This window comes from Crocinitomix catalasitica ATCC 23190, assembly GCF_000621625.1.
Lineage (GTDB): Bacteria > Bacteroidota > Bacteroidia > Flavobacteriales_D > Crocinitomicaceae > Crocinitomix > Crocinitomix catalasitica.
The window spans coordinates 1-43,558 of the sequence record NZ_JHXV01000037.1; the positions used below are offsets into that span (position 1 = coordinate 1).

Genomic DNA, 43,558 nt, shown 5'->3' on the forward strand with positions numbered 1-43,558 from the left:
CCATAGGCTAACGAAACCTGCGTCCCCTCAGACGAATGGCATGGTAGAAAGAGTAAATAGAACCATTAAGTCTAATACAATTTTAAAACACTCTTATAATTCATACGACCAGATGCATAAAGATCTCTTTAATTTTATGTGTAACTACAATTTATACAGAAGACATGGCTCACTGAGAAAAGAACTTGATGTTAAAACACCAATTCAAGCAATTTATAAATGGTATCAATTAGAACCTGAAATATTTATTGTAGAACCAAAAAAGTTTGAAAATAAACTACTAAATTTACAAGACAAGATTAATCAACTTCCGTTAACAACCTTGTGAAACTTTACATATAGGGACTAATTAAATCTATCAAGGATATTGATGTTATTCACCTTTCATTCAGCTTCACAAAAGCCTAAAAATATAACCTTTATGAAAACTCTTTTCATCATAAGTTCAATACTCTTATTGTCTTTTACATCGTGTAAAAAGGTCGTTACAGAAGTTAATCCTGATTTTATCGGATCCTGGGAAGGTGATGGTGACGGTGGTTATTATTCTATTATAATTGAAGAAGACGGTTATGCCGAATACTATAAATTCAATGGAATTACGGAAGTTAATGTTAACGGCAAAGCGAAAATTAAGAATGATAAACTTAAAATATTGACTAAAAAATTCACCATTACTGAGTTTCCGACAGCCGATCCCACAGCAGGAAGTCCGAATAGATATAGAATGGTTTTAGATGATGTTACTTATTTGTCTTGGAAATAAAAACACGCTTCGGTACTGGTCATGAATTTACGGTTAATCGTGAGGAAATTCTCATCAAACAGAAAGGTCTTTTCAGCACAAAACTTGTTCGAACAATTCCACTCAATGATTTTATTAAAATTGAATTCATACAACCGTTTGATCAAAAAAATCGGTTTAAAACTATTTTTGCCTTTCTGATTAATTTCATCCTTATTTTTACATCTTATCATTTTGATGTACTCAGTAAAAACTACGTATTAATTGAATATAAAGTAGAAGATGAAATTGCGAAAAGTAGTTATTATTCGAATTTTAAGAAAGGAGAATTTGAGCAATTATCCGATTTATTAAATGATCAATTAAATACAATTTAATTTTCGTCTTCCACAAACTCCAAAATATCTCCCGGTTGACAATCCAAAGCCAAACAAATAGCATTTAAAGTAGAAAATCGAATTGCTTTTACTTTTCCTTGTTTAAGAATAGACAAATTGACTGTTGATACTCCAACCATTTCTGAGAGCTCTTTTAGCTTTAACTTTCTTCTGGCAAGTACCACATCTAAGTTGACGATTATTGACATCTATAAAATTATTAAACAGTTAAAGAAGCTTCTATTTCATTGAATAAAACAGAATTGTTACTTTCATTTTTACCCCACGAATAGGATTGAAATAAAGTTGTTGAACAAAAATACATAATCGACTTATCACCATTTGGTTCGAATCTAAGGTATATATTCTCTCCCCAAGATTTAAAAGAAATCTTCGAAATTGCTAGAACTTCCATGGTTTCTTTATTTGTATCAACCAATTTAAACTGTGAATTACTGATGACTTCTATTGCTTTTTCGAACATTAAATCAATAGGAATATCATAGGTATGTTTTGATTCTATTTTTGACGTTAAAAAATTATATTGGCTTGTAAAATATTTTTTAAAAATCAGTGATTTCCGAATTAAAATATTTACTATAAAAAAACCAATAAATAAAAAGAGTACAATAAACTTAATCGGATAATATGGCTTTAAAAGATAAGTGATTCCACCTGCAACAAATCCTATCGCAATAAAAGCGGCAATATGTTTTAAATTTTTCATATAATTAGTTTTACAATTGAATACAAAACTACACAAAATATAACGTAAAACAAATATTAATTAATGTTTATCGTTAATTTATCAATGATAAACAAAATACTTAACACGCTCAACAAACTAAAACCCTACTGTTTTCGCTACTGTCCACACCTACTTATCGGCACTTATTCATTGATAGACAACAAGAAACGTAACTAGAAAATTTAAAAGCTAATATAATGCGTCGAAAGACTGTTTTAAAAGGCGATTATCACGCTAATCGGTGTAACTCTATTCCTCACAAAACTCACAAAATAACCCAGCAATTTCTTTCTTTACCAAACTTCTTACCCCCATCTGATTCCATTTAAATAAGTCACAGAATTCATCCGGATATTTAGCCGCCATATTCCGCATTACTACTCGAATGCGTTTCCACTCTTTAGCGTTATTGTATTCTTGCAAGAAATAACCAAGCACCAAATATTGCGCATATAATTTAGGGAATTGGTTAGGGACTTTCGCAAATTTTGAAAGTAGAATATAGGGCTCTGCGGTATACCCCCATTCTATTAGATATTGACAGATATAATAAGTTTGAGTGACATCAAATTTATACTTCAAAACATCTGCTACTAATTTCGCTGCAGCTGCGTCATAACCTTCTTGTTTGAATTGTGCAGTATGAATTGTTAACAAACTCTCTACCCAAGCTTTTTTCTTTTTACCGCGCATATTGTCGATCGTCTCTCTCGCATCTTTGATTAAAATTCCTTGAAAACCATTAAACAAATTGAACAATAAACCATATTCCAGAAAGTCTGCATCAGTCGCTATCCCACCATTTTCCCTCAACTTATTCATTCTAACAGCATCCACAACTAGATTTTCTGCCCCCAATTCGTAAACCAATTGATACCAATTCAACTTTGCAAAAGCTGGGGTTTCAGGAAACTCAATCTTACTTAATTCGGCTACTACTTCAGCATCTCCTTCGAAAGCCTTATTACCAAGAATTAAGTACAACGGTAGAATTTCTTTTGCATTTCCTTCTTCAATCAAATCCATGATGCGTTCGACTGACAAGCCGTAAGAACCTTCGACCACGGGAATATAATCTCTATAATTTATTTTAACGGTTGAATAACGCGTTTGATCTAATACAGCCGCAATTTCCTCATCATCCTTGTTGTCGTTTGCAAAAAGTCTTAAACTATCGTCAGATGTTTCAGTCACATCGACATAACCCACTGCAACTAATCCCGATTTAAAATCATCAAAATTCTCATAAAACTCCGATTCGAATGGAACATCAGGATAGTACTTTTTAATGTGATTACCGATAATCGCACCTCTTTTTGTAAATAAGCGCTTATTCTCTCGCTCTGTCCCTTCAATTGAGGCGACACCTGTAAAAAAGATAGAAGAAATGTCGTGATCGTTCTGTACGAGACTATCTAAAGATTGAATTAATGGATTAAAAATTAATGCGTTTCCGTCAGTTTGATTCCGTTCGAATGGAATTTTAATCAATAAAGAATCTTCAATTATTAAATTTTTATTTGCGCCAATTTTAGGCAAAGGCAACTTAAAATATTCTTTAGGCTCAAAGTAATCTGGTCGAACAAAAATGATACTTGTCGCTTCGCAAAACCGATTGCGTTTTACCAGGTTTAAATCAACCTGATAAAAAGTATCAACAAACGCTGGCTTCATTCCTACAAACACCTTTACCATTTGATTCGACCAATGCAAATTCTTCAATTTTGTATCTGATTTTCTCACAGTACCAATATGATAACCGCTGTGATATTTGGAATTATGAAAACTTGTTTTACCGCCGCAATCGAATTGCTCGTGATGAATCACATCTACTGCAATTACTCCTTTTGCTGAAAAAACTTGATTGAGGTTATTCTTTTTTAAGTTAACTAAATACTTACCTTTTTTTTTTCGGTAAATCAGTCCTTTCGTATAATGCTTTGTATTGAGATAATAGACAGAATCATTGCTTACGTTATACCAACCAATGATTACCTCATCATTATTTACTTTTTTTTTAACTTGTTTACAATTATAGCATTCCTTTTTGTTATTTGTATAAATAGGACTACCTTCTTGGAATTCATATTTAGATTCAAAAGGTTCGTTCGCAAATACTTCACAAGCATAAATCATCCCATCTTTTATGGTTATTGCATGCGCAATATGTTTAAAATTGGGTTCAATTAAATTTTTATAGTGAGGCTTAGACTTGATCCAAAGATCGATCAATTCCTTGGCCAATTTTTCGTACGTGAGCTTCCCTTTAGACTTATTGATCTCATAGGCCAATGGATAAGAAAGTACATTTTCACCTACTAAATTATGTGCCCCTTTATAATAAACTACGCGGTTATATGGCGAACGTTTAATTTTACTTTTTTGATCGTGACCAATCGCGTCATTTAAAGCCATATAATCAGCGTGATCTTGTGCTGCCAATTCCAATAAATCATCTTGAACCAAGGTATCTAATCGGCGTCTTTTACGCAGGACATTTACCTGATCAAGCATAAGGTCTGTTAATTTTTCCTTATCTAATGCATTAAGATCAATTTTAGTAGCTTGAGCAAAACTTCCGAATTGCGGAACTAGACATAACAATATGACAAGCAAGGCTTGTCTCATGCGGTTTGAAAGATATTTACATGCCAACTATTTTTAACAGCAGTACGCCATTTATTTTCTAAGTCTGCTCTATTATCTATCAAATTATTAAATACAATTGTGTCTTGATTGATTATACCTTGACTATACAAATCTTTAAACTCAGTCATACTCACAATATCAATATGACCTGTTGGATGCTGATAGGCGATTGCAAGTCGATTAAAAAAATCGATATTCAACACTGCTCCAATTGCCTTTATCTTGTGCGTTAAAGAATCGATTGAGCAACCACTTGTTGGACTTTTCGATTCATCTGCTCCGATTGCGATAAACAATTTATCTATCACCTCAAAATCACCATACAGTGCATTCCCGTGTGAAGCCCAGCCATGAATAAACTCTCTTAATTCGTTACGCACGTACTCAATTTCATTTAATGTTAAGAATCGATCAGCTTGGTAAATCCAAGTACGCGAATGTGGCGCTATATTTTTTAAATAAGTCTGCATGTCTTTATATTTTAACGTCTATTCATCACTTGCAACAATATACCCTCTTTCATTGCAAATGGAGAAATAACAATTTTTTTTATGTTTAATTTTTTAATAATCCAGTTAATCTTAACTGCTGCAATAGGCGCCATTATTCTACGAATAGGTATGATTCGTGGATGCAGGTTTCTTTCTGCTAAAGTTGAATTTTTCAATTCGTTAATACTTTGTAACATATCACTCAATTTAAAATCAACAAACTGTGTTTCCGGGTATGGTTGATCGTAAATCATTTCAAAACAAGTTTCAAACGAACCTGAAGCACCGATTAATACTTTTATTTTTTGATCGTTTAAAAAGTCACCTACATGTTGCTCTAAATAATCTTCAATAAATTTTTCATCTTCTTCAGAAATCGGATCAGCAAATTCTCTCAATTGGTAAATTCTAGCCACCCCCATTTCAAAACTTGCAGCCTTTAATACACCGTCTTTATCGGCAATAATCAATTCTGTACTCCCCCCACCAATATCCATTATTAAGCCTCTTTGACTGAAATTATAACCGTGCGCTACACCTTTATAAATCAAATTTGCCTCTTCGTTACCTGATACCACATTAATTGTAATATTCAATTCAGCTTTTACTGCACGTAATAATGCTTTTTGATTTGTAGCATTTCGTATAGCTGAAGTGCCAAAAGCATGAATAGTGTCTACTTCTAATTCAAGACATTTCGTTTTAAATTCACGCAATGTAACCAATGCTCTTTCAAAAGCTTTTTCCGTGATAATATTTTCATTAATTCCACCAAAACCTAAACCAACGCCAGACTTTGTGGTATAAATAGTTTGATAAGCTTTGATAGTCTTTTCAATAACCAATAAATTAAAAGTATTGGTGCCTAAATCTATTATTGCTACTCTAGTATCCAAGTTTAATTTAAAATTTCATCCATTTAATAATTTCCTTCCATGATGCTTTTTTACCATACATCAATATACCTACTCTATAAATTTTAGCTGCCGCCCAAATTGCAAACGCACATGCCAACACTAATAAAGATAAAGAAAGAATCACCTCACCCAATGTAACTGTATTAGACGCTACTCTTTGTAACATAATTATTGGTGATGACAAAGGGATTTGGGAAAACCAAATAGCTGCTGGTCCACCAGGATTACTGATAATAGAAATCGAAATAATGTAAGAGAAAAACAACGGTAACATAACAGGCATCATTACTTGTTGTGTATCCGTTTCGGAATCAACTGCAGATCCAATCATTGCAAATAAACTACCATATAAAACGTATCCACCAATAAAGTAACAGATGAATAAGAACAATAGGCTCAACCAAGGAATACCATTATAAATAAGCATAATTAATTCACTAGATTTTGGCACCTGTGCCATCTCCCCTGAAAGTGCTCCGGCATTCTGCATTTGGTTTAATTGTGCCCAATTTGAAGGATCAAAAACATCTGCAAAGACAAATAATCGCAACATGACTAAGGTAATTGCAATCAGTCCTATCCAAATTAGAAACTGTGTTAGTCCTACCAAACCTACGCCAATTATTTTTCCCATCATTAATTGAGAAGGTTTTATGGACGATACCAAAATCTCAACAACCCGACTGGTTTTCTCTTCAATAACACCACGCATTACTTGACCAGAATAGATCATAATAAACATGAAAATAAAAATTGAAAAGCCCAAACCTACCACTTGAGCAGCTGATGTATCTGCTTGCCCAGAATCAAGACTTAACATACTAAAATCGAATTCTTGTCTGATTTCACGATACTCACTAAGCGACAATCCTTTATCCAAAGCAAAGTATTCCTCCAACCTTAACTCAAGCCTATTTCTGATGTATTTTTCAGTTGTAAGACTTGGTTTCTCACGATAGAATGCACCAATTTTCTTATTCGAAATCACATTGGGACCGATACCTACCATGATGTCATATTCCTCAAATTGAGGTTGAGTTTTAAAATCTTCAGTCAATAAATCGCCCGTATAAAAATAAAATTCTGCGGGAGGATCTGAAATATTACCCACAAACAATTTTTCTTCACACAAATTAGACGGATCAACAACTAAAACTTTAAACTGCTTGTTGTTTTGCAAACTGAACCACATTGCCAAGAATGCTAAAAAAGCAATTAAAAGCGGTACTAAAACCGTGACTACAATGAATGATTTTTTGCGCACACGCGAAAAATATTCTCTTTTGATAATCAAACCAACTTTACTCATTTTCGCCTCCTTCTTTTCCTTGTACTGCTTGAATAAAAATATCATTCATCGTTGGTAACACTTCATTTATTCCTTCAATTTCAACCGCCGGCATAACAGTTTTTAAAAGGTCATTTAAATTGTGATCTTTTAATAATTTAACATGAGCAATTGCTCTATTTTCATCTATTTGTTCTGATTTCTCTAATGAAAAACCTGCGAATAATGCATTTCCGAATGAAAACATATTCCCTTTAAATTGCACAGCGTATGTATTCGATTTAAACTGTTCCTTCACAGATTTTAATTCTCCGTTTAAAACCAATTTTGATTTATTGATCAAAGCGATTGAATCACAAATTTCTTCAACACTGTTCATATTGTGGGTTGACAATAATATTGAAGTTCCTTTCGCTTTCAATTCCATTATTTCATTGCGAATCAATTGTGCATTGATAGGATCAAACCCACTAAAAGGCTCATCTAATATCAACAATTCAGGATCGTGCAAAACAGTGATGATAAACTGAATTTTTTGAGCCATTCCTTTTGACAGCTCTTCCACTTTTTTATCATACCAAGAAGTGATTTCGAATTTCTCAAACCACTCGTCAATTTTTCTTTTCGCTGTTGTTTTGTCTAGACCTTTTAACTGAGCAAAATAAAGTACTTGCTCTTTTACCTTCATCTTCTTGTACAGGCCCCTTTCTTCAGGTAAATAACCAATTTTACTTATATCCGCTCTGGTAATTTGTTTACCCTCTAGTAAAACACGACCAGAATCAGGACCCGTAATTTGGTTAATAATCCGAATTAAACTGGTCTTTCCAGCTCCGTTTGGACCTAAAAGGCCAAAGATTTCACCTTTTTTAGTAGAAATTGAAATATCATCTAAAGCAACATGACCAGCATATTGTTTAGATATATTTTCAACTGTTAATAGACTCATGCACAATTAGATTAGAGATTGTCAGTTACTCATTACTCTCAAAGGATAAAAAAGTATGCCCTAAGAAGCGATAAGCATCTACTAAATTAGTACATTTTTAATTTCTTTCCTTGTTTTTCTAATGTTATTACAACAAAATTAAAATCCCAATTTCACAGTAGATTCGTTCAGTACATTTTGTTATAAGCACTACGTATTTTTTTTGTTTTTAAAACTCTTTATTATTCAAACCAACCAATTCTTCTGGCGTAAGAGAAAGACCAAACAATAACATATCATCCGTTTGTTCTATTTTAAAATCAGAGGTCCAAACTTTAAAAAATGTTTCAACCTCTTCTAATTGACGCGGCATAGACAATGACAATTGATTGTTTTTATTTAAGAAGTTTGCTATATTTTTTTGCATGATTTTCTTATTCTTGACGCCTCCAAATTGATCACAAATGCCATCAGTATACAAATACAAATTCATTTGATTATTGACTTCAACGACATCCGTTCTAAAATCTACTTCAAAATCAAGTATTGATTCGCCTATCGACTTTTTAACTCCTTTAATAATTGTAACATCATCCTCCTCCGCTTTAAAAACAAATAATGACCTTCTAGCTCCAGAAAACAATAGATTGGACTTCTCAGGATCTAAAACGATTATACCGACATCCATTCCTTCTCTAATTCCTTTATCTGTAACTGACAATGCTTCATCAACATAATCATCAACTTGATGTAATATTTCACTCGGATCATCCAGTTGAAAATTTAAAATGGCATTATCCAAAGCCGCAAAACAAACGGCCGTTACTAGTGCTCCAGGCACACCGTGCCCGGTACAGTCAGCAATTGCTAGAAATATTTTGTTTCGAATAGATTTGACATAATAAAAATCACCACTAACAATATCTTTAGGTTTGAAGTATATAAAGTAATCACGAAAGATACTGTCTAAATATTTTTTTTCTGGCAATAAAGCTTTTTGGATACGTAACGCATAGTTTATACTGTCCATTATACTGTTATTCTTCTCCTCAACAAGTTCATTGGCCATTTTTAACTGTTGAATATTTTGCATTATAAACATGTACAGATTATTCTCCCCTTGATGCCCTTCAATTGGGTCAGCAGATAATTCAAACCAATGTTTTTCATCAGATTTGACAAACTGAACTTCAACATTCAAAGATTTTGAATTTTTAATACAATTATGGATTTTTTCTTGAACACCTTTATTTTCATCCTCGTCGATAAAGTATTCAATAAAATTCTGACCAATAATTTCTTCAAAGGCTATTCCAAACTCATCTAACAATGCCGAATTTACCCATGTAATAGTGGATGACAAATCAGTAATCAACACTGGAGACCTAGTCCTTTTTGCGATTAAAGAAATTTGATTAGATTTAATTTCATTTAACTTTTGCGCTGTTATATCTACAATTACCTGAACATATTCTTCCTCTCCATGCAAATTTTTTATAGCTGTAGAACTCAATAATATCCATACTAAGGAACCATCTTTTCTGTAGTGAGCAATCTCATGTGGCACATTCCGCTCTAATCCCCCTTCAAACAATGCTGCAAATTGCGCATTAAAAAAAGTAGGAATCATAAATAATTCAACAGCCTTATTTCCTATAATTTCTTCTTCTGTATATCCGAAAATTTCGCAAAAACTTTCATTACACCATAACATTTTCCCATCTTTCGCAACTATTGTAATTCCTGCGTTCAGCGCCTTTGTTACCAAAGAAAGTTTTTGATGTTCGAGAACACGTTCAACTTCGTCTGTTTTATTAGTACCGATTGCAAACAAAAACTTCTCTCCAACAACATTAAAATCCCATTTAACAAAAACTTGCTCTGTTAATCTATTCTCCATGAACTCTTCATAAATACCAGATGAACCATCTACGATGATTCGCTTACGAATTCCTAATTTACGGTCCTTTATTTTTTCTTCGGAATATCCTCCCAATTTCCAAAACGAATCATTATCTGTTAAGTTGAATTCCTTTTTCATCGCTGGATTAATAAAAATCACCTCCCCTGACCGATCGAATACGATCAAATACTTATCAAACTTAACGAGCATTATCTCTGCCATTCTCAACATCCAAATACGAAATGCTTTAAAGATAAATGCAAACCCAATAAATATGAATGCAAAAAAAATGGAGATAACATAACTCATATGTTTCCCTATTGACCAATCTACCCAATAGAGACTAATTAGGAAAGCAAGACCAACAAAAACACAGAAGGTTTTGATCAATCTTGTCCGATCAAACAAGAACGAAATACTTAGAATACCTATTAATAGCTCTAAGCTTAAAATTAAATTAAAATCCTGACTCACAATTCTGTAAATAGTATAAACACCCCAAATTAAAGCGGAAACAATCATTGTATTGGCCGCACTTTTAGTTTTAATTTTTTTGCTAATTAATAAAAAGGCAAAAAGTAAATTGAAACCGATTAAAACGCTTAAATAATTCCAACTAACAATATAAAACCCTAGATACCAACCAATAAAAACCTCAAAACCTACTGAAATACCTGCAAAAGTAAGACACAAAACGACTAGCCGTCTCTTAAAATCAAGGATCGCAGTAAAAAGGTGGAGATTTTTCCAGTCTATTGAAATCATAAGTATAGGTTAACCTCAACAATATATTATATATATAGATAAGAAAAACCTGAACGACTACTTATTTTGATATTTTTTCGACAAATAGGACTTTATCCTCTTTTATTTGAATATTTAGCCAAACGAAAAGGCGGAAAACAAACAAAATCTTATTGGATAAACAAGAATGTTTTACACTAAAACGGATAGTTCTTGTTGCACATTGTTATCCCACAACATTTTATAATGTCCCACATTCTCAAGTGAAACTATTCTTGAACGTTCAGATTTTGCTTGAATCGCTATTGAATTTTTAAAATCTAAGACTTTATCATGTTTGTCGTGAATCAAAATCAATTCTGAATAATCAATTTGAGGAACCAATTTATCGACTTGCAAGGCGGTAAGTTTCTGACCTAAAATATCCTCCGCCAATCCGCCCAAAAGTTGATAAACTTTAGCATTTAACCCTACAATTCGTTGGAATTCTTCAAAAATTGCCTCCATGCTATTAGGACTTGATAACAGCACCAATTTATCAATTTTTATATTTGAGTTTGCTAAGGTATAAGCTGTAACAGCCGAACCGAACGAATGGCTATAGACTGAAAAAGGCTGCTGGGGATTTATTGTATCAATTAATGTTTTGAAGGCATGTTTACAAATAAAAATATTGGTTTTATTAGAAGGGGAAAAAGCATGCCCTGGTAAATTAAATAGTATAACCCTTTTTCCTGACTTCTCAAGTTCGAACGCGATTTTAGAGAGACTTCCTGCATTAGAATCAATGCCGTGTACCAAGAATGCAATTTCTTTATTCTCTGCCCCCAATTCGTAACAATCAATTGTTTCATCTAGGCTGAATATTGTAAAATGACGTGCTTTCTCAAACAACTCCATTTCCCTTGGTCGTATATTCTTTTTACGAACAGTTTGAAACATTGTAAATGCTCTTTTTGCTACGTAATTCGGCGCAATTACTCCTAGAACTTTAAAGTGAAATCTAATTAATTGTAATTTCATTCTTAGTGGCTATTAATTTCTAATTCCGTTTTTACTAAGTTGTCAATATGATCCATCATATCATTGATATAGGATTCGTCATTCATTGTTGCAGTCATAAACATGGCTCCTTCAATCGACGCAAAAATTCGTTTGGCGTATGTAACAGCATTGATATCTGATTTAATGGTGCCTTGGTCTTGCCCTAATACAATCATTTTTTGAATGTAGTATTGCAACCTTTCAATTACTTCTTGAACCTTGTGTAATAGATTATCATTTTGGTGATTTGCATCAACGCCAATATTAATAATTGGACACCCGCCAATTGCAATGGTATGCATGCGGTATTTTCTGTAAAAATTGAATAGGGCGTAAAGTTGACCGACGCCATCTGTGATATCAGCAAGATCAGCCTTAATCTTCTCTACAACAACATCAACATTGAATTCGAACGCTGCGAAGGCGATATCTTCTTTGTTCTTAAAATTTCCGTAAATAGCCCCTTTGGTTAATCCTGTTGCTTTTGTCAAGTGTGACAGACTCGTACCGTAATAACCATTTTTATTAAAAATTGGTGCTACGGTTTCAACAATAAAATCAGTTGTTAATGCTGCTTTCCCTTTCATTCATGCAAAGATAAATAAAATATACCGATTGGTATAATTTATGGATGGTATTTTTTATTGGAATTCAGACAGTTCTAACCAACGCATTTCTTTATTATCAATAGCGTCACCTATTTCACCCAATCGAATTGAAATTTTACTTGCCTCGTCACCTGAGCATTCTCCAGTACTTAATTTCTCTGTCAATTGATCTCGTTCTGCAGTAAGTTTCTCTAATTCTTGCTCGATATTATCAAATTCAACTTGTTCTTTATAAGATAATTTACGTTTTGGCTTGTCCTCAACAACAATTTTTGGCGCAACCACTTCTGGTTTTTTAGCTTTTTTATCAAGTTGTTTCTGTTCTGACGCTTCCTCCTTTAAATATTCACGATAAGCAGTGTAATTTCCTATGATATCTTTCACTTCTCCTTCACCTTGGAAGTAGAAAGTATGATCAACTAATTTATCTAAGAAATATCTATCATGCGATACAATAATCAAACAGCCTTTAAAAGTCAATAAATACTCTTCAAGTACACTTAATATAAAGATGTCTAAGTCATTTGTCGGCTCATCCAGAATTAAGAAATTTGGATTTTTCATCAGAATCGTCATCAAATAAAGCCGTTTCTTTTCACCCCCACTTAATTTGTCAACATCCATAAAGTGCATTGATCTCGGAAATAAAAACTTCTCCAAAAACTGTGCAGCAGACATCTTTCTGCCTTTATTCAAAGGAATATACTCGGCAATATCTGTAATTACTTCTTTTACTTTCTTTCCTTCCTTAAAGTTGGCTCCACTTTGATTATAATACCCCATCACAATCGTATCGCCAACTACTACCTTTCCTTTAGAAGGTGGCTCTGTGCCAATCAACATATTCAAAAAAGTAGATTTCCCAGTACCATTGGCACCAACAATTCCTAACTTTTCTCCGGCTTTAAAGCCATAATCTAAATTATTAATGATCTTTTTATCATCGAACCATTTACCAACATTGTGTAATTCAACAATTTTAGAACCCAAACGATTCATTTGAATCTCAATCTCTAATTCGTCTTTATTGATTCTTTGATTCGCGGTATCTTGCAATCCGTCAAAAGCATCAACTCTTGCTTTCTGTTTTGTACCTCGAGCTTTTGGCTGTCTTCTAATCCAATCTAATTCAGTTCGCATTAAATTCTGCGCCTTATTGATTGTTGCTTGTAATTGTTCTTGACGTTCCGCTTTCTTCTCTAAATAATAAGAGAAATTACCTGAGTATTTATAAATCTGTTGATCTTCTAATTCTAAAATGGTATTACAGACAACTTCTAGGAAGTATCTATCGTGCGTTACCATTATAATGGCTGATTTAGACTTAGTTAAATAAACCTCTAACCATTCAATCATATCCAAATCCAAGTGATTGGTTGGCTCATCAAGAATCATCAGATCCGGTTCATTAATTAGAATCTTTGCCAATGCAACACGTTTCTTTTGTCCACCAGATAATTCTCCAATTTTCTGTTGTGGATCTTCAATTTTCAATTGAGAAAGAATGGTATTTACCTTTACATCGTAATCCCAAGCATTCACACTATTCATCAGTTCAAAAGCATCCTCCATTGCATCAGAATCCTCTATATTCTTTAATGCTTTATTGTATGCTTTAATCGCCTGTGCTTCTCTGGTATCTGCTTTTAAAACCTCATCAAAGATGAGTTGATCTGGATTAAATTTTTCAGCTTGTTCTAGATAATCAACACGAATATCTTTTCGGTATACTATTCGACCACTATCTTCAGTTCCATCACCACATAAAATTTTGAGCAAAGTAGATTTTCCACTACCGTTTTTAGCAACTAACGCTACTTTATCTCCTTTGTCAATACCAAAAGTAAGGTCTTCGAATATGATTCGTTCCCCAAAACTTTTGGTTAAATTTTCTACTGATAAATAGTTCATGTTATCTTAAACGGTCTAAAGATTTAATTAAATTCTCATCTCTTTTAATTCCACGAATGGCAAGAATGAGTAATGGGATAGTTGGAATCAACAAAAAGAAACCAATTTCCATAAAAAAGGTAACCGTAATGTTTTGAGCATCTAAATTCGACAAATATTCAACAACATAAGGTTTACCCAAGTAATAAAACAAATAAATTGCAACAACTACAAGCAGGTGTAAAACCAGACTAATTCTAGTCATCATCAATTGGCGTTTTCTGTTTTTATAGAAAAGTAGTCCCATTAATGAGAATAAAGCCAAGGAAATGATAACCCCATAAAAAGGAAATAAACCAGCAACGGTTTCTTCACTTTCAATCCCATTAGCACCAAAAACTGCCAATTTTGTCGATTCTAATTCAGGAACGAAAATTTCGATTGAAAATATTGGAAACACCAATAATAAGGCCATACAAATAAACGCCAATAGCAAATAAATTGTTTGAATACGTTGTAACATACTGTAATTTTTGTACAAATATACTACGATTGTTTTGTCTTACGTCAAGTAAATATTAAAGAATCTAGTAAGACACTTTATTACTTAAAAACTCCACTAATTTTCGAACGGCAATACCGCGGTGAGATATGCTATTTTTATCTTCCATTGACATTTCTGAAAAAGTTGAATCAAATCCATCTGGTTTGAAAATAGGATCATACCCAAATCCTTCCATACCTGACTTTTCTTCGATTATTGTGCCGTTAACAACACCTTCAAAAGTGTGGTTTTCTCCATTAAGAATTAACGAAATAACCGTTTTAAAACGCGCTTTTCTATTCGAATTACCTTTCAGTTTCTTTAAAACCAAGTCCATATTATCGTTGCTATCTCTCTGCGGACCGGCATATCGAGCTGAAAACACACCAGGCTCGCCATTTAAAACATCAATTTCAAGACCAGTATCATCGGCAAAACAATTGACTTTATAATGCTCGAAAACATAATCGGATTTTTGTTTTGCGTTCCCTTCTAGAGTTGGCGCAGTCTCCGGAACATCCTCATTGCAACCAATTTCCTGCAAAGTTTTTATGGCGATAGTTTTTGGCACTAAAGCTTGAATTTCTTTAGCCTTATTTATGTTTTGTGTTGCGAATATAAGTTCCATAAGTCGTCAAAATTAACCTTATTCTTTTCAATAAGCAACCATGCATCAGTTTGATTATATTTGCAGAAACAACAGTTTAACTACAATGCTTCGTGATTTAATTAAAGAAGGGGGGCTATACACCATAGCAAATTTACTTACCAAAGGGGTGAGTTTATTGCTAATACCGTTCTATTCTGAATATTTTACACAAGCTGAATATGGTATTTTGGCTATGCTTGGAATATTCGGAGCATTAGGAGCTGCTATTTTTTCATTTCAAATCTATCAAGGAGTTGGTAGATACATCTCAGAAAAAGGAGTTACGTTACAAGAACAACAACGTATTGGGTCCACTGGTTTTTGGTTTACGCTACTAACTTATTCTATTTTTTTAATAATTGGTTTTACGCTCAAAGATCAAGTTATCAAATTCTTATCTGAAGAAGAGACTATCAAAACAAGCACCTATATTTTAAGTCTTTTAGCGATTTTTGTATATGGATTATTTAATGCTTTAGGTGTACAATTGAAGTTCTTGCGTCAAACTAAAGCCTACTCACTTACCATGTTCTTACAGGCAATATTAAACATTGCTTTAATTTTGTTTTTAGCATTGGTCATGGACATGAGGATTGATAGTGTATATATGGCCTCATTAATCATTACGCCTTTAATAATGTTACTCCAGCTTTATTATTTGAGAGATTATATAATTTTATACATCGGTAGAATTGAATTGAAGAAACTTGTCGCTTTTAGTACACCAATGATTCCAGCGGCGCTTGCCTACCTAATACTCAATTTTACCGATCGCGTATTCATTAAAGAAATGACCTACTCTTTGGCGGAAGTCGGTATATACGATATGGCGTTCAAATTTTCATCAATTCTATCAATTGTCATCATGTCTTTTCAATCTGCTTTGGCGCCAATAATATTTGAGAAACATGCTGAAGATGACACCCAAAATCAATTGGGAAGAATTTTTAGATTATTTATTGCTGTTGGTACAATGGGTACATTATTATTAGCGTTTTTTTCCTATGAGACGCTGTATATATTTACCCAACCGAATTATTATTCTGCAAGTATTTTAATGCCGATATTCTATCTATCTGTTATTATTAGTGGTATTGGATTATTCTCTCCCGGTTTGCATATCATGAACAAAACTAAATACTATCCTTTCATCGTAATTTTTGCAGGAATTGTGAATATAATTTTAAACTATTTATTGATTCCAATATTCGGATTATTAGGTGCTGCAATCGCAACTTTAATAAGTGTTTTAGTCAATAATATAATACTTTTTATTGTATCCCAAAAATTATACCCATTACCATTTCCAAAAGATAAATCACTAATTGTATTGTCTGTATTTATCCCTTTATTTATGATAGGAAGTTATATAGACCAGTTTATAGCCATCAACTATGTTCTACTTTTCTTCTTTAAAATTGTATTATTGTTTTCGTACCTTTGGTTTTTGATTCAATTCAATTTCATTAATTTGTCTCAAATTACCAATCGAATATTTAGAAAAAAATAAATTAATTTTTCCCATCCCAGCGGAGACAGTAAATGATATTCTACTTTAAAATTCTACGTAACTTATGAGCGAACTAATTTCAATAATTGTTCCTGTTTATAATACTGAATTGTACCTTGAAGAAACAATTCAGTCTGTATTGCGTCAAACTTACCAAAACTGGGAATTATTAATGGTAGATGATGGATCAACAGATGATTCAGCAAGTATTTGTAAAGCATTTACAAAGCAAGATCCACGCATTCATTATTTATATAAAACAAATGGAGGACAAGCTTCAGCTCGAAATTTAGGCATCAAAAAAAGTAAAGGGGACTGGTTGGCCTTTTTAGATTCGGACGACCTTTGGACTGAAGAAAAACTAAGCAGTCAAATCGAAGAGGTAAAAAAATACAAGCCCGATTTTTTATATGGTTTAGGTTATTTCTATACCCCAGAAAAAGAACCTGTTTTAGAAGCTTATGATTGGGTTTCAGGAGAAATGATAGGCATTGACTTCTTCAACATTCTTTATCATTCTTGCTCAGTTAACACCAATACAGTACTTTTCAACAAACAGTTAATACAGAAAGTTGGTTATTTTAATGAGAGTCAGATAATGAGAGGAACAGAAGATTGGGACTATTGGATGAGAATTGCGCTATCTGTCAACAAAGTTTATGGATCTCCAAACCGACATGTTTATTATAGAATTCATCCAGGAGGCATCCACCATCAACATATTAGTCGTTTAAGAGGAAAAGTTGCTATTTACAGCCAATATGACAACCATATAAGTATACATCGCTTGCATCGTTTGCGTGAATATAGATATACCTACAGAGAGCTTCTAAAATTTTTATACGAAAAACAAAAATTTGATCAAATTAAATCAGAAATGACCAATTTTGCGAAAAAAGATCCTTTTGGTATTGGGACGCTAAAACAACGCATATTAATAAAAATATTACCTATTCCTACATTTATGTGGGTTAGTCAAAAAATAATTTATCGCATTTCATATCGTTTAGAATCGGTATCTTATCTTTTATTTTTACGTTGAAAAAAATGAACATTCTACATATCGTCCCTTGGTTTCCAAATCCAGACAATAAAATTGAAGGCGTTTTTATTGCAAAACATATAAAATCGTTAGCTCCTCATTGCAAGAATTCTATTTTACATGTACGTCCAGGCAAATATTCCAAATCTGAAACAAATTTAAATTACGAAGGAAATAATTTAACGAGAATTACAGTTAAGCCAATCATTAATAAGTGGAGAATCAAAGAAATTTATCTCGCCAAAAACATACGAAATTTTCTCAAAGAATTCGGAAGTAATTTCGATCTTGTAAATTTTTACATTGCCTATCCAAATGCGATTAACATCGAGAAATTTAAATCCGAATTTAAATCAATAAAGTTTTGTATTTCTGAGCAATGGTCAGCATATCACGAAAATTTCAACTTAGCTGAAAACAACAAAGGTAGGTTACGTATTGCAAATATTTTTAAACATAATATCCCAATAAATGTTGTTTCGAATGCGCTTGGACAAGACATCCGAAAATTTTCGAATCAACCAGAACTGGAATACAATATTATTCCGAATATTGTTGATCATACGCACTTTAATTTTACAGCTAAAGTTGAAAATGAACAGTTTACTTTCTGTTCAATCAATTCATGGAGCACACTAAAAAATCCAATTCTTTTAATTGATGCGTTTCATTTACTTTATAAAAAATCACCAAATATTTCTTTAATACTTGCGGGATCAGGCCAGCTAGACGAAACAATATTGAACCATGTAAACGAACTTGGCCTAACCAATCAAATCAAAATTAAAGGTCGTATTAATAAAGAAGAAGTCGCTAGTTTATTAAAATCTACAAATGTTTATTGTCAATCATCCAATTATGAAACCTTTTCAGCAATTTGCGCTGAAGCTTTGGCTTGCGGAACTCCTGTTATCGCAACTAATATTGGAGGATTAAAAGATTTTGTAAATCCTGACAATGGCATATTAGTTGACGAAATGACTCCAAAAAATTGGTCGGAGCAGATGAACAAAATAATGGAACAATATGATGCCTTCAACAAAGAAGCCATTGCAGAGGAAATTGCTCAAAAATACAATGCTACTGAGGTCGGCAATATTTTCTTTAAAGCACTATCCCAAGACTTAAATTTATGACGTATCATCAAAAAAAAATACTAATTATTGTTGGGACACGCCCAAATTTTATTAAAATAACTCAGTTCAAGACACAAATAAAAAAATACCCTCATTTGCAATTAAAAATTGCCCATACCGGTCAACATTATGATCATCAAATGAGCACTGTTTTTTTTGAAGAACTCGGAACAATTCCTGATTATTTTTTGAATATACCACAAGTCAAATCAGACGAACAAATTCAACTGATGAAAGTTGAAATTGAACAGTTGATCACGGAAAAGTATCAACCTGATTTAATGATTGTCCCTGGAGACGTGAATTCTACCCTTGCAGCCGCCGAAGTTGCCGTAAAAATGAATATTCCACTTGCCCATATTGAGAGTGGTCTTCGATCTTTTGACAACGACATGCCTGAGGAATTTAATCGTAAAATCACAGACTCACTTGCGAAGTATTTATTTGTCACTGAAGAATCTGGGATTAAAAATTTAGCAAATGAAATGAATCCTGGAAATATCTATCATGTCGGAAATACAATGATCGATACAATTTATCATTTTGATACAAAAATTGAATCCTCCGCAATTAAAAGTACTTATCAAATAGCAGACGAATTCGCTGCAATGACTTTTCATAGACCGTCAAACGTAGATCAAAAAGAATCGCTTCAAAAAATTATTGAAATAATTTCTATGATGGCTGCTTCAATTCAAGTTGTCATTCCACTTCATCCAAGAAGTAAAAAAGCTTTAGAGAAATTCGATTTACTTCCGAGTCTCTTGGCGATTGAAAATATAATAATAACAGATCCATTAGGATATTTCGACTTTCAGTACCTCATCAAAAAAGCAAAATATATTTTAACGGACAGTGGTGGAATTCAAGAGGAGGCTACTTACAGAGGCGTACCTTGTTTAACGATCCGAGAAAATACAGAACGACCAGCAACTATTGAAATTGGCACAAATGAACTGGTTCCACTTAATTTTGATATTATTGCCAAACATATTAAAGATATCAACCACGGAAAATTCAAAAAAGGTGAAAAACCGTATCTTTGGGATGGAAAAGCGACTGAAAGAATTGTTCATATTATCGCAACGGAAATATTAGCTAAATAACTGTGAAAAATAAAAAAATTCTACTGATTTCTCCTGAACCATGGGGTGAAAATTTCGTTTCCAAGCATCATTATGCGAATTATTTATCGTTGAATAATGAGGTTTATTTTTTAAACCCACCGACTACATTTAGTAAAATACCATTCGCATCCATGGGTTTTAGATCGAATAAAATACATAATAATTTAACCCAGATAGATTATCTGAATTTAGTCCCAAAACTAAACGATTTACCGACAAAAATACAAGATAGAATTTATAAAATTCAAGCTAAAAAAATTCAAAAGCACTTAAAAATTGACAACTTTGACTTGGTTTGGACATTTGACCCAAATCGATTTTTTCAACAGTCAGTTTGGGAAGCGGGTAAAAGAATTTATCATACGGTTGATGTACATTCTGGAAAGTCTCGTGAAGAAGTCCTTGCAAAAACATCAGATTTAGTTTTATTATCATCCGCATTATTGCGTGAAAGATTAAATAACTATAATTCCAACATAGTAAAAACTGGGCATGCTGCTGACATCATCAATTTTGAGAAACATAAGCATGCTCAAATGGAATTACCTGGTCAAAACACTATAAAAGCTGGTCTAATATCTAACTTTAACGGGAACGTTGATTATGATTTAATAGAATTAATTGCTGATTTCAATCCAAACATAGACTTTATTTTTGTAGGTCCTTTTGAAACGAATAATTTAGGGAAAACACCTCTAACCATTCAAAAAAGAGTTGCAGAACTTAAAAAAAGAAAGAATGTTTATTTTGTCGGTGCACAACCAGCTCAAGAATTAATAAAATGGATGAATTCGTTTGATATAAATTTAGTTTTGTACAGAGAAGACAAAAGAGATATAATAATTAATCCGCATAAAATGATGGGTTATTTTTATGCGGGAAACATTACCATTTCGTCTTGGTTTAATGAATATAAGGAAAGGAAAGACGAATTATTGTTAATGACAAATAACAATGAAGAACTCCCCGAATTAATAAAAAAAACTAGCTTAGATTTAAAACATTGGAATCGAGCAGAAGCGAAGGAATTTCGAAGACAATTTGCCATTGATAATAGTTATCAAAATAAAATAAATCAAATCGCAAAAATACTTTATAACTAAAGTTATTTATTTCAACCATTGAACAACCAAAGTGAATGCTAAAAAGAATACTTAACAAGCTTGGGATCTATAGAGTATACCCGTTAAATAATGCGGGGAAGAAGTTTAGAATCCCAATCTTCAATGGACTCGGATTTGCCAATTTATCAGATGCCGAACCATGGATGGATGATTTATTAAAGGAATTCGGTTCAACAGATACTAACTTTTTAGATGTTGTTGTAAATGTCGGGCAAACGTTAATAAAATGGAAAGCGCCTTATCCTTCTGCCACCTACACTGGCTTTGAACCGAATTATAATTGTGTGAAATATGTTGAGGACTTGATCACCAAAAATGAATTCGAAAATTGTACAATTAATCCTTACGCACTAGATACCCAAAGCAGCAAAAAAAAGCTTTATCTTTTAGGAAGGGATAAATCCGATTCTAGTGCATCCATGTTAGCAGATTTTAGAAGTGGCGAAGATAGAATGGCAATTAATATTGAGACGAGCTCACTCGCAGCACTAGGTTTAAATAATTTTGATTTGGTGAAGATAGACGTTGAAGGCGCCGAATTGTTTGTACTTCAATCTTTATTTGAAGTCTGTCAAAACGCCATAATTTCCTGCGAAATATTACCTGCATACAACTTAGAAAATTCAGAAAGAATAGAAAGACAACAAGAAATTGAAAAATTGCTTTCACTCCATAACTACGCAATCTTTAGAGTTCAAAAAACACAACCGATTCGAATAGAATCCATCGAAGAATTTGGAATTCACGGCGAACTGTCAAAATCTGATTATATCTTTATCCCAAAAGATCGAATAAATCAATTTAAACATTTGCTGGCCTAATGCCCTTTTTCACTGTTATCATACCAACTTACAATCGCGCACACATAATTGGTGAAACAATTAATAGTGTTATAAATCAGTCATTTCAGGACTTTGAGCTTTTAATCATTGACGATGGTAGTACAGATGATACGCGTGCTACAATTGCAACATATACAGACAACCGCATAAAATATATTTATCAAGAAAATGGTGAACGTGGTAAAGCGCGGAATACCGGTGTAAAAAACGCTAAGGGGAAATATGTGTTTTTCTTAGATTCGGATGACCTTATTTATCCGCAACATTTACAATTGGCATTTGATAAATTGAATGCGTTAAATCTGCCAGCATTCTTTCACAGTAGATATGAATTACTTAATAACGGAGAAAAAAAGCAAGTCCCTAGCCTATCAGCCTGGAACATAAAACGGCGAATAGAAAAACAGAATTTATTTGCTTGCCAATTTTTCCTTGACAGAACAGTCGCTTTAGAATTTCCGTTTTCAGAGAATAGGGAATTAAAAATTGGTGAGGATTGGTTATTGGTTTTACAAATCGCCCAAAATCACGAATTACATATCTCTAATAAAGTTACTTCAGCGATTGTTGTTCATGGTGAGCGCTCGATGGAAGTGGCCTCAACAGAAACAATTCTTACCTCTAAGGACATCATGGTGGCAGAACTACAAAAAAACCTCCAAATTGAAGCAGGTATTATTAGAAATGTCCAAGCCGAACTATTGACTTTGGCTGCATTATCAGCATCAATAGAAAATAATAAAAAATTGGCTTTCAAATTATGGTTTAAAGGAATAATGAGAAGATCCAATCAAATTTTAAGACGTCGAACTTTAGCTATTTTTAAAAAAATAATGATCAATGGACAAGCCTAAAGTTATACATGTTTTATATTCCGGTTTAGGTGGACATGCCAATGTTGTTTTTCCGTTAATAGAAAGTTCGTTCGGTGATAATTTTATTAATCATCTCGTCTTTTTTGGCATCGAACCATCTGTTAATGCTTACCTAAAAAAATGTGAATCGCTTGATATTGACTTTAGTGAAATTCGAAAAAAACCGAAACAATATATTCGATCGTTTGGACAGTTCACTGAAACCTTAAGAGATTTAAATCCCGACACTATTATCGTACACAATAGTGAATTGATTATTCCTGCACTTCAATATAAAAAAAAGCACCCTAATTGTTCGGTTTATTATATCGAACATCAAGACAATAATACCAAAGGCATCACCCTTAATTTCCTTTCAAAATACGCACTTAAACGCTCGGATGGTGTTATTTGCTTAAGTGAGAATTTTAAGGACGAACTACTTGCAAAATATAAAAGCAAGGTTCCTATTCATGTCATATCAAATGGAATAGATATTGGCAAATACAAAACAGTTGAGAATAGAAATCCATTAGTATTGGGAATGGCGTCAAGAATGATGCAAACAAAAGATCATACTAACTTATTGAAAGCTTTTAAAATCGTGCTCCAAAAACATCCCGAAGTTAAATTGGAAATTGCAGGCGATGGAGCAACCTATAATGCGGTTATTGCTTTAGCGCACGAATTAAAAGTAATTGATGCTGTCAATTTTTTAGGATTTTTAAATGATGCTGAAATGATAGATTTTTACAATCGCATTGGTATTTACATTCTTGCTACAAATAGCGAAACGATGAGCACAGCAATACTGCAAGCAATGGCCTGTGGTTTGCCTGTTATCACTTCGGATATTAAAAATAATGCTGCGATTCTTGAACATCAGAAAACTGGATGGTTATATAAAGATCGAAATTCAGTAGATTTGGCAAACCAAATAAATTTTGTGATTGAAAATTTTGACAACTCCATTAAAGTCGGACTTGATGCAAGAGAAGAAGTTAAGCAAAATTATTCGGTGGTAAAAATGGCAGAACGATACACTTCACTCGTAAAAGAAAAATTGTAGATGAATAAAACAAGGACGATATTAAAAAAAATCATTTACAAAACATTCGGTGAGGATGTCTATGCAAAAGCCTATGCCCGAGGTAAAATAAAAGACATTAAAAATGGAACGATGAGTGAAGCCGAGTTCACTTTCATGTCTCATTTCCTCACAAAAAACTCAACGGTATTAGATATTGGTGCTAATTATGGCCATTATGCAATAGCACTGGCTGAATTATGTCCTCAAGGTCGTGTACATGCCTTTGAACCGATTGACTTTACTTATAAAATTCTAGAACAGGTTTGTCAGAAATTTAACTTACCTAATATCACAACATATCATGCTGCTGCAAGTAATGAAAATGGTGTGATAAATATGAAATTACCGCTTTTAGATTTTGGAGCCCCCAATACAGGCGTAGCTTTTATTGGTGAAAATGAAGATAAAACAACGAAAAACATTGAAGTAAAAAAAATCAGTATTGACGATTTAAATTTAGGTCATAAAGTTGATTTCATTAAGATTGATATTGAAGGCCATGAACCAAATGCTTTTGAGGGCATGAAAAACATCCTTTTAAACGATAAGCCAGTTGTTTTAATTGAATTCTCTCATCCATGTTTAAATCGAGCTGGAACTTTACCAGGCTCGTTTGCAACTGCTATTCGATCTACCTATAAATATGATTTTGTAAGCCTTAAAAACGGTGTTCTGACCCTAATTGACACAGAAATTCCCGCCGACGGTTATTATTTTTTAATCCCAACAGTAGATTTGGATCAATATAAAAATCTTTTTTAAACGATGAAAATTGTATTTGATGCACGCATTCATCTCAATTATTATAGCGGAATAAGTAGATATATTATTTGCTTGTTAGAAGCCTATTTACGGTTATTTCCAGAAGATTATTTGATCATTTTAATCAATCCAACAATAAAAAAAGACAATGCGATCTACAAAAGTTTAGCTCCATTTAAAAATGTTGAAATTAAGATCATTAATGCAGGACATATGGGACCAGCTAATTATATTAAAATGGGTAAAATCATTCGAGAATTAGCACCTGATGTTTATCATTATCCTCATCTAGACACGCCGATTTTCACAGGTAATATTCCAATTGTCGCAACAGTACACGATTCTAACTCGAACAATAAGGTTAAAAAATTCAATGATAAACTGGGTTTAAAATCTCTTTATTTCAAGACATCATTGGGACTCACATTAAAGAAAGCTAAGAAAATAATTTTTGTTTCCGATAGTATCAAAAGGGAAATTTTGGCACAATACAAATTGATTGATGACGAGCAAAAACACACAACCATCCACAATGGACTTGCCGCTGATTTTAATGCTATTGATGACCAAGAGGTGCAAACTATACTGAACGAATTAGAAGTTTCATCCCCATATATTTTGATCGTTGGTCAAATAAGAACCCACAAAAACATTGAGCGTTCTATTGCCGCATTCAAACAATTCAGCAATCAAAATCCTGAATTTAAATTAGTAATTGTCGGCCATAATTATTTGAATTTAGATTTAAACGAATCTAATATTGTTCATTTTGACAAAGTAAACAACGTTACTTTACGTGCGCTTTATTCGTCTTGCAGTGCTTTTCTTTTCCCTTCATTATTTGAAGGATTCGGATTGCCTATTCTAGAAGCTTTCTCTTTTGGAAAACCTGTAATCACAAGTAATTATGGTGCAACAGTAGAAGTAGGAGGCGATTTGGCAAATTTAGTTGATCCATTAAGTGTAGCATCTATTGCAAGTGGAATTGAGTCAGCAGTGCATCAACCTAAAGATTCTAATCAGATGATTGCTTATGCAAAGACATTCAGTTGGACGAAAAATGCGAAAGCAGTTCGCCAAATATATTTGGACGCATTAGTCGATTGATTTCTTTTCGAATTTGTATGAATACAAGTACAGTAAAAGGAAAATAAATAGCGAAGTTGTTGGAATTTTATAGCGTCCTAAGGCTCCAAAATTATAGGATGTAAAGCCTACAATAAAACCAAACAATAAAATATATACTGTAATTGTCGTTAATAACGGTCGGCCGAAAATAAGGCGAAAAAACTTGCCCCTCAATTTAAAGATTAAATAAACAAATAGTAAAAAAACGAATGTACTTTCTATCGCAGCAAGTAAAACTACGGGATTAGAAGCTTCCCATAAATAAGGCCTAAAATAAGTAGCATTTAATGCTGCTGGAATTTTTTGTACAACGCCAGTTAATGAATAATCTGCAACCCCTAAATCGTAAGTTGATCCTCCGATATCAGTGTGCCAACTATGAAATCCTTTGACTTTTCCTTTCACGGCATTATAGGTATAGCTGCTCGACAATTCTGCCACTATTACTGTACTGACATACAGTATAAATCCTGTTATTATAACTAAAGTTAAACCCAACAATTTCCTTAAAACCTTATTGTGAATCCGATCTTTAAATGCCGCCGTCAAACCAAATAATAACCCTGGAATAAAAGCAATTAAAACATAATCTTTTAGTTTATAGACCAAAAAGCAGGCAAATACTAAAATTGAAAATTTTAAAAAGCTCCATTTATATTTAAAGAAGGTGAAATAGCAGATATAGATAATTAAATTGATCCCTGCCAACGTGAACGTATCTTTCATTATTCCACTTCCCCAAAAAACAACGGACGGCAATAAAAATACAGCAATAAAATTCAAAATATCTTGTTTTGGCATGACATCAACAAAGACCTTGTACAATTTCCAAGCACCAAAAAACGCAATGGTAGATAATAAAAGAGTTGTTACTAAATAAGATTGAAATGATAACAGAACAAATGGCGATAATAACTTCACCATAAACCATTCCTCTGCTCCTCGCGAATAAGAAATATTTGACGTAATTTGATCTAAATCTAAAGGTAAATTTTTATGACTTGAAAACAAAAGTCGAAAATAATCAATTGGATGATCGATGAAAGTTTGAGAGAGAACATTTGCACCTCGGAAATAAAGAAAGGTGTCACCAAATTTGTAATAATAGACATAAATCAAGGTGAACATTAAGCCTCCGAAAACTTTACTGGTAAAACCTGGTAAGAAATAACGATAGTATTTTTCAGATTTATTGGCACGATAAATAAATAACACCAAAAAAATTAATGTGAAATATACAAGCCAAATAGCCCAATCAATAATTGTTATTTCGCCCATTGCTTTTGCGCCTATAAATTGCTGGAGCAGCTAATTTAATTAGAATTTTTTGATTCGACTTAAAAAGCTAATAGACCAACAATATTTTTAATCGTTCATCACCGTTATTATGGTATGATTTGAGAAAAGGAAAATATGTACCTTTGTGAGAACTGTATGGCGAATAAAGGAGCTTTTTGTATATCATTAGATTTTGAAAAATATTGGGGCGTTCGTGATGTACGACAAACGCAAGATATTGCACAAGAATTCGTTGCGATTAACGATGTTCTTACACAACTCTTAAAAACTTTTGACAAATACAATACCCATGTAACTTGGGCAGTAGTTGGTTTATTGGTGCATGATACGATTGAAGAATTATTAACAGCATCAAAAGGTATGCAAATAGGTTATAAAGACCATAACCTATCCCCTTTTCCACTTTCCAAATTGAATTTAGAAACGATGCATGAAGATTTGATCATTGCTCCGCAAGAAATCAAGAACATTCTTCAAAATAAAAATTACGAATTGGCTTCGCATACTTACAGTCATTATTATTGTTTAGAATCAGGACAATACATAGAAGACTTTAAGTTAGACCTGCAAAAGATGACAAGCATTGCTGAAAAATTAAATATTCAATTCAAATCTATTGTATTCCCTCGCAACCAAGTCGATGAAACTTGTTTGGCGGCATGTTTTAACGAAGGCATACTAGTTTACAGAGGCAATCAACCCAATAAGTATTGGCGGAATTCGACCTACGGCACCGAACCGTTTATTAAGAAATTAATGCGTGTTTTGGATGCTTATTTCCCCTTATCTAAAACAGATACTATAAAAATAGATGCTTTAAAAGCAGAAAATGAACGTCCTATAAATTTACCTGCTTCACGTTTTTTAAGACCTGCTCAGAAATTCAATTTTTTAGACCATCTAAAAGTTCGTCGCATCAAAAAAGAAATGCGAAAGGCAGCAAAATCTGGAGCGATTTATCATCTCTGGTGGCATCCACATAATTTTTGTACGTTTACTGAGGAAAACTTAAAACAATTGGCCGAAATATTAAAGTACCAGCAAGCATTGCATCAAGAATTTAATTTCCCATCGTTAACCATGTCTGAAATTGCAGCTCATGTCAAATAAAAAAGCATTAATCATAGCGCAGGCAGGCTTAACAACCGACTTATTACATACGACAGTCGCTAAACATTTTGATGCTGTTGAAATCGTCCTAGAAGCGTCTGAAAGCAAAAAGACAATCTTAAAAAGACGCATAAAAAAATTAGGTTTGAGTAAAGTAATAGGACAAGTACTATTTATGTTATTTGCCCACCCTTTTATTCCCAAGCGTAAAGATCGGATCAAAGCAATATTGAAGGATTATAATATTCAACATCAACCTTTACCTATTCAACAATATCAAGTGAATAGTGTTCATGATGCAGCCTTAATTGAGCACATTAAAAAGATAGATCCTGACATTATTTTTATTAATGGCACCAGAATAATAAAAGCGAAAGTACTTTCAGCTACTCAAGCTAAATTCGTCAATATACATGTGGGTATCACGCCAAGTTATAGAGGGGTTCACGGTGGATTTTGGGCAATAAAAAATGGGCGTACAGATTTATTTGGAACAACTTTACATTTGGTAGATACTGGAATTGATACTGGTGCGATAATCGATCAAATTATATTAACACCTACAAAAGTTGACAATTTTAAAACCTATCCTATTTTACAATACTGCGGTGGATTAAAATTGATTGAAAAACATGTAGAAGCCTTGCAAACAAATAATATCCAACCCAAATCTTCACTTTCAGAAGAGAGTCACCTTTATTATCATCCAACATTGCTCGAATTCGTTCGATAATTATTCGTGATGGTAAGGTTCGTTATTCAAAATCGTAAAAGCACGATATATTTGTTCGATAAAAAACAGGCGAATCATTTGGTGAGAGAAGGTTAATTTTGATAATGATATTTTTTGATCTGCAATATTATAAACAGCATCCGAAAATCCATAAGCTCCACCAATTACAAAAGTGATATGCTTATAACTCATATTCATTTTTTGTTGCATCCAATTGGCGAACTTCATAGAGGTAAATTCTTTGCCTTTATCGTCCAAAAGAATTACCAATCCACTGCCTTCAATTTTTTTAAGAATCAGTTTACCTTCCTCTAATTTAATCTCATGCTCGGATAAATTTTTGGCATTTTTAAGATCTGGTATTTCTATTTTTTCGAAGCCAATATATTTTGTAATCCTTTTTAAATACTCGTTCTCTCCTTCAAGTAAAAAGGATTCGTTGGTTTTACCAATGGCAATTAATTTGATCTTCATAAAGCAAAAAATGAATAACAAAATTAACATTATAAGTCGCCAATGAAACTAATTTTCTTAGATTAGGGTCTTTATATTGTACAAATCACGTTGCATATTTATATGTTTTGCCATAGTATCAATATTGGCTTAGTTTTTGATATAATGCACTGAGAAGTTGATTTAAGTAGAATTAATTGAAATGAAAAAAATCACGTTTACCTTTTTAGTTTTGCTCCAAGCTAGTTTTGGTTTTTCACAAGATGCTGAAATCGAATTGGCAAAGGTTGAAACTGCTAAAACATTCCGCGTTGGAGGGGTTACACAATCATTGTCAAATTTTGAGCAAAACATTACAGTAGCATTCAAAACTGGTAATGCGGCTAAAATTGCCGAATATTTTGCAGGGAATATTGATTTATCGATCAACGAAAAAAGCAGTCTTTATTCGAAATCTCAGGCTCATCAAATTTTAAAGAATTTTTTCATTGCAGATGCACCTGTATCGTTTACAGTTATGCACCAAGGTAATATTGATAAGAATAGTTTTTATTTGATTGGAGAGCTTAAGACAGCTCAAAAGAAAACATACCGTGTAACTATTAACAGTCGACAATTAAAAGGACTGAAATTGATTACTTCATTAGCAATTGAGAAGGCTAGTTATCTTCCACAATAAACCCACCTTTATAGAGCATCCTTTCGATTGAAGAAACCATCACAAAACTGTGATAAACAAAAATTGTTTCCCCTTGGTATAAATCCGGGTTAGATTGTAACGAATCTATTAAAATATCACCTTCCTGAAAGAAGAGTGCTACATTATAATTGCTCTTATCATTTTCAAGTATCAAATAATTATCAGGCTCTATAATTAAGAACTCCCCAAATTTCATTTCAAATTCTCCCGTTTGAGAAACGGCTCTATGTGCCCTATCAAAATCATAGTCGTTTATATTTACATTCGCCTCTTTTATTGGGGCAAATTCAAGGTCCATTTCGTTAACAGCAGCTCTTTCAGTAGCAGAAAGTATATCGTGTCCATTGGTATAAATTTGTCGCGAAACAAAACCGAATTCGAGCACGTTTGATACAATATTCTCATCAATAAAAACAGGAACACCTGACTTATAATAAACACTTCTTCTTGTTATATCATCTCCGTTCTCCAATTCCTCATAATGCAATACGATTGAATCTTCTAGCAAATACTCAATCGCTCTATAAGATCTATTTTCTTTAGAAAATTTCATACTTTGCCCTACTGCAAATTCGCGGTCAGGACTTGTGATATCCGCAACATAGCTTTTAATGCCATCTACATCAATTTCTATTGATTTATTACGGGTACAACTAACTATTACAAGTACAAAAAGAAAGCATAAACCAACAGGTTTACTCATTAATTTGAACCATTTAAATGTTTGCATAAAAATTTTGTATTTAACCAAAAAGGAGCTAAAGTAAAAAGAATAAAATAAAAATGCCTGTTTCAATTATTGAAACAGGCATTAATTTTAAGATTTTAACAAAATATTATTCGAATTGAATATCCATTTCAACACGTCTATTTTTCTGACGTCCTTCTGGTGTATCATTCGTATCGATTGGTTTTTCCTCGCCAAAGTACTCAACTAGAATTCGTTCAGCCTCAACACCATTTGTAATTAAATATTGTTGAACAGCTTCAGCTCTTTTCTTAGAAAGAATCAAGTTAGACTGAGCCGCACCTTGACTATCTGTATGTCCAGAAACTTTCAATTTCCAATCTTTCTTGTCAACCAATAAGATTGCTAAGTTGGTTAAAGACTCATAAGAGCTTTCTTTAATCACAGCTTTAGCAGATTCAAATTCTAGGTTTTCAAAAGCCGTATTGATGACAATTTGATCTTTCTCATCAATTTCAGGACAACCTTTATTTTCAATTGTACCTGGTACATTCACACAATTATCATCTTTATCCAATACTCCATCACCGTCTGTATCTTTATAAGGACAACCATCATTCTTCGCTGGACCTGCATTATAAGGACATTTATCATCTTTATCTAATAAGCCATCGCCATCAGTATCAGGCCAAGGACAACCTCTATTTTCAACTGGACCTGCTTCAGTAGGGCAAGAATCTAAATAATCAAAAATTCCATCATTATCAGAATCAGGACATCCTTGATTTTCGATAGGACCAGCAACAGTTGGACATAAATCATCTTCATCTTTTAAGCCATCACCATCCGTATCTGGACATCCTTTAAATAATTCAATCCCTGCAACATCAGGACATTCATCATCTTTATCAATGATTTTATCGCCATCTCTATCTGGACATCCATTAAACTCAACTAAACCTGGATCATCTGGACAATCATCATTCTTATCTATTACTTTATCTCCATCTCTATCAGGACAACCGTTAAATTCTGCTGTTCCAGGATCGTTAGGACATTCGTCCTCTGAATCTTGAATACCATCTAAATCAGAATCAGGACAACCTTTAAACGCCCAAACACCTGCAATATCAGGACAAGCATCTAATTTATCAGAAACCTTATCTAAATCGACATCATTCGGATGACTATGTAGAATTGGTACTTTTAATGCAAAGTAGAAATTAGCACCACGTATTTTTTTATCCTTCTCACGAACGAATAATGTACGTAAATCACTTGTTCCTAGAATTACAGGACCCAAACGTAAACCTAGACCAGCAGTTGCTCCATAAATTGTATTGTAATTAACAGGAATAGATAAACCAGCCCAAGCAAAATCATATCTAGGTGTAACACTAAAAGTAGTTGGATATCTTACCTTATGCGCATCATTTTTCATTTGAAACCCAACAAATGCACCTGCATTTACATAAATATCACTCCAAACATGGTAATCAATATTTGCTGTTAAATGCGTTGGTAAATTCATATAATACGATCCTTCATCTTCAGAATCATAAGAAGCGTAACCAGCTTGTACCAAGGTATCAACATTTGCGTTAAACGATTCTAATCCTTCCGTATCATCAAAATCAAAAAGACTCAATACAGCATTTTGATCATCGAAAGGTACATCAACGCTAAAATCTCGGCTATTCTTAGATTTTTCATAACGCATACCTCCAATATCATTCAAAGCTAAACTAAATTTTACCTTATATTTATTACGGTCTTTTCTCCAAATATTCGTCTCACCGTCCATGTCGTATTTGTACTCTTCCCAATCTGGACGCCATTCGTAAACTACACCAATGTCAAACCCTAATCCTAATTTAGATTGCATTTGTCTCACGTCTCCGAAGGTTAAAGAACTATCAGCGCCCGAACCACCGGTATAAGAACTTGAAGAAGCATCCCAAACCTCATCAATATTTGCAGAATAACCATAATTGAAATCTCCGCCTAGACCATATAAAGTATCTGCGTTTTTAACATTATAACGCATTTCATCACTATACATGTATATCGAACCTAAACCTTGTAAGAATTTAACTTTTACACCTGCTTTCAAAAAATGTTCACCTTCATCTAAAACAGACATGGCGAAACCTAAATTATATTCCGTCCAATTATTAAAAGCTAAGTTTATAGTTTCATCTGTAAAATTCTGATTCCACAGTGAAGCAAAATCAAGCCCATTTGTAGCTAATGCAATTAACTCTGGTGAAACATTGTCAATATTTAGAAAAGTTCTATTCTTTACACCAATACTTATCGCCATTTTATCTGAAATGGATACCATTGCATTTAAAATATCAATATTGGTTTCGAAGAAAAACTGTCTATTCAAACCTTTTGGGTTCCCAAACTCAAATAAACTTCCTTTATTCGCATTGACCGAATCTTGTGCATTTGCACTAGAAATTAAACGATCGAAACTTAACGTTTCTTGCCATGCTGCAGCTTTTGGATTCTTGATTGTATCACCGGAGAACGATCCATTCCACCAATAAGGCATAATGTGCGGATTGATATACAAGTGATCGTTATACGCCGAAGTTGACATACCAAACAAGGTTACATCTACCTTAAAACGGTTATCCGCAATGTGCGCGGGATTTAAATCTCCCCCAGATACACCAGAATAATTACTCTGCCTATAGCCCAAAAAATCTTGCGCTAAACTAGGAAGGGAGCAAATACCCAACATCAATAAAACTAGTATTTTTCTTTTCATAAGTATTTGTTTTTATAGGTTAATTATTTTCAATTTATCATTTGTAATCACATAAAGCTGATTTTCTGAAATGGAAAAGGCATTTTCTGAATCAACTGTACTCTTTGCTATAATTTTTCCAGACCGATTGAGGATGTAAAGAAGTTCTTTATTCATATCGTAAAAAACTAAAAATTGGTTGGAGTGAATATCTAAAAACTTTGTTGCTCCTTGCGGTTTTAATATCTCGGTTTCTATATATCCAAATTGATCAATAATAAATATGCGGTTCGGTTCGTCTGCCAATAAAAATGGTTTATTATTTATTTTTTTCCAGCGCAGTTCTATCGGTGTTAATTGTCGATCAACTTTAATTGAATCAACAATCCCTGTTTTTAAATAATAATTATAAATATATTGATTAGCATAACCTAGCTTATGTAAATCATCTTCGTTCTCGCCAGCTATAAAATCACTCGCACTTTTAAAATTAAATTGATGATTTTGTTGGAATCTATTTTGTCCCTTTCTATTTAAAACATAATACATTCCGCTTGACTCTGATAAACCAATATAATCTTTCCCTTTTAATTGAAGATAGGTCATATTCGACTGAAAAGCAAGGTTGTTGGTAGAATTAAACTCCCAACCTAAAACAATTTGCCCATTTTCATTAAACATTTTAACAGAATTTCCAACCGTAATTAAAAATCTATAATCATAAGCCAAATCATAATTTAAGGCTACACCTCCATTACTTTTACCTCCTAATTGTATGGGAAATCCTTGCTTCACATCTCCATCAATAGACAATAAGTTTAAATGCTCCTCGTGGAACAATAAGATTTCGGAATTCCCATCTTTATCGATATCTACAACGGCAGGTTTTTGTTTTAAACTCGACTTCAATTTATGGGTCCATACAACTCCTTTAACGGGATCAACGCAAGCCAACTGATTTTTAGAATATACTAGAATTTGTTTTTTTTCTTTCTTATTCAATTCAATAACACCTGTTGTCACAAACTCTAAATCTAAAGCAAGATTCGCATTGTCACTTGCGCTTTTTTCACTCCCAATCAAAACCGTCTCTGTATGTGTGCACAACCATTTTTCCTTCCAAATTTTGGTAGCTATTTTCATATCCTCGGTTTCTTTATTGTTAATGAATTGAAAATAATGTACAGCTTCAGGCATTGAACTCCGTATCTTATTCGAAATAGGATCACCATAACTCACAAAATTCCCCGTTTGTAATTCGGCCAAATACCAATTAATTGCCTCGAGAGAATTACTCAAAACATTAAAATTTTCTACAGCAGTGAAATAGTTGAGTTGTTCATGCACATCTGGAATAGTACTTTGCCAATTATTACTGGATTGAAATGGCATAATCGTATAACCTTTCATCTTAATCTTCTTTAAATTGGATGAATCCGATTGATTATTTAAAGTTTCTTCTTCTAAAATGAGTCGTAAATCTCTTTGATCGTTTTGGGGAGCTAATAAAATTTCAAACGATCCTTTCTTCAAGACCAGCACACCATTCGCTGCCCAATTTAAAAAGTCCTCATCCGGATTTTTAAAAAAAGTGTATTTATCATCGTATAAACGCGAACTGCCGTAAAATGTAACCGTGTCGAATTCGGCTGGTAATTTCGCAATAAATTCGGTTGGAATTACGGCTTTACCTCTAACCGTTTCCGCTTTCGCATTCCAAATTGTAAAATGCGATTTATTGGCTAAGATATGTTTTGATTTAATGGTACTATCCGCATAAACTACATAATCAGCATTCCCTCCGTAGGCTTCTATTTTTGAAGGAAGTGGATTAATTTTAGTCGAACTTAAGACGAAATAATTTCCGTATTTATTGACGTAATAACGTTTACCATTTAAAAAGAAACCTTCTTCCTTACTCTTTGCTTCAATACCTAGAACAGCTAATGCTGCAGATTCGTTTAATTCGTTATTATGAAAAGCTAAAACAAAATCAGTAGCGTCGTAAGACAATAAAATCGTTCGACCAAAAATATCTCTAATAGCGCCAGATTTGCGAGCAAGAATTGCATCAAGATGCTGTTCGACCGCTACTGGTATTTCAGATATATCTAGATCACTAAACTGGTCGACTTTTGCGGATAACTTGTCAATATCAGTAAGAATAACATTAACCGCCTTATCGTTGAGTTGAAAGGACAGCAGCGAATATTGATTGTATTGTTTTTGGTATAAATAATAGCCCAAAAAACAAAAAACAGCAGTCGCCAATGCTATAAAAAAGATTCTAAATACCTTCAAAATTGAAATGTTAGTTGCCCTGCGCAAATTTAAGTGAAACCAACTGTGCTAAAGCGAGGTGCAAGAATATATATGCACAACCTTTTGTGAACTATTTAAATAACTCCATTTGCGCATCTGAAAGCAACTTAAAAGACTTGCGATGAATTGGGCAAGGACCGTTATCGACAATGCCTTGACGGTGTTTTTTTGTAGGATATCCCATATTGTGATCCCAATCGTAATGCGGATACTTTTCATGATAGGACAGCATCAATTCGTCTCGATAAGTTTTAGCCAATATACTTGCTGCTGCGATGGACTTGTATTTACCGTCCCCTTTAATAATACAAACATGTGGAATGTCAGGGTAAGGATTAAAACGATTGCCATCAATCAATAATAATTCTGGTTTTAGTTTTAGCGCATCAACTGCACGGTGCATGGCTAAAAAAGATGCATTTAATATATTGATTTTGTCAATTTCATCGTGCTCAACTACCCCAATTCCGTATGCCAATGCTTTAGACTTGATCAACGGTAATATTTCATGACGCTGTTTCGCCGATAATTTTTTAGAATCGTTAAGGTATTTATGATTGAGACGGTTGGGAAGAATAACAGCTGCGGCAACTACTGGACCAGCCAAGCAACCGCGTCCCGCTTCGTCACAACCAGCTTCAACACCATCTTTACCAAACCTAATCAACAATGGCATAGCTACTTATATATTAGGTTAATTTCAGAACAGACTAAACGCATTTAACAAAGTAACAAATTAAATTCGTATATTTATAATACCCTTTGGCACACTTGTTGCCTTAGAAAGGGTGAAATAGATTTTTAAATTGCAGAATTATAGTGATTTATAAATTAAAACCAAAACCATGAAAAAAATATTAGGACTAATAACCGCTGTATTCTTTGTTGCGATAAGTTTTGCCCAATCAGGCGTGAGCTTTAAAGATGCAAGTACCGATTATAATAAAAGTACTGCAACAAGTTTCCATTTTGCATTTAACGATAAGTACACTGCAGAAGATATAAAATCAAGCGCTGAATATTACGAGAGTTATTTCTCAGTAACAACAACTCCTAATTCGGCAAATGGCACGGACGTGACGATTAAGTTAGTTAATGATAATGAAATGGCTAGACGTGTAATCACAAGACTTTTTGTGAGTTTAGAAGTTGATTCAATCAATGTGAACGGTAAAGAACTCGAACAACAAACGTTCATGGATACCTATATCACTAAATAAGTAAAAAAAATTAAAGCTTCAAAATCCGGATCGTTTATACGATTCGGATTTTTTTTGCAAGCTATTGTATTTTACTATTTTTTTTTCTAACTTGTGCTTTCCAACAAAGTGATCAACCTTTAACTTTCTTCTGTCATTTTCGTATAGATGTATTGTCGACGGTTAAAGTCACCTAAATTTTAAACTATGCAAGAAATCGGAAACCCAACATTGGTGGAAAAAGAAGCGATAGCTAATTTTTCTTTTAAAAATCACCCCGAGATAGATCAAGATCCTAACCTTTTAGACAAACTAAGAGATGCAACTGGACTTGGAAACCTCGGTAAAGTTAAATTCTATATTGATTTTTATACGGATTCTGGATTAAAATCTGTCCAGACCACGATTTGGGCAACAGGCAAAAAATTCATCTGCTTAAAAGGAGGTTTATGGATACCTATTGCCAACATCACTAATATAAGATATCTATAATCTGTTATCTTTTTCATAATATTCAAGCGGCTCTAGGGCCGCTTTTTTCATGTTAAGATTTCAAGAGTAGGTTATTTAATCAAAAATTAAATTCAAGTATTTATATTAACTTTAACGTCAATTAAATTTTACAATAGATATGTTCAATAAGTTCCTAGCTTTTATATTTGGCCTAAGCGCGTTTTTTTCTTTTTCACAAGATGAAATGCCCAATAATATTGATGACGTTATAACCTGGAGTTTTGACGTCACTTATGAGAAGGATGTTGTGATAATAACGATGAATGTTGCACAAAAAAATGGTTGGCATATTTATTCGCAAGTGCAACCGGACGGAGCAATACCATTACCGACTCTATTTAATTACAATACTAATGGAGGCGCTAAACTTTTAGGTAAAACAAAAGAATATGGCGCTGAATTAGTCGATAACGAGGGCTTCCCTGAAAGATCATTCCATGGTGACCATGCAAAGTTTGAGCAAAAATTCAAAATTACTTCTGAGAAGGATTTCAAAATAAAAATCGACTATGAATATATGGCTTGTAAAACAGCATGCCTACCTCCTGAATTTAGAGATACTGAAATTGTAATAAAAGGTTTAAAAAGTTTAGGAATAGAAAAATCTGAAGAAGGAGATGAAGGAGAAACGAACGAAGGATACGTTAATCCAACTCAATTAGATTCGGCATTATATGCTGCCGTTGGAAATTGTGAAGGCACTAGTTATTCAGACGATTTTGACCCAGTTAAAATTTTAGTTTTTGATCCGGTTCGCACAGATGAAAAGGATTTCTCCTTGTCTGTAGAGATTCAAATTGACTCTGTATTTGCCATGTATGCTTTTGATAATATCAAAGGATATAAATCGGTTTTTACAGTTTTGGATAATGAAAAACTGGATAGTGTTCAGCCTTTTACAACAAAAATTTCAAAAATTATAGGCGACGATACAAAAGGCTATAAATATAAAATCATCATCAGTCAAGATATTCATTTAAAAGACACAGCTGATTTACCTATAATAAAAGCTGAGTTAGATTTATTTTTAATGGGGTGTGAGAACAACTTTCACAGCACTAAAAAAAGCGAATTATCATTTAAACTTAAGAACTCATTAGATAATAAAACAAGAACAGAGAAGGATTCATTATGGATAATTTTCATTCTTGCATTTGGTGGGGGACTGCTTGCATTATTGACGCCATGTGTATTCCCAATGATTCCTATGACAGTGAGTTTCTTTACGAAACAATCTAAAACAAAAGCACAAGGCATTCGGAAAGCAATTTTTTATGCCGTTTGTATAATTGTAATATATGTAATACTTGGTGTTTTGGTTTCATCAATTGCTGGTGAAGATGCACTGAATGCAATGGCGACCAACCCGTGGGTGAACCTTACTTTCTTCCTTCTTTTTGTTGTTTTTGCAATTTCATTCTTAGGCGCTTTTGAAATAACACTTCCATCATCTTGGGTGAATAAAGCAGATAAACAAGCAGACAGAGGTGGCTTAATAGGCATCTTCTTTATGGCCTTTACTTTAGCATTAGTATCCTTCTCCTGTACAGGTCCAATTGTTGGTAGTGTACTCGTGCAATCTGCACAAGGTGGACTTTCAGGACCAATCATTGCGATGTTAGGATTCTCAACAGCTTTGGCTTTACCATTTGGTTTATTCGCGGCATTCCCTGGTTGGTTAAACTCTATGCCTTCTTCAGGAGGATGGTTAAATACAGTAAAGGTTGTATTAGGATTTTTAGAATTGGCATTTGCTTTAAAATTCTTGTCAAATGCAGATCTTGTATTGCAATTACATATTTTAGAAAGAGAATTATTCTTAGGTATATGGATAGGAATCTTTATCGTACTAGCAATTTATTTATTAGGTAAAATTCAAATGCCTCATGATAGTCCTGTTGGTAAATTATCTGTTGGACGTGCTTTATTCGCGACAATGGTTGTAGGATTTATCATGTACTTAATTCCAGGTATGTTTGGAGCACCTTTAAAAATGATTTCAGGATTTCCGCCTCCATTAACTTATTCTGAATCACCTTTTGGTATTCATGGACATGCTCCAGAAGTAGAAGATGGTTGGCCAGAATCAACTTACCCTCATGGACACGGGATTAAAACAATTCGTGATTATTATGAAGCACTTGCTTTTGCAAAAGAACAAGGCAAACCCCTCTTCGTCGATTTCACAGGCTGGGCATGTGTGAATTGTAGAAAAATGGAGGAATATGTTTGGGCTGATCCAAGTATTGCTCCAATGTTAGCCAACGATTTTATTGTCGCATCATTATATGTTGATGACCGTGCACCATTACCAGAGAAGTATGCTGGAGAACTAAAAGCAAACGGCGATCCAATGACAACTATTGGTGACAAATGGACTAAACTAGAAATCACAGAATACAAGGAAGTAACACAACCTTTATATGTTATCCTTGACCACAATGAGAATAATATCTCTGGTAAAGCGAATTATGACACACATCGTGATGCAGCAGTTTTTAAAGAATGGTTAGAATTTGCTAAAAAACAATTCGAATCTTCTAAAGATGCAAAAATAATTGTTCCAGAATTTGAAGTGATAAAATAAATAGAAATTACAACAAAAAAAAAGGGAAGCGTTAATGCTTCCCTTTTTTTATGTCTTTAAATTTAATCGTGTTTACAATGTTCATGTTTCTTTGGCACAGGATCGTGCCCTGTGCCACCCCAAGGATGACAAGAAGCAATTCGTTTAATTCCCAACCAACCTCCTTTAATTGGTCCCCATTCTTTAATCGCTTCAATTGTATACGTACTACAAGTTGGTGTATACCTACAAGCTTGCGGTAGAATTGGAGAGATAAACCATTGGTATAGTTTTACAGGGAAAATAAATATATAATTGATGTACTTCATTTACGCAGTATAATTGGTACAAAGTTACCGATTTTTAACCTGAGTTCTACTATTTCACGTATTCTTGCCGCTCAACTAATGCATACCATCCTTCCTCGAGCTTTAGATAGCCTTGATCGTAGCAGAAATGATACCGCATCCCTTTTTTAGTTTCGTAAATATTGGTATAATAGGCAAAATTAAATCCCTCCTCCATCAAAACATTACCCAATACTTTGGATTTACCATGAGGATTAAACTTCGCTAGAATCCTTCTATTCCTCCGTAAAATATTATTGACTTTTCGGATATAATTAGAACTGTCTTTATTCGCTTCATTGTGTTTCGTGTTTCGACAATAATCCGAGCAGAATCGCTTATCGCTTCTACCCGTTATTTTTTCTCCACAACTCTCACAAACTCTAATCTTTTTTTCCATATTGCTTGATTTAAATCCTCAAATTCACCTCATCAATTCTGCTATTATTAGTATCTTTCCCTAAAATACCAATTTGTACGGAAAAATAGACATACAAGAGCTGGCTAAATTCGGGAATCTCGAATTTATTGCTAAACAGGTCGTTGAAGGATTTATCACAGGCATGCACCGATCTCCATTTCATGGTTTTTCGGTCGAGTTTGCCGAACATCGTTTGTATAATACGGGTGAATCAACCAAACATATCGACTGGAAACTTTATGCTAAGACTGATAAATTATTTGTTAAAAGGTATGAGGAAGAGACAAATTTGAGATGTCGAATTATTTTAGACACCTCTTCATCTATGTATTTTCCAGAAATCACAGACGAATATCCTCTCAATAAATTAGGATTCAGTATTTATGCCATTGCATCTTTAATTGAACTACTAAAAAAACAAAGAGACGGTGTTGGTTTAACCGTTTTTGAAGATAAAGTAAAATTAGATACTGCTATAAAAAGTTCTGTTGCGCATCACCGATTATTATACCACGAACTTGAAAAATTGATGGAGCCACAAGCTTCAAAATTGAATATTCCGACTTCAATTGTAGATATTTTACATGAAGCAGCAGAGAATAATCACAAAAGATCTTTGGTAATTGTCTTCTCAGATTTTTTCGGAAATGAATCATTAGAAGAATTAACTGATGCGTTTTTACATTTAAGACATAATAAACACGAAGTTTTATTATTTAATGTGATGGATAAAAAACACGAACTAGATTTCGATTATCCAAATAAGCCGACCAATTTTATCGACCTAGAAACAGGCAAGAAAGTGAAGCTACACCCAGCAGGAATCAAACAAGCATATCATAACCAAGTAAATACAGCGCTAGAAGAATTGAAATTAAAATGCGTTCAATTCAAAATTGGATTCGTTGATGTAGATATTGAAAAGGGCTTAGAAAAGGTTTTACAGGAGTATCTTGTAAAGCGACAAAAAATAATTTAATTTTTTTTATTTTTTTGCTTGTTCAAAGAAAAAAAATATATACCTTTGCCCCGCCTCTATCGAGAGGTATTTATGAAAATAAATGGTCCGGTAGTTCAGTTGGTTAGAATATCGCCCTGTCACGGCGAGGGTCGCGAGTTCGAGTCTCGTCCGGACCGCCAACTCCAAGAGAGTTAAATTATACCCTTTATGGCTGAAGGATTAGAAAACCCTGAGATGTATCAACTTCTCAGGGTTTTTGTTTTTATATGAGTTTATATCTCATTCATTATACGCTCTTTAATTATCCCAAAATATATACCTCAATTTTATTTGTTCAAAGAAAAAAAATATATACTTTTGCCCCGCCTCTAATGAGAGGTATTTATGAAAATAAATGGTCCGGTAGTTCAGTTGGTTAGAATATCGCCCTGTCACGGCGAGGGTCGCGAGTTCGAGTCTCGTCCGGACCGCTAGGGGAACTTGCAAAAGTTCCCCTTTTTTGTTTTTTAGTAGCGTTTATCTTTGTTTTTGAAGTTTACGAAAATAGATGCACAGTTTGAATAAGTTTAGTTTGTGATACCGACGTGATACCGTCGTTTACAAATGTGATACCCGGTTCTTATATGTGCGTTTTATGTAAATTTTTAAAACTCATTCTTATGAACGCAAAATACATCTACAACAGAAAAAACAAATTGAACTCCGAAGGTCAAGCATTAATCCAATTGGAGATTTATGGAGATCGTAAAAACAGACCTTTAAAAAGCACTGGGATTTATATTGCTCCTGATTTTTGGGATGACAATAGACAGATCGTAAAAAAAAAGCACCCCGACAGTGATACATTGAACAAAAAGTTAAACATTTTCAAAACTTCTTGGACGAGTTACCTATTAAAAATGGAGTTTCAAAACAATTTCATAGATTGGGAACATGTGAAGAAAATTAATAATGTATCCGAAACTGAACAATCTTGTTTTATCGATTTTTTTGAAAACACGGATCAAGACCAATTGTTGGGGACTAGGCATATATTTTAGTTAATCTGAATAAAAAGAAAGCAACATTTTTCACACCTCTAAATTGGGATCTAAACGCTTTAATTTTTGCATTAAAAGATTCTGCAGCTGCATTTGTACTTCTGTGTTCAAAATAATTAACAATCCCCTCGTAGTTGATTCGAATAGTATTCATAATGGTAGCAAAACTTTTAAATCCTGATTTTTCAACCTTATCATACCACTGGGCTAATTTTGTTAAAGCAATACCTTTTCCTGTTTTAGTATTAAAAAATAATCTAAGCTCTTGTGATAATTTATAAGCCTGTTCAATTTCAGGGTACTCTTTG

43 protein-coding genes and 2 tRNA genes are annotated in these 43,558 nt (G+C 33.3%); 23 read left to right on the top strand and 22 right to left on the bottom strand.

The features are described from left to right. The 3 genes from T367_RS22830 to T367_RS0116755 form a co-directional block, all read left to right on the top strand. Positions 1-328 (top strand): integrase core domain-containing protein (locus T367_RS22830; protein WP_157454261.1); only part of this gene is annotated, 328 nt, incomplete at its 5' end. A 93-nt stretch (positions 329-421) separates the two neighbouring features. Then, positions 422-766, top strand: coding sequence for a hypothetical protein (locus T367_RS0116750; RefSeq protein ID WP_157454284.1), 345 nt, complete (start codon positions 422-424; stop codon positions 764-766). Next, complete coding sequence (locus T367_RS0116755) at positions 757-1,122, top strand: hypothetical protein (RefSeq protein WP_027420888.1); 366 nt, start codon at positions 757-759, stop codon at positions 1,120-1,122. The genes T367_RS0116750 and T367_RS0116755 overlap by 10 nt, the downstream gene beginning before the upstream one ends. On the opposite strand, the gene T367_RS0116760 is transcribed toward T367_RS0116755, so the two are convergent. From T367_RS0116760 to T367_RS0116820, 13 genes are all read right to left on the bottom strand, one after another. Continuing rightward, entirely contained in the window at positions 1,119-1,331 is a 213-nt protein-coding gene (locus tag T367_RS0116760) for a helix-turn-helix domain-containing protein (RefSeq protein ID WP_027420889.1), read from the bottom strand. The two genes, T367_RS0116755 and T367_RS0116760, sit on opposite strands and share 4 nt — an antisense overlap. An 11-nt stretch (positions 1,332-1,342) precedes the next feature. After that, a complete protein-coding gene (locus T367_RS0116765; protein ID WP_027420890.1) occupies positions 1,343-1,849 on the bottom strand; it encodes a hypothetical protein in 507 nt (168 codons plus the stop codon). A 270-nt stretch (positions 1,850-2,119) separates the two neighbouring features. After that, positions 2,120-4,498, bottom strand: a complete 2,379-nt coding sequence (locus tag T367_RS0116770; RefSeq protein ID WP_027420891.1) for a CAP domain-containing protein — start codon at positions 4,496-4,498, stop codon at positions 2,120-2,122. Further along, positions 4,495-4,989 carry a hypothetical protein gene (locus T367_RS0116775; protein ID WP_051568628.1) on the bottom strand — a complete coding sequence of 165 codons (495 nt, stop codon included), beginning with the start codon at positions 4,987-4,989 and terminating at the stop codon, positions 4,495-4,497. The genes T367_RS0116770 and T367_RS0116775 overlap by 4 nt, the downstream gene beginning before the upstream one ends. A gap of 11 nt (positions 4,990-5,000) precedes the next feature. Continuing rightward, positions 5,001-5,906: a Ppx/GppA phosphatase family protein gene (locus tag T367_RS0116780; RefSeq protein WP_027420893.1), complete on the bottom strand. Its 906-nt coding sequence runs from the start codon at positions 5,904-5,906 to the stop codon at positions 5,001-5,003. Positions 5,907-5,913: 7 nt separating this feature from the next. Beyond that, positions 5,914-7,281, bottom strand: coding sequence for an ABC transporter permease (locus T367_RS0116785; RefSeq protein WP_084274466.1), 1,368 nt, complete (start codon positions 7,279-7,281; stop codon positions 5,914-5,916). After that, the gene (locus tag T367_RS0116790; protein ID WP_027420895.1) at positions 7,229-8,164 is read right to left on the bottom strand and encodes an ABC transporter ATP-binding protein; all 936 of its coding nucleotides are present in this window, start codon (positions 8,162-8,164) and stop codon (positions 7,229-7,231) included. Before T367_RS0116790 ends, T367_RS0116785 begins: the two co-directional genes overlap by 53 nt. Positions 8,165-8,372: 208 nt before the next feature. Beyond that, the gene (locus T367_RS0116795; protein ID WP_084274467.1) at positions 8,373-10,811 is read right to left on the bottom strand and encodes a SpoIIE family protein phosphatase; all 2,439 of its coding nucleotides are present in this window, start codon (positions 10,809-10,811) and stop codon (positions 8,373-8,375) included. Between the two features lie 171 nt (positions 10,812-10,982). Then, complete coding sequence (locus T367_RS0116800; RefSeq protein WP_027420897.1) at positions 10,983-11,813, bottom strand: alpha/beta fold hydrolase; 831 nt, start codon at positions 11,811-11,813, stop codon at positions 10,983-10,985. 2 nt (positions 11,814-11,815) lie between these two features. Further along, complete coding sequence (locus T367_RS0116805) at positions 11,816-12,421, bottom strand: TetR/AcrR family transcriptional regulator (protein WP_027420898.1); 606 nt, start codon at positions 12,419-12,421, stop codon at positions 11,816-11,818. Positions 12,422-12,475: 54 nt separating this feature from the next. After that, a complete protein-coding gene (locus tag T367_RS0116810; RefSeq protein WP_027420899.1) occupies positions 12,476-14,353 on the bottom strand; it encodes an ABC-F family ATP-binding cassette domain-containing protein in 1,878 nt (625 codons plus the stop codon). A 1-nt stretch (position 14,354) separates the two neighbouring features. Continuing rightward, the gene (locus T367_RS0116815) at positions 14,355-14,855 is read right to left on the bottom strand and encodes a DUF4293 domain-containing protein (protein ID WP_027420900.1); all 501 of its coding nucleotides are present in this window, start codon (positions 14,853-14,855) and stop codon (positions 14,355-14,357) included. A gap of 64 nt (positions 14,856-14,919) precedes the next feature. Next, entirely contained in the window at positions 14,920-15,504 is a 585-nt protein-coding gene (locus tag T367_RS0116820) for a non-canonical purine NTP diphosphatase (RefSeq protein WP_027420901.1), read from the bottom strand. Positions 15,505-15,544: 40 nt separating this feature from the next. Here T367_RS0116820 and T367_RS0116825 point away from each other — a divergent pair, with 40 nt between their 5' ends. The 10 genes from T367_RS0116825 to T367_RS0116870 all read left to right on the top strand — a co-directional run bounded on the left by T367_RS0116825 (position 15,545) and on the right by T367_RS0116870 (position 26,119). After that, the gene (locus T367_RS0116825) at positions 15,545-17,035 is read left to right on the top strand and encodes an oligosaccharide flippase family protein (RefSeq protein ID WP_084274468.1); all 1,491 of its coding nucleotides are present in this window, start codon (positions 15,545-15,547) and stop codon (positions 17,033-17,035) included. A 64-nt stretch (positions 17,036-17,099) separates the two neighbouring features. Further along, positions 17,100-18,077 carry a glycosyltransferase family 2 protein gene (locus T367_RS24190; RefSeq protein WP_051568629.1) on the top strand — a complete coding sequence of 326 codons (978 nt, stop codon included), beginning with the start codon at positions 17,100-17,102 and terminating at the stop codon, positions 18,075-18,077. Between the two features lie 5 nt (positions 18,078-18,082). Next, entirely contained in the window at positions 18,083-19,213 is a 1,131-nt protein-coding gene (locus T367_RS0116835) for a glycosyltransferase (RefSeq protein WP_027420903.1), read from the top strand. Then, a complete protein-coding gene (wecB, locus tag T367_RS0116840) occupies positions 19,210-20,319 on the top strand; it encodes a non-hydrolyzing UDP-N-acetylglucosamine 2-epimerase (protein WP_027420904.1) in 1,110 nt (369 codons plus the stop codon). Before T367_RS0116835 ends, wecB begins: the two co-directional genes overlap by 4 nt. A gap of 2 nt (positions 20,320-20,321) precedes the next feature. Beyond that, complete coding sequence (locus T367_RS0116845) at positions 20,322-21,443, top strand: glycosyltransferase family protein (RefSeq protein WP_027420905.1); 1,122 nt, start codon at positions 20,322-20,324, stop codon at positions 21,441-21,443. A 35-nt stretch (positions 21,444-21,478) separates the two neighbouring features. Then, positions 21,479-22,285, top strand: a complete 807-nt coding sequence (locus T367_RS0116850) for an FkbM family methyltransferase (protein WP_027420906.1) — start codon at positions 21,479-21,481, stop codon at positions 22,283-22,285. Continuing rightward, positions 22,285-23,160 carry a glycosyltransferase family 2 protein gene (locus tag T367_RS24195; RefSeq protein WP_027420907.1) on the top strand — a complete coding sequence of 292 codons (876 nt, stop codon included), beginning with the start codon at positions 22,285-22,287 and terminating at the stop codon, positions 23,158-23,160. The genes T367_RS0116850 and T367_RS24195 overlap by 1 nt, the downstream gene beginning before the upstream one ends. After that, positions 23,147-24,229 (top strand): glycosyltransferase family 4 protein, encoded by a 1,083-nt coding sequence (locus tag T367_RS0116860; protein ID WP_027420908.1) that lies wholly within the window; start codon positions 23,147-23,149, stop codon positions 24,227-24,229. Before T367_RS24195 ends, T367_RS0116860 begins: the two co-directional genes overlap by 14 nt. After that, positions 24,230-25,012: an FkbM family methyltransferase gene (locus tag T367_RS0116865; RefSeq protein WP_027420909.1), complete on the top strand. Its 783-nt coding sequence runs from the start codon at positions 24,230-24,232 to the stop codon at positions 25,010-25,012. It begins immediately after the preceding gene. Positions 25,013-25,015: 3 nt separating this feature from the next. Then, positions 25,016-26,119, top strand: a complete 1,104-nt coding sequence (locus tag T367_RS0116870; RefSeq protein WP_027420910.1) for a glycosyltransferase family 4 protein — start codon at positions 25,016-25,018, stop codon at positions 26,117-26,119. On the opposite strand, the gene T367_RS0116875 is transcribed toward T367_RS0116870, so the two are convergent. Continuing rightward, on the bottom strand, positions 26,108-27,418 hold the full coding sequence (locus T367_RS0116875; RefSeq protein ID WP_027420911.1) for a hypothetical protein: 1,311 nt from the start codon (positions 27,416-27,418) through the stop codon (positions 26,108-26,110). The two genes, T367_RS0116870 and T367_RS0116875, sit on opposite strands and share 12 nt — an antisense overlap. A gap of 156 nt (positions 27,419-27,574) precedes the next feature. On the opposite strand from T367_RS0116875, the gene T367_RS0116880 reads away from it, so the two are divergent. Beyond that, on the top strand, positions 27,575-28,549 hold the full coding sequence (locus T367_RS0116880) for a polysaccharide deacetylase family protein (RefSeq protein WP_027420912.1): 975 nt from the start codon (positions 27,575-27,577) through the stop codon (positions 28,547-28,549). Beyond that, positions 28,539-29,282, top strand: a complete 744-nt coding sequence (locus T367_RS0116885) for a formyl transferase (RefSeq protein WP_027420913.1) — start codon at positions 28,539-28,541, stop codon at positions 29,280-29,282. Before T367_RS0116880 ends, T367_RS0116885 begins: the two co-directional genes overlap by 11 nt. Here the strand turns inward: T367_RS0116885 and rlmH are convergent, their stop codons facing one another. Continuing rightward, entirely contained in the window at positions 29,283-29,756 is a 474-nt protein-coding gene (rlmH, locus tag T367_RS0116890) for a 23S rRNA (pseudouridine(1915)-N(3))-methyltransferase RlmH (protein ID WP_027420914.1), read from the bottom strand. Between the two features lie 181 nt (positions 29,757-29,937). On the opposite strand from rlmH, the gene T367_RS24200 reads away from it, so the two are divergent. After that, positions 29,938-30,414 (top strand): DUF4783 domain-containing protein, encoded by a 477-nt coding sequence (locus T367_RS24200; RefSeq protein WP_051568630.1) that lies wholly within the window; start codon positions 29,938-29,940, stop codon positions 30,412-30,414. Here the strand turns inward: T367_RS24200 and T367_RS0116900 are convergent. The 4 genes from T367_RS0116900 to T367_RS0116915 all read right to left on the bottom strand — a co-directional run bounded on the left by T367_RS0116900 (position 30,395) and on the right by T367_RS0116915 (position 36,879). Further along, complete coding sequence (locus T367_RS0116900; protein ID WP_027420915.1) at positions 30,395-31,165, bottom strand: hypothetical protein; 771 nt, start codon at positions 31,163-31,165, stop codon at positions 30,395-30,397. The genes T367_RS24200 and T367_RS0116900 overlap by 20 nt on opposite strands. Before the next feature lie 106 nt (positions 31,166-31,271). Beyond that, positions 31,272-33,902, bottom strand: a complete 2,631-nt coding sequence (locus tag T367_RS24205; protein ID WP_051568631.1) for a DUF5723 family protein — start codon at positions 33,900-33,902, stop codon at positions 31,272-31,274. A gap of 12 nt (positions 33,903-33,914) precedes the next feature. Then, the gene (locus T367_RS0116910; RefSeq protein WP_027420916.1) at positions 33,915-36,182 is read right to left on the bottom strand and encodes a hypothetical protein; all 2,268 of its coding nucleotides are present in this window, start codon (positions 36,180-36,182) and stop codon (positions 33,915-33,917) included. A gap of 91 nt (positions 36,183-36,273) precedes the next feature. Beyond that, positions 36,274-36,879 (bottom strand): ribonuclease HII, encoded by a 606-nt coding sequence (locus T367_RS0116915; protein ID WP_035845463.1) that lies wholly within the window; start codon positions 36,877-36,879, stop codon positions 36,274-36,276. Positions 36,880-37,048: 169 nt separating this feature from the next. Here T367_RS0116915 and T367_RS0116920 point away from each other — a divergent pair, with 169 nt between their 5' ends. The 3 genes from T367_RS0116920 (at position 37,049) to T367_RS24210 (ending at position 40,502) form a co-directional block, all read left to right on the top strand. Then, positions 37,049-37,423: a hypothetical protein gene (locus T367_RS0116920; RefSeq protein ID WP_027420918.1), complete on the top strand. Its 375-nt coding sequence runs from the start codon at positions 37,049-37,051 to the stop codon at positions 37,421-37,423. 186 nt (positions 37,424-37,609) lie between these two features. Then, the gene (locus tag T367_RS0116925; RefSeq protein WP_027420919.1) at positions 37,610-37,894 is read left to right on the top strand and encodes a hypothetical protein; all 285 of its coding nucleotides are present in this window, start codon (positions 37,610-37,612) and stop codon (positions 37,892-37,894) included. A 205-nt stretch (positions 37,895-38,099) separates the two neighbouring features. Further along, positions 38,100-40,502 (top strand): protein-disulfide reductase DsbD family protein, encoded by a 2,403-nt coding sequence (locus T367_RS24210; protein WP_245593067.1) that lies wholly within the window; start codon positions 38,100-38,102, stop codon positions 40,500-40,502. A gap of 62 nt (positions 40,503-40,564) precedes the next feature. Here the strand turns inward: T367_RS24210 and yidD are convergent, their stop codons facing one another. Then, a complete protein-coding gene (gene yidD / locus T367_RS0116935; RefSeq protein WP_211252724.1) occupies positions 40,565-40,801 on the bottom strand; it encodes a membrane protein insertion efficiency factor YidD in 237 nt (78 codons plus the stop codon). A 58-nt stretch (positions 40,802-40,859) separates the two neighbouring features. After that, positions 40,860-41,228: a hypothetical protein gene (locus T367_RS0116940; RefSeq protein ID WP_027420921.1), complete on the bottom strand. Its 369-nt coding sequence runs from the start codon at positions 41,226-41,228 to the stop codon at positions 40,860-40,862. A gap of 73 nt (positions 41,229-41,301) precedes the next feature. Between T367_RS0116940 and T367_RS0116945 the strand changes: the two genes are divergently transcribed. The 4 genes from T367_RS0116945 (at position 41,302) to T367_RS0116960 (ending at position 43,250) form a co-directional block, all read left to right on the top strand. Then, positions 41,302-42,228 carry a DUF58 domain-containing protein gene (locus T367_RS0116945; RefSeq protein ID WP_027420922.1) on the top strand — a complete coding sequence of 309 codons (927 nt, stop codon included), beginning with the start codon at positions 41,302-41,304 and terminating at the stop codon, positions 42,226-42,228. 84 nt (positions 42,229-42,312) lie between these two features. Then, positions 42,313-42,389: transfer RNA gene (locus T367_RS0116950), tRNA-Asp, on the top strand. 217 nt (positions 42,390-42,606) lie between these two features. Next, positions 42,607-42,680, top strand: a tRNA-Asp gene (locus T367_RS0116955). A 189-nt stretch (positions 42,681-42,869) separates the two neighbouring features. Next, positions 42,870-43,250 (top strand): Arm DNA-binding domain-containing protein, encoded by a 381-nt coding sequence (locus T367_RS0116960; protein WP_027420923.1) that lies wholly within the window; start codon positions 42,870-42,872, stop codon positions 43,248-43,250. Here the strand turns inward: T367_RS0116960 and T367_RS0116965 are convergent. Continuing rightward, the coding region (locus T367_RS0116965; RefSeq protein WP_027420924.1) for a transposase at positions 43,234-43,558 on the bottom strand (325 nt) is incomplete at its 5' end. The genes T367_RS0116960 and T367_RS0116965 overlap by 17 nt on opposite strands.

What these genes read in the sequence shown, in the direction of transcription:
- T367_RS0116915 (WP_035845463.1), bottom strand. Translation starts at nt 36,879, where the DNA reads ATGCCATTGTTGATTAGGTTTGGTAAAGATGGTGTTGAAGCTGGTTGT.
- T367_RS0116865 (WP_027420909.1), top strand. Translation starts at nt 24,230, where the DNA reads ATGAATAAAACAAGGACGATATTAAAAAAAATCATTTACAAAACATTC.
- T367_RS0116850 (WP_027420906.1), top strand. Translation starts at nt 21,479, where the DNA reads ATGCTAAAAAGAATACTTAACAAGCTTGGGATCTATAGAGTATACCCG.
- T367_RS0116750 (WP_157454284.1), top strand. Translation starts at nt 422, where the DNA reads ATGAAAACTCTTTTCATCATAAGTTCAATACTCTTATTGTCTTTTACA.
- T367_RS0116900 (WP_027420915.1), bottom strand. Translation starts at nt 31,165, where the DNA reads ATGCAAACATTTAAATGGTTCAAATTAATGAGTAAACCTGTTGGTTTA.
- T367_RS0116770 (WP_027420891.1), bottom strand. Translation starts at nt 4,498, where the DNA reads ATGAGACAAGCCTTGCTTGTCATATTGTTATGTCTAGTTCCGCAATTC.
- T367_RS0116820 (WP_027420901.1), bottom strand. Translation starts at nt 15,504, where the DNA reads ATGGAACTTATATTCGCAACACAAAACATAAATAAGGCTAAAGAAATT.
- wecB (WP_027420904.1), top strand. Translation starts at nt 19,210, where the DNA reads ATGACGTATCATCAAAAAAAAATACTAATTATTGTTGGGACACGCCCA.
- T367_RS0116760 (WP_027420889.1), bottom strand. Translation starts at nt 1,331, where the DNA reads ATGTCAATAATCGTCAACTTAGATGTGGTACTTGCCAGAAGAAAGTTA.
- T367_RS0116835 (WP_027420903.1), top strand. Translation starts at nt 18,083, where the DNA reads ATGAACATTCTACATATCGTCCCTTGGTTTCCAAATCCAGACAATAAA.
- T367_RS0116870 (WP_027420910.1), top strand. Translation starts at nt 25,016, where the DNA reads ATGAAAATTGTATTTGATGCACGCATTCATCTCAATTATTATAGCGGA.
- T367_RS24200 (WP_051568630.1), top strand. Translation starts at nt 29,938, where the DNA reads ATGAAAAAAATCACGTTTACCTTTTTAGTTTTGCTCCAAGCTAGTTTT.
- T367_RS0116880 (WP_027420912.1), top strand. Translation starts at nt 27,575, where the DNA reads ATGGCGAATAAAGGAGCTTTTTGTATATCATTAGATTTTGAAAAATAT.
- T367_RS0116805 (WP_027420898.1), bottom strand. Translation starts at nt 12,421, where the DNA reads ATGAAAGGGAAAGCAGCATTAACAACTGATTTTATTGTTGAAACCGTA.
- T367_RS0116825 (WP_084274468.1), top strand. Translation starts at nt 15,545, where the DNA reads ATGCATCAGTTTGATTATATTTGCAGAAACAACAGTTTAACTACAATG.
- T367_RS0116860 (WP_027420908.1), top strand. Translation starts at nt 23,147, where the DNA reads ATGGACAAGCCTAAAGTTATACATGTTTTATATTCCGGTTTAGGTGGA.
- T367_RS0116940 (WP_027420921.1), bottom strand. Translation starts at nt 41,228, where the DNA reads ATGGAAAAAAAGATTAGAGTTTGTGAGAGTTGTGGAGAAAAAATAACG.
- T367_RS0116960 (WP_027420923.1), top strand. Translation starts at nt 42,870, where the DNA reads ATGAACGCAAAATACATCTACAACAGAAAAAACAAATTGAACTCCGAA.
- T367_RS24210 (WP_245593067.1), top strand. Translation starts at nt 38,100, where the DNA reads ATGCCCAATAATATTGATGACGTTATAACCTGGAGTTTTGACGTCACT.
- T367_RS0116795 (WP_084274467.1), bottom strand. Translation starts at nt 10,811, where the DNA reads ATGATTTCAATAGACTGGAAAAATCTCCACCTTTTTACTGCGATCCTT.
- T367_RS0116775 (WP_051568628.1), bottom strand. Translation starts at nt 4,989, where the DNA reads ATGCAGACTTATTTAAAAAATATAGCGCCACATTCGCGTACTTGGATT.
- T367_RS0116885 (WP_027420913.1), top strand. Translation starts at nt 28,539, where the DNA reads ATGTCAAATAAAAAAGCATTAATCATAGCGCAGGCAGGCTTAACAACC.
- T367_RS0116920 (WP_027420918.1), top strand. Translation starts at nt 37,049, where the DNA reads ATGAAAAAAATATTAGGACTAATAACCGCTGTATTCTTTGTTGCGATA.
- T367_RS0116790 (WP_027420895.1), bottom strand. Translation starts at nt 8,164, where the DNA reads ATGAGTCTATTAACAGTTGAAAATATATCTAAACAATATGCTGGTCAT.
- T367_RS0116815 (WP_027420900.1), bottom strand. Translation starts at nt 14,855, where the DNA reads ATGTTACAACGTATTCAAACAATTTATTTGCTATTGGCGTTTATTTGT.
- T367_RS24190 (WP_051568629.1), top strand. Translation starts at nt 17,100, where the DNA reads ATGAGCGAACTAATTTCAATAATTGTTCCTGTTTATAATACTGAATTG.
- T367_RS0116875 (WP_027420911.1), bottom strand. Translation starts at nt 27,418, where the DNA reads ATGGGCGAAATAACAATTATTGATTGGGCTATTTGGCTTGTATATTTC.
- T367_RS0116800 (WP_027420897.1), bottom strand. Translation starts at nt 11,813, where the DNA reads ATGAAATTACAATTAATTAGATTTCACTTTAAAGTTCTAGGAGTAATT.
- T367_RS0116810 (WP_027420899.1), bottom strand. Translation starts at nt 14,353, where the DNA reads ATGAACTATTTATCAGTAGAAAATTTAACCAAAAGTTTTGGGGAACGA.
- T367_RS0116925 (WP_027420919.1), top strand. Translation starts at nt 37,610, where the DNA reads ATGCAAGAAATCGGAAACCCAACATTGGTGGAAAAAGAAGCGATAGCT.
- T367_RS24205 (WP_051568631.1), bottom strand. Translation starts at nt 33,902, where the DNA reads ATGAAAAGAAAAATACTAGTTTTATTGATGTTGGGTATTTGCTCCCTT.
- T367_RS0116765 (WP_027420890.1), bottom strand. Translation starts at nt 1,849, where the DNA reads ATGAAAAATTTAAAACATATTGCCGCTTTTATTGCGATAGGATTTGTT.
- T367_RS24195 (WP_027420907.1), top strand. Translation starts at nt 22,285, where the DNA reads ATGCCCTTTTTCACTGTTATCATACCAACTTACAATCGCGCACACATA.
- rlmH (WP_027420914.1), bottom strand. Translation starts at nt 29,756, where the DNA reads ATGAAGATCAAATTAATTGCCATTGGTAAAACCAACGAATCCTTTTTA.
- T367_RS0116785 (WP_084274466.1), bottom strand. Translation starts at nt 7,281, where the DNA reads ATGATATTTTTATTCAAGCAGTACAAGGAAAAGAAGGAGGCGAAAATG.